Raw genomic sequence first — 57,671 nt, 5'->3', positions numbered from 1 at the left:
CAAGACACTACAAATCGCGACTAGTAAAAATGCACTATTTGAGCTCCACCAAACCGGTGAGCAGTAATGACATTTATAATAGCCGCGACCTTTTGGTCGACGAGGTTGACTGTAATGTAATGAGCTATACCTTGACGAACTCATACAATAAGAGAACGTGCGTGCGTAGTATAACGAGTTAAATTTGATTTGGCTAAATTTAGCCAACAAAAAAGGGGCAAAAAGCCCCTTTTTCGACAAACTGTTCTATGCAATCGCTAAATTAGCGACGTAGGCCTAGACGCTTGATTAGGTCATGGTAACGATCTAGATCTTTACCTTTTAGGTAGTCTAGAAGCTTACGACGACGAGAAACCATACGTAGCAGACCACGACGGCTGTGGTGATCGCCTTTATGTGCTTTGAAGTGACCTTGTAGGTGGTTAATAGAAGCAGTAAGTAGAGCTACTTGAACTTCTGGTGAACCTGTGTCGCCTTCGCCACGTGCGTAGTCAGCAACGATTGCTGCTTTAGTTTCTGCATTCAGAGACATAATTCTCTCCTAATAAGAGTAAGTTAAACATTGTGCCAGCCAATCTCTGATTCAGCCGACACGAGAAGCGCGGATTATAGGCGATAGGCTTTGCTTAAGCAATAGAAAATTCATCATCGACCCTATCACCCTGCCGCACCATCAATAGCATTATTTACATACGCTTTATGCTTAGCCCAATAAACAATGGTTCGATTCACTCTTCATTCCTATCTGCCGCATTTCTGTTACACTTAGTACAACATATCCTATCTTTCTGAAATAACAGGAATCTGCATGAAAATTGGCATTATAGGTGCAATGGAGCAAGAAGTTACTCTCCTTAAACAAGCAATCGCAAACATGACACAAGCATCTAAAGCAGGTTGTACCTTTTTCTCGGGTCAACTTGATGGTGTAGATGTGGTTCTTCTCCAGTCTGGCATTGGCAAAGTTGCAGCTGCTATTGGAACGACAATTCTTTTAGACGAATATCAGCCAGATATTGTGATCAACACGGGGTCGGCCGGAGGCTTCGATTCATCCTTGAGCTTAGGCGACGTAGTTATTTCTACAGAGGTACGCCATCATGATGCCGATGTCACTGCATTTGGCTACGAAATGGGCCAAATGGCGGGCCAACCAGCAGCCTTTTCCGCGGACTTGAAATTAATGGATGCGGCAGAAAAAGCCTTATCTCAAATAGAAGGCAAACACGCTGTTCGCGGGTTGATTTGTACAGGTGATACCTTTGTCTGCTCTAGCGAAAGACAATCCTTTATTCGCCAGCATTTCCCATCTGTGGTAGCGGTAGAAATGGAAGCGTCTGCAATTGCTCAGGTTTGTCATCAATTCAAAGTGCCTTTCGTCGTTGTTCGCGCAATCTCTGATGTTGCAGATAAAGAATCTCCGATGAGTTTTGATGAATTCCTACCTTTAGCAGCGAAAAGTTCATCTGAAATGGTATTTAAAATGGTCAACCTGCTCAAAGCATAGTAACAACGGAAGTGCTGATGAACGTGGAAACTCTCTTTAATCAGCTCTACTCAAATGGCGCCTTACTGGTATTGTGGGGCGCTTTACTGTTTCATCTTATCCTTCCTTTTCCACGCGAAGCTCACCCAGCGATTCTATGGCATAAATTTGCAGAGCAGCTCGCTGATAAGGTCAATACTAACTCAAGTTATTCGCAAAGCATGCTATCTGGCACGTTAGCAATGCTGCTCATGACTCTCCCCATGCTTGCCCTTCTTATTGCACTTAAGCCACTGGTATGGCAAGCCCAATTATTTGATTTGGCTCTGCTGCTACTCGCGATCGATTGGCGCAATACAGATAAGTTCACCAACCAATTTGTGCTGGCTTTGGCAAGAGAAGATAAAGAACATGCCAAAATGCTTCTAACTCCGATCGTTAATCGTTCTACTCGTTCATTGTCATTACTGGGTTTGGGTAAAGCAGGAGCGGAAACCCTTATCATGTCTTACGGAAGAAATGTTGTTGCAGTACTGTTTTGGTATGCGTTGGCGGGAGGTATGGGAGCTTTTCTTTATCGTATGACTGTTGAACTAGCCAGAGCTTGGTCTCCCTCACGTAAGCGATTTTCTCCTTTTGGTGTTCCGGTTATTCAATTGGTTGCTATCTTGGACTATGTCCCACTGCGCCTTTTTGCTCTCATGATAGCTATTGGCGGAAGAACTCGAGAGGTCTTTGCCCTTCTCAAATCACAAGCAAGCACATGGCCACTACCAGGGCCTGCATGGTTACTTGTTTCTGTCGGAGCAAAACAACAGCTCTCTTTAGGTGGCCCTGCAATGTACGATGGAAGTAAGGCGGTTCGAAGTAAACTTGGCGGCAGGATTGCCCCCTCTGCGATTCATATTGCCCAAGTACAGCGTTTACTCGCATGGCGAATGTTTGCTTGGATAGTACTGCAAAGCGTTATCATGGTCGCCGTATATCAAGGAATTTAAATGCTGTTTCAGCGCCTAGTTTTATTATTAATTCTTTTCACGACAAATTTATTCGCAGCACCCGTCGAACGCGTAATAAGTTTGGCTCCTCACATCACAGAGCTATTATACGCTGCGGGCCTTGGAGATAAGTTAGTTGCTGTAAGTGAGTACAGTGATTACCCACCCCAGGCAAAGCAGATTGAAACTGTAGCGAATCATCAAGGCCTTAAATTAGAGCGCATTATCGCACTTAGACCAGATCTTGTGGTCGCATGGCCTGGAGGAAATCCAGCTAAAGAAATAGACAAACTCAAAGCATTTAATATCAATGTTTACCCTATAAATATTCAGTCACTAGACGATATTGCCAGTTATCTTGAAAAACTTAGTTTGTATGCCGCTGATCCTGATATAGGCCAGCAGGCTGCAAAAAGCTTTAGGCAGCAACTGTCCGAGATAAAACAAAAATACCAAGTGGACACTCCTATTCGCTATTTCTATCAGTTGAGCGAACAACCACTTATGACGGTCGCCAAAAACCATTGGCCAAGCGAAGTTTTTTCTTTTTGTGGTGGAGTCAATGTATTTGAGAATAGCCCGGTTCCCTATCCACAAGTGGGTAAAGAACAAGTTATTTTGAAAAACCCGGATGTGATTTTCGCATCACAATCTTCCTCAGCCACCTCTTTATGGGCAAAGTGGAAGACACAAATGACAGCGGTGCAAAACCATCATATCTGGTCTATCAATTCAGACTGGTTAAGCAGACCAACACCAAGAACCCTCAAAGCCATTGATCAAGTGTGCACTTATTTTGAAACTTTGAAAAAATGAGCTGTTGCAGATAAAAACTCGCATCAAAAAAGGTCACCGAAGTGACCTTTTCTTTTTACATTATTGCTTTGTTACTTGATACAAAACATCTTTGAGCAATTCAAAGTCATTTGCTAAATCCTCTGAAAGTAACTCCATTGCGGCATGTTTTGCTAATGGACCTGGAAGGTCAATATCTGTTCCCAAGATATCATCAACCACTTCCTTAAACTTAGCTGGATGAGCCGTGCATAAGAAAAGCCCTGTTTCGCCTTCTTGTAACTGCTCACTCAGCACGCGGTAAGCTATTGCACCGTGAGGTTCACAAAGGTAGCCTTTCTCATAAAGCTCTTGTACAGACTCAGCACTTTGTGCATCAGTAACGGCTCCTTTACCAAGCGTTTCTAGCCCCCACTTTTTAACGCGACAAAGCTCTTCAATGCGTGGCCAGTTATTTGGCTGACTCACATCCATTGCGTTTGATGTGGTAGCGATTGTAGGTTTCGGCGCCCATTGTCCCGTTTCTAGGTATCGAGGAACAGTATCATTGATATTGGTCGCGGCGATAAAACGTTTGATCGGTAATCCCAATGCCTTTGCCAAAAGCCCTGCAGTTAGGTTACCGAAGTTACCACTTGGAACGGACACAACTAGGTTTTCACGCTGCTCTTTACTCATTTGTGCAGCGGCTTCAAAGTAATAACATATTTGCGCCATTAAGCGACTGATATTTATTGAGTTTGCTGAGTTCAAACCTATATCATCACGCAGCTTTGCATCATCGAACGCTTGTTTAACGAGTGCTTGACAGTCATCAAAGTCACCATCAATGGCCACGGTATGGATATTCTTACCTAAAGTACAAAATAGCTTTTCTTGTAGTGGACTAATTTTTCCTTTCGGATACAAAATGACAACATTGATGTCTTCCATTCCATAAAAAGCATGCGCAACAGCGGCACCAGTATCACCAGATGTAGCCGTTAAGATAGTGATCTTACCGCCGTCTGAAACTGTTGCCAGAGATTGAGCCATAAAACGGCCACCAAAATCTTTAAAAGCAAGTGTGGGGCCATGAAATAGTTCCAATGCATAAACATCATCACTTACAGCTTTAATCGGTGCTGGGAACTGAAAAGCCGCATCAACCATGGCATTAACTGTTTCTTGGGATAGCTCATCACCAATCAAAGCAGACAGTATTTTAGTGCTACGAGAAACAAAATCTTCAGCTAATAACGCGTCAATATCACCAAATTTTGGTAATTCTTGTGGGAAAAATAAGCCTTGATTCCGCCCCAAGCCTTGACGAACGGCTTGAGCAAAAGAGACTTTCTGATCATTTTCTTTAATATTGTAAAGCTTCATAGCTCACTTCCTGTAACTTTGGATCCCTGTTTGTCTAACTGACAAATATGAACGAATCCTTCTTTATTTTGTACGTAATTTTGTTCGAGCCACCGAGCCACTCTCTCGGCAACATCTTTGTCTTTACAAACACTAAACAGTGTTGGGCCACTGCCTGATATGCCTGTTGCTAAAGCTCCCGCTGTCGCAGCATACTGTCTCGCCTGTGAAAAGTTTGGTAATAGCTTCTCTCGATATGGCTCAGCGACAACATCTTTCATCATTTTTGCCGCCAGTTGTGGCTGGTTAGAGTGACAAGCATGAATAAACCCTGCCAAATGGCGACCATGAGCAATAATATCTTGGCGACGATATTGAGATGGTAAAATTTCACGAGCTTCGGCGGTTGAAACTTTAATACCTGGGTAAGCCATGACCCAATACCAGTTATCAAAACAAGGAACTTCTTGACTGATAATACCAAGCTCTTCCAACATTAATTGCACGCCACCTAAGAAGCATGGAGCGACATTATCATAGTGGACTCCACCGGATATCTTCCCTTCCATTTCTCCCATCAGTGCAAGCAGCTGTGTCTTATCGAGTGGATTGCCATGAAATTGATTTAACGCATCTAAAGCTGCAACTATCGAGCAAGCGCTAGAGCCTAAACCAGACCCAATCGGCATATTTTTCTCAAGAGTCATCTCCACAGGCAGTAAAGCAACACCTTTTTTGTCCAGCTCTCTAGCAAACACCTGCCAGCAGTCGTAAACAATATTTTCTTTAGGATCGGTTGGCAATTTTGAAACAAAATCCCCAGCTGTTAATAGGTTAAAAGGCTCATCACCTGCCTTTATCATGACTCGATCGCCCAGCAATGTACCGTCAATTGGAGAAACGGCTGCACCTAGGACATCAAAGCCCACACTAACATTACCAATCGACGCAGGAGCGTAGACAACGACATCCATACCATTACTCATTCGATTAAACCCCTAGTTTCCATCCTAATGTGCGCATTACATCTGAGAATACACCAGCTGCTGTCACTTCTGTGCCCGCACCATAACCACGCAGAACAAGCGGTATTGGCTGATAGTAGCGACTGTAAAAAGCCAGCGCATTTTCACCATCTTTTATCTTGAACATAGGGTCATTGTCATTTACTGCGGAGATACTTACGCGGCACTGACCTGCGTCAATTTCTCCCACATAGCGCAATACTTTACCCTCTTCAGCCGCTTTAGCTGATAACTGTTGGAAATAGACATCAGCTTCAGGTAACCGAGCCATAAATTCTTCAACATTGCCTGAATCATCAAAACTAGGCGGCAGTGCTTTTTCTACAATGACATCTTCTAGTTCTAGATTCATTCCAGCTTCACGAGCCAGAATCAACAATTTACGCGCAACATCCATACCAGAAAGATCATCTCGAGGATCGGGTTCAGTAAAACCGTTTTCTTTCGCTATGTTTGTTGCTTGGCTCAATGTCATACCTTCATCTAACTTGCCAAAGATGTATGACAGGGAACCTGAAAGGATACCACTAAAGCGTTCAAGTTCATCACCAGCAGAAATAAGATTCTGTAAATTTTCAATCACAGGTAATCCTGCTCCAACCGTTGTCTCATACATCAATTTACGACGAGAACCACGAGCTATTTCACGAAGTTGATGATAATAGGCCATACTCGCCGTATTCGCTTTCTTATTAGGTGTCACGACATGAAACCCTGCGGCTAGAAAATCGGCATATTGACCCGCAATCATCTCTGATGAAGTACAGTCAACCAAAACAGGATTAATAATATGGTTGCGTTGTACCAATGAAGTAAGACGGGCAAGGCTAAACTCTTCGCTGACATCTTTCATGCGATCTCGCCAGTGTTCTAGTGGTAAGCCTTGGCTATCAAGCAGTAGGCCTTTACTGTTTGCGAGTCCACAAACTCTTATCACTATACTTTTTTCCGCTAACTTAGCTTGCTGGCGCTGAATTTGATCAACCAATTCACCCCCAACCCCTCCCACACCAACGACAAACACATCAAGAAAATGTTTAGAATTGAACAAGTTCTCATGACACGCCTTGATCGCTTCTGAAATTTTATCCTCTGGTATCACTGCAGATATAGCACGCTCTGAAGAGCCCTGGGCAATTGCAACAATGTTGACATTCACTTCAGCTAATGAAGAAAAGAACTGTGATGCGACCCCTTTCGAAGTACGCATTCCGTCGCCCACCAAAGTCACAATGGCGACGTTATCGATAAAATCTACAGGCTCAAGTAAGTCGTCTTTAAGTTCCAACTCAAATGCATCGTTGAGTGCTTGCTCTGCCATCGCTTTATCTGCAGACTCAATACAAAAGCTGATGCTGTATTCTGAAGAAGATTGGGTGATTAAAACAATCGATACGCGCGCCGATGACATAGTACCAAACACTCGGCTTGCCATGCCCACCATGCCCTTCATGCCCGGCCCAGAAACATTGACCATTGTGAGATCGCTGAGCGTTGTAATTCCCTTGATCGATAAGTTATCTTCACCGGTATCTTGACCAATCAGAGTGCCTGCACCTTGGGGGTTAAAGCTGTTTTTAATTAAACAAGGAATATGGAACTGAGCAATAGGGGCAATGGTTTTAGGATGCAATACAGATGCACCAAAATAAGATAGCTCCATTGCTTCTTGATAGCTCAGTGACTTAAGCAAACGAGCATCATCAACCAGTCGAGGGTCACAATTGTATACACCATCTACATCCGTCCAAATCTCGCAGCATTCAGCACGCAGGCAGGCAGCCAAAACCGCCGCAGAATAATCAGAGCCATTACGGCCTAAAGTGACAAGCTCTCCCTTTTCATTACCTGCTGTAAAACCAGGCATGATATTGACATAGCCTTGCGGCAAAGGGTTTTGACGAAAATTCTGAGTAGACACCTCAACATCTACCATAGCTTCTAAGTGCTCACCTTGTGCATAAAGGTACTTCAAGGGATCAATTAAGCTAGCTGACTGGCCTTTGGCTTCCAGTATCGCTTTCATGAGTTGAACAGATATCCGCTCACCCTTACTTATTATCCGAGCGTTAACATTACTTGGGCACATACCTAATAGGTTTATCCCATGAACAAACTGTCGCAACTGATTCATCGACGTTTTGACCTGCTTGTCGAAGTCAGAGCCATCCATGTTTGGCAGCGATTTTTTTATCTCTTGATAAAGCTCCTGAAAAGAATTCTCTAGATCAGCAATTTGCGCCTCTACCTGACCATTTTTTAGGGTCCCATCAATAACAGCAACGAGTTTATTGGTTGTTTTTCCAGGAGCTGAAAGCACAACTGAAACTTCTTCTTGCTGAGAGTTGTTAGCTATAATATCCGCTGCTCGTAGAAATCTATCTGCGTCAGCTAACGATGAACCACCAAACTTTAAAACACGCATTCCTTCCTCCAAATGCTTGTAAATAGGTATAAAAAAAGGCCTGTATCTCTTGGGATACAGGCCTTTTTTTGAATTTATTTCGCTTAGCAGCCCGCCCCAACATATGTAATGTCGGTAATAATAATGGTTGTGGTCATTACTGATAGGCTTAAATAATGCATCTGCGATTTTTCGATAATAATGTGTCTGCTTACCCTTACGTTTAACCTATTCCTTTATCATGAGTCAACGTTTTTTTTATTTTTTTTATTTTACTCTTCCAATTGAGCTTCTTTCAGTCCCATCAACAAGTTACATTAGATACATTTAATATAAAACTTGTTTCATAATTATTAATTCATCATTTTATCGAAAATGCGCCTAGCGATGATCGTATTTTATGCTTTAATTGATCCTGCAGTGGGAATTAAAAATGAGGGAGCGACAAATGAAAAAACAATTAAATCTTATCCTCGCTCTAATGGCTTGTTCAACGGTAGCCGCCGAACTTCCCACTTTGCCATCTCAAAAAAAAGTATCGCCACACAAGCTTTTTCTATCTAGCGAAACAAATCACTACGATTTTGACACGTGGAAAATTGATGGTGGTTATTCTTATAACCTCTTCAATAAAATAGATTTCTACGTTGGAGCTCGTATCAATCAAAGCACGTCAATCAACGAAAGTGGTTTTTTAAGTGGTGTCAGCTATCAAGTGACTCCAAGGGTATCAGTACAAAGCAGCCTACACTCTTACCAAGATGACAACAAAACTCTGGGCAATGAAACCATGATCTCTGCCGAGGTCTCGAGCAGAATGAGATTGACCGAAAATCTAGATCTACATGCGACACTTGAACATCAAGAATTACAACAAGAGTTTGAAGTGGGGATCGGATTTCGGTTTTAAGTCTCACAACCCAAAACCAACTACCATCAACTCCAATCGAGTAGCTCAGTAGACATAAGTACACCATTCCAGTCCGCGTATACATAGTCACCAGGCTGGATCATCTGGTTATGAATCGTTAGGGTCACATTCATTTCACCTGCACCACGTTTTTCTGTCTTAAAAGGACTAGTACCTAACGCCTTGATACCAAAATCCATTTCTGCCATCACGGCTACATCTCGAATGGCTCCATAGATAATCACGCCTTCCCAATGATTATCAATAGCTAGAATCGCCAACTTATCTCCTAACAAGGCTTGTTGACAGGAGCCATGACCATCAACGATCAATACTTTTCCTTTACCATCTTGACTTAAAACCTCTCTTACTTTTGAGTTGTCGTGATAACAACGGACTGTGACTATTTCTCCCCAAAAAGCACATTTACTACCAAAAGTGTGTAAAGGTATGTCCAATAAAATAACTTTGTCTTCATGTTTATCACATATTTCCGGTGTTATATCTTTCATAATACCTCCTTGCCCCTTGAACATACCTTAATCACTATCTTGACGTAATCACTATCTACAACGCTGCAACCAACCACCAAGGTTGGCTTTTGCTCCATCGGCGAAGCAAGAAAGTAAAAACAGCTCATCTTTTACTACATAATAAATAGCATTCTGCTGATACTTTTGCCCAAGCTCCAAAGCTTGTTTCTCTGAGAGTGCAACAGCAAAACTGGCTTCTGCCCAGCGAAAATTCCTATCCCCAACCAAGACTTCACTAAAATAAGTATGACCAAATTCTTTGACTAGGTTGTGATTGAAACGATCATTTTCCAATTTGGACCGCCACTGACTGTTGGGGTTCCACGCGGTGATAATAGCGAATTCACTCAGTTCAGGCTGACAAATAAATTTAAAATAAGGATCTGAGTACTGTTGCCACAGAAGTGCATCTATTGTCATACTGATTATGCTTTAGTTATGTTATCGGCGATTAATTTTTGTTACATTCTAACTCTTGATATAAATCAATAAAGTGAATGGAATTAACATTCTGACATTGTTAGCATGCTGTTAACATTATAGAATTCGCAGCAAAGACTAATAGAAAAAGCGTGAGCATAAGGGAACTCAAATACGCATTGAACCCATGGAAGGCGGGCAACCAAAGAAACAATGTACTTTTTCAGTCTTTGGTTTATTATCAGCATCACATTACCTGTATGTTAGGTTTTTGCCTAGAATTTATTCTATTAGCACAGTTTTTTCACAAGTTTAGGTACCGCCAATGCAAACCCCGCACATTCTTATTGTTGAAGATGAGCAAGTAACTCGTAACACTCTAAAGAGTATTTTTGAAGCAGAGGGATACGCTGTTTTTGAGGCCAGTGACGGTGAAGAGATGCACCAGGTGCTGTCTGACAATCAGGTTAATCTGGTCATTATGGATATTAATCTGCCCGGGAAGAATGGTCTTCTGCTGGCACGAGAGCTTCGAGAGCAAGCCAATGTCGCACTCATGTTCTTGACTGGGCGTGATAATGAAGTTGACAAAATTTTGGGCCTTGAAATAGGTGCTGATGACTACATCACTAAGCCATTCAACCCTCGCGAACTTACAATTCGAGCTCGCAATCTGCTTAGCCGTTCAATGAGCTCTAGCGCTGTAAACGAAGATAAACGCAGTGTAGAAAAATATGAATTTAATGGTTGGGTTTTGGATATCAATAGTCGCTCACTTGTTAGCCCAAGTGGTGATGATTACAAACTTCCACGTTCGGAGTTTAGAGCTCTACTTCACTTCTGCGAGAACCCAGGCAAGATCCAAACACGAGCGGATTTGCTTAAAAAAATGACTGGCAGAGAACTTAAACCTCATGATAGAACCGTCGATGTGACGATTCGAAGAATACGTAAACATTTTGAGTCAGTTTCAGGAACGCCAGAGATCATTGCAACGATTCATGGCGAAGGCTATCGCTTCTGTGGTGATCTAGAAGAATAAATAATATCAACGATAAAAAAATGGAGCTCAATGCTCCATTTTTTATTGCGATTGAAGGCTTATCCTCTTCCGCCTTTAATTGCATCAATAATCTCAGTTGTTGAACAACCTTCCTCAAAGTTGAGTACTTTGACTTCGCCACCGTTTGCTATCACTTCTTTACCACCAGCAATATCTTCAGGCTTGTAATCTCCGCCTTTAACAAGCAAATCAGGTAACACTTCAGCAATAAGGCGCTGTGGGGTTTCTTCTTCAAAAGGCACAACCCAATCTACTGCACCTAACCCTGCTAAAACGGCCATTCTGCGATCCGTTGGGTTAACTGGGCGCCCAGGCCCTTTAAGGCTTTTTACTGAATCATCGGTGTTAACAGCAACAATCAAACGATCTCCAAGCTCAGCAGCATGGTTAAGGTAAGAAACGTGTCCAGCATGGAGAATGTCGAAACAGCCGTTAGTCATAACGACCTTCTCTCCCTTTGACTGCGCTTTTTTTACCGCTTCAATTAATGATTGCTCGGTTACTACACCAAAGTCTGTATCTTGGCTGCCATGAACCGCTTCCGCGAGCTCGATCGTTGATACTGTTGAAGTGCCAAGTTTACCTACCACAACACCAGCAGCAGCATTAGCCAGTGCACAAGCCTCATCAAGAGGTTTGCCAGAGGCAACAGAAGCGGCAAGAACAGAAATAACCGTATCTCCAGCACCCGTTACGTCATAGACTTCTTTTGCTAACGTTGGTAAGTGGAACGGCTCTTGTCCACGGCGTAATAAAGTCATGCCATGTTCGCTACGAGTCACTAGGAGCGCTTCAAAATCGTATTGCTCGATAAGCGCTAGCCCCTTTTCTACCAACTCTTGATCATTTTTTACTTTACCAACAACCAGTTCAAACTCAGTGAGATTAGGCGTCAATAATGTTGCACCGCGATAGCGTTCAAAGTCAGCGCCTTTAGGGTCAATAAAAACCGGAACTTTAGCTGCACGCGCCTTTTGAATAAATTGCTGTACGTGTTCTAAGGCTCCCTTATCGTAATCAGATAACACGACCGACTTCACTTTGGGCAGAGCTTGCTCCATCCTATCTAAAATAAGTTCCGCATCGGTATCTTCAAACTTATCTTCAAAGTCCAAGCGTATGAGTTGTTGACCACGACTCAATATTCGCAGCTTTGTGATCGTCGGATAGCTGGGCAAAGCCACAAAGTCACATTTCACTTTCAGAGCTGACAATGTCTCATTAAGAACTTTAGCGGGTTCATCAATCCCAGTTAAACCAACAATATGCGCATGACCACCAAGAGAAGCAATATTCATTGCCACGTTAGCTGCTCCACCAGGGCGCTCTTCGTTATTTTCTACTTTTACTACAGGAACAGGCGCCTCTGGAGAAATACGTCCAGTTGGGCCATACCAGTAACGGTCTAACATAACGTCACCGATAATCAATACACCGGAATCACTATAGTTCGGTAGGATTGGTTTCATTGCGGATCTCCAAATTCTAATTCGGGCAGAAGTCTAACACAGGCAGGTAAAAGCGCTAAATCTATTCTAACCACTCATGCCAAAGAGCCTTCACAAGCTCTCGCTCTTTCACTAGTTTATCATCAGCGACATCGGCTTCTAAATTGAGTAAGTTTCTATGGTGAATATGATTACGTATAGTGGTATAAGCATGCGTTAAAGCCATTGCTGGGGCTTCATCCATAACACCTTGCGCTATCATAGATTCAAGAATTCTTACGTTATCGCTCCAACGGGTTAACTTTGGCTTATCGTGGCTGTATCTTAAAACCAAATACTGCGCAAGAAACTCGACATCTGTTATACCTCCAGGATCTTGCTTGAGCAAAAAGCGTCCTGCTTTCTTCCCCCCAAGGTGTTCGCGCATTTTTTCTCGCATTTCAACCACTGTTTTTTTGAGCAGAGGTTCTTCACGAGCTTGGCTGAGAATATGACTCCTTGTACGAGAAAACGCTTTTTCAAGCGCTGAATCACCATAAACCATACGGGCTCGAACTAGCGCTTGATGTTCCCATGTCCATGCATCATTTCTCTGGTACTCATCAAATGCTTCAACCGTTGTCACAAGAAGACCAGATGCGCCAGATGGACGCAAACGAGTATCAACTTCATACAATATTCCTGAAGCGGTTCGAGTGGAAAATATATGTATTATTCTTTGCGCTAACCTAAGATAAAACTGCCGACCATCAAGCTCTTTCTTGCCATCAGTGTAACTATCCACGGGGCAATCATGAATAAAGACCAAGTCTAGATCTGAATTATAACCAAGTTCCCAGCCCCCAACTTTGCCATAACCAATAACACCAAAACCCCGCCCTTCTCTATCTTTAAGATGAGCTGGTTGACCATATTTTTCGACAACTTGCATCCAAGCTTGGTTCACTACTGAATCAACTATCGCTTCAGCAAGATAAGTCAAATGATCGCTGACTTTCATCACAGGTAAAACTCCAGCAATATCTGCAGCCGCAATTCGTAAAATACAAATTTGCTTAAACTGGCGCAAGGCTTCCATTTGCTGCTCCATGTCATCCTCTGGAATACGCGCTAAATAGTCACGCAATTCTAAACGATAGCTTCCAAGTGGCACGGGGTTGTATAGATGCTGAGGGTCAATCAATTCATCAAGTAAAATAGGATAACGACCGAGCTGTTCTGAGATCATCGGACTTTCGGTACACAAACGTACTAACTGGGTTAGTGCCGCTGGATATTCGTCCAATAATTCCAAATAAGTGGTACGAGTGACTATTCTGTGTAACAAGTGAAGTACACGTGGCAGCCCATACTGAGCATCTTTGTGAGCAAAAATTGCACAAAAAACCTTAGGCATCAATCGATTAAGAACTTGCCTTCCTCTTGGCCCTAGTGTTTTCTTCGCCAAATCGCGTTTGAAACCAATAATAGTTTGCGCCATTTCTTCCCAGTGATGGCTTGCAATATCTTGAGCGAGAATTCCCTCAATAACATCTGGTTTTTCTACCATATCCCACAATTCATGGTAATGTTTATCGACTTCTAGCGAGTCCTCTTCATCATCACCGATTAAATGAGAAAAAATCTGATGAACCTTGTGCATGTTCATTTGAGTTTCTTTAAGCAAAGAAGACCAATCCTGATAGCCCATTGCAACCGAGAGCTGCAACTGCTCTTGCTCATTATCTGGTAAAGTTTGAGTTTGTTGGTCAGACATTGCTTGCAGCAAGTTCTCTAAACGTCGTAAAAAATGATAGGCATGCCTAAGAGCCGCTACTTCCTCAGTCGTTAATAGCTCAAGTGTTTCTATTGCCAAGAGCGTTTTCAATAACCCCCTATGACGTAAACTAGGCTCTCTTCCTCCGCGAATAAGTTGAAAAACTTGGGCAATAAACTCGATTTCACGGATCCCTCCAGCTCCCAATTTAATATTGTTCTTAAATCCTCGACGCCTAACCTCACTGCTTATCATTGATTTCATTCTGCGCAGTGACTGAATGGCACTAAAATCAATGTAACGACGAAACACAAAAGGCCTTAGCATTTGCCGCAGTGCTTTATATTCCGAGTACATTTCCCTACCCATGACGCGGCCCTTGATCATAGCGTAGCGTTCCCAATCTCTGCCTTGCTCTTGGTAATAATCTTCTAGCGCAGCATAACTCATCACCAAAGGACCACTTTCACCAAAAGGGCGTAATCGCATGTCAACCCGATAGCAAAAACCATCAAAAGTGTGCTGATCTAAGGCCTTAATGATCCTCTGCGCTAGACGAGTGAAAAACTGGGCATTTGATAAACTTCGCGCTGCCCCCTGAGTTTCACCATTCTCTGGATAGGTAAAAATAAGATCAATATCAGAGGAGAAGTTAAGCTCACCTCCACCAAGTTTGCCCATGCCAATAATCAACATAGGTTGCGCTTCGCCTAAAGAATTACAAGGCGTTCCCCACAACTTGCAGCACTCGCCATATTGCCATTGATACGTTTCAAACAGCATTGCCTCTGCTAATTTAGACAAATGCTCAAGGCTTTGCTCTAAAGTCCAGCTACCAACAAAATCCCGCCATGCGATGTATACCATTTCCCGGCGGCGAAATTGTCTCAATACTCTATGGCCTTGAGCCTCATCAATGCAATCAGCCAAGCTTTTAGCAAGTCGCGTACGATACTCTTGGTGGCGTGACGGCTGCTCTAACATCTCGGGTAACTGCTTTTGTAAGTTCAGATCTTGCTGCAGAGAGTCCACAACAAACTGACTCAAACCCGAAATATACTTCAGTTGCTCTCGCATATGCTCTGGCCAGAGTCCGATAGCATCATGTTCCTTTAAAGACTCTAAAGCATTTTGGGACACACAAACGAGGCTGTGGGGCAGTTGCATTCTTCTTCCTTGGATTAATAAAAAAGGTCAATAAGAATGTTATACCAATAAAAAACGCCCACTAACAACGAATGGGCGTGTATTGAAAGGTATTTTGACAATCAAACGGTGAAGGATGTGATCTTGGCATCCAGAGCTTGAGCGTTCTTTTACAAAGTGCTGAAAACCATACGGGAACCAATCGAATATCGGTGATGACTCGTTCCCATGGCTTAAAGGCCATTTTTGTCATTGTTAGTTCTCCATTAATTCTTATATAGTTAACCGCAGTTTTGGACACAACTAGAACATAGATAACTGCCAGTCATTATTATCATTGAATAGAAACCAAGTATTAGTCTGGGCCAAATATGAAACAAAATGATACCAAAGACGATGTAAAGCCGATGAGCTTGTTGTCACTAATTTTGTCATTTATGGCACTATTTGTTATTTCTGCGTTGCTGTTTTTTCCACTAAAAGAGCCTACTCGCCAAGTGCTTATCGGCTTAGACTTTATTATCTGTAGTGTTTTTCTTCTCCAACTAACCATTGATTGGGTTCGCTCTGCCGATCGACTTCAATATTTAAAACACCACTGGATTGATTTTCTAGCCAGCATTCCCATGGTAGAGCCCCTACGTTTCGCACGTTTGTTCCATATCTTACGTGTAATTTTGGTCATACGTTCTAGCCGCTCATTAATCAAACAACTCATGGTGAATCGGCGCGAGACAACCTTAGCTTCGATACTATTACTTATGGTGATATTGCTCACTATAGGCTCTAGTATGATGTTGTTTGTTGAAAGTAAAGCGCCTGATGCCAATATACAAACGGGTGGCGATGCGATGTGGTGGGCCTTAGTAACCATCTCAACAGTAGGATATGGTGATCACTTCCCTGTGACTAATTCAGGAAAAATTCTCGCTTCAGGGCTAATTATTTGTGGGGTAGGTATTTTTGGTATGATTTCAGGTCTTATCACATCACTTATTACCTCACCAACCGAAGTTCAAGCAAAACGTTCAGAAAATAAAGAACGGCTGTTACTCGAAGTCCTAGGGCGGCAGCAAGAAATCCTCATACGTTTAGAGAAGATCGAACAACAACAAAATAAAAATGAGGAGCCATAAGGCTCCTCACAAAAATAAACTCAGCGTTAATCTTGCCAATAAGGCTGCGCTTCAATACAAATCACCCGTGTTTGTTCCATGGCATGTAATATCGAGCTTTCTTGACGAGAGAGCCAGCGCTTGAGCTGCTCTTGTTCTTCTCCGTGTAATTTTGCGACTAACTTATCTAATGTCCTGAGTTTTAATAGGTCATCGATTCCGTGTAATAAGTCGCGCCACGGCAGTCTAAACCGGTTACGTTCCTCTGCATCGAACAAACTGGCAAAACTGACGCCAGTGTATAAATTACGCATCAGCCTGTATCTTTGGTCGATATAGTCCTGACTTACCAAAGAGCGTTCTGGAGGAAAAGCTTCTATCAATTCAGCCCATGTACGGTCGAGCTGCTTAAAAGAAAAGGGTTCGACAGTGAGGGACATTTTATCTTGAGCTTTATCATCAAGAAATGGTTGCCAACCACGAGTAAGAATCCAACGACTAAGATCCAGCAATAAACCTATGTATCTAGCTGAGTTGAATAACGTTAGTATTTCTTCTCTATCAGGCAAAGAGTCCTGAATAAGTTTAAGCTCACTAACCAAAAACTTACGTGCATCAAGTTTGCGTAGCGCATGTCCTTTGTCATCCAGCAGTGCTTCAAGATATTCAAAATCATTTAGCCATTCCAATGACTGCTCTAACCATTTTAACTCTTGACGAATTAATGCACTTGCTCTGCGAGGCACTATGCCACCATATACCGTGAGCAATTGGCGAATAAAGCTAATCGCACTTTTTATTTGATGTAACGCCTCAATTGACTCACGCTCCGCATAGATTTGTTCATGATAAAGCCAATGGGATAAGCCATGCTCAAGAGAATGAACGAAACAGGACTCGACGGTATCCTGCTTATCAGTGCTCACCAAGGCTAAGGGTTTTGCTTCATCACCTTGATAGTTATCAGCAAGCCGGTAGCCCTTTGCGGCTTTACTCAAATTACCGAGACGTAAACCGCCTTGCTCCGACAAACGCCGAGCTAAGGTAAACAAAGCATCAGCCTGACCTGATTTCAGTTCTAGCTCAATTTCGCAAATGGGTTCTTGACGCTCACCAGCCTCGACCATACCTTGATCAAAAGCCACCTCGATCTGGCTTCCATCGGACATTCCTATCAGCCATTGTTCACGAGTAAAGTTGGTAGAAAATATAGGCTCAAGCTCTGACTGTAAGTCTTTAACGTCCTTACCTTCAGGCCAAATATCGGATGGATGAAGTTCAAGCAGAGGCTCATCGCAATCATGCTCAGCATTATATTCAGGTCTTTGATGCAACCCAGCGACAACACGACCAGAAGTTTTGACCGTCTGAACATAAACATCGTCAAAACGACGAATACGGAGACCGATATCATGAACACGCAACCAATTTTCTTTGGTATCAAAATAAATATTGCCAAGTTTACGGCAACTATGCTGAAGCACTTTTTCTTGTACAATCAGATCTTGTAAAGTATTTGAAAATTCAGGAGAAACAAAAAACTTCAGTTCTATCTCGTTTTCCATAGTGGTCCCTTTTAGCACAGATACAAACAGAATATTGCCAATTTCCAAACCGAGCAAGAAAGAAATATCATCTCAATGATGATCTAAAACAGTTTTAATGATGGATTTAATGGGTTACCATGCGCGCCTTTATAGCCATCGTTCAACATTTCGCCATGAATGGTATATGTTATTTTTAGGTTATATAAATAGGTTGAATGACCATGCCAGTGAATACAATTATGGGGTTATTTGCAAAGTCCCCCATCAAGCCTTTGCAGCGCCACGTTGTGTGTGTAAACGAATGTTGCTCACACCTAATCAACTTCTTTGAAGTAAGCTCAAAGGGTGATTGGGAAAAAGCATCTGAAATTCGCGCGCAAATCTCACATTTAGAAAAAGAAGCAGACGTTTTAAAACGTGAAATTCGTCTCAAACTTCCTCGCGGTTTGTTTATGCCTGTCGATCGTAGCGATATGCTCGAACTTCTCACTCAGCAAGACAAACTGGCAAACCTAGCAAAAGACATTGCCGGTCGAGTATATGGCCGACAATTAGTCATACCCGAACCTCTCCAAGATAATTTTATTGCGTATGTTAAGCGCTGCCTAGATGCAGCTAACCAAGCGCAGAAAGTGATCAACGAACTCGACGAGTTATTAGAAACCGGATTCAAAGGCCGCGAAGTTACTCTTGTAGCCGAAATGATTCACCAACTAGATGAAATTGAAGATGACACCGACGCGATGCAGATTGATCTTCGCCAGCAACTAATGGCAATCGAAGGCGATCTAAATCCAATCGATGTAATGTTTCTTTATAAAATTCTTGAATGGGTAGGTGGCATAGCCGATCAAGCGCAGCGCGTTGGCGCACGCCTTGAACTTATGCTATCTCGCTCATAAACAATAAGTAACTAAATAACGAAGAGCATTTTAACCATTCCCCTACTAGGCGATACACAAAAAGACGCCAAGGGGTTTTGTTGTGTCTAATATGCTCCGCTTGTTATCAACAACTAGGTATTACGATGGATATCCTTGCGAATTACGGCACTGTCCTGATTATTATTGCAGCAGTTTTTGGTTTTATGATGGCGATCGGTATTGGCGCAAATGATGTGGCCAATGCAATGGGAACCTCAGTAGGCTCCAAAGCGTTAACTGTAAAACAAGCGATTATTATCGCGATGATTTTTGAGTTTGCAGGGGCTTACCTTGCAGGCGGCGAAGTAACTGACACAATTCGCAAAGGGGTTATTGAAACCTCTCTCTTTGCCAGCCAACCAGATGTACTCGTATTCGGTATGATGTCTGCTCTTCTCGCTGCGGGGTCTTGGTTACTACTTGCCTCTTACATGGGGTGGCCTGTCTCTACCACTCACTCAATAATAGGAGCAATCATAGGCTTTGCTTGTGTATCAGTAGGGACCGAAGCGGTCGACTGGGGCTCAGTTAAAGGCATAGTAGGCAGTTGGATAATCACCCCTGTCATCTCTGGATTTTTCGCTTACGTGATCTTTGTCAGTGCGCAGCGGCTAATTTTTGATACAGAGAAGCCATTGTTCAATGCCAAACGCTTTGTACCTGTGTACATGTTCATCACCACTATGGTGATTGCATTGGTAACTATCAAAAAAGGCCTAAAACACGTAGGCCTGCACCTTACAAATGGTGAAGCTTGGGTATGCTCTGCCGTAGTTTCTGCCATAGTAATGGTCGGTGGATACTTATACATCCAGAAAAAGTTCTCCAGTCGCGAAGATGATCATGGGTTCGCTGGGGTTGAAGGTATATTTAGTGTGCTTATGGTGATTACTGCCTGTGCAATGGCCTTCGCTCACGGGTCTAATGACGTAGCGAACGCGATTGGTCCTCTTTCCGCCGTTGCTTCCACCATAGAGCACATGGGAGAGATCACAGATAAGAGCACTATTGCTTGGTGGATCCTACCTCTAGGTGGCTTTGGTATCGTCGTAGGATTAGCGACTCTCGGACACAAGGTGATGGCCACGGTAGGTACTGGTATTACTGAACTCACACCAAGTCGCGGCTTTGCAGCTCAACTTGCGACAGCCTGTACTGTTGTACTTGCTTCTGGTACTGGACTTCCTATTTCAACAACTCAAACGCTGGTAGGTGCTGTACTAGGTGTCGGTTTTGCTAGAGGTATTGCGGCTTTAAACTTAGGCGTTGTACGTAACATCGTTGCTTCATGGATTGTAACGCTTCCAGCAGGTGCTCTACTTGCTGTTGTATTTTTCTATGCAATTCAAGCGATGTTTGCTTAAGCAACAAGGTCAATGATGTGTTAACTCACTGTCATTATTGATTCAAATCCACAGAAAGGGAGGCTTAGCCTCCCTTCTTTGTTGCAGTAGAGTCTGAAACTACTTACTATTTGGTATCAGGGTTTATTAGCCCAGCAAATGATAGAGAAGACTGCTAAAGGATTGATCGTGAAAAAACTGGTTTGCTTGGTTTTAGCTTCAATGTTAGTCGCACCAGCGGCTTTGGCTAAAAACCGTTATATCGCAGATAACTTATTTACTTATATGCATTCTGGCCCGAGTAACCAATTCCGCATTATCGGCAGCGTCGATGCGGGTGATAGAGTTACTTACCTTACTGCAAACAAAGATACTGGATATACTCAAATCCAAGATAGCAAAGGTCGTAAAGGTTGGGTTGAAAGCCGCTTTGTTACAACTCGTGAAAGCATGGCACTGCGCTTACCTAAAATTGAAAAAGAATTGTCCGATGTGAAAGCGAAACTGGCTAACGCTCGCTCTAATGCCGATCAAGAAAAAGCAGGACTAGCAGACTCTTTAGAAACCAGAAATCGCCAAATTGCTGACCTAGAGAAAAGCTATGGTGACATTAGTCAGCAGCTTACCGCATCACAGGAAGAAGTGCGTAACCTCAGAGCCAAACTAGATACACAAAAAGATGATCTACTACTTAAATACTTTATGTATGGCGGCGGTGTCGCTGGCATAGGCTTGCTGTTCGGTCTTATCTTACCTCACATCATTCCACGCAAGAAACGCTCTCCTTCAGGTTGGGCATAGTAACCAGATTATATATAAAGGTCGCCTACGCGACCTTTTCTACCCCTTCCAATCATACAGCGCAGGAACCTGAATCTCGGTACCATTAAAAGTAATGGTGCTATGCTGGGAATCAATATTTTGCAGCTGAATATTGTCATTTATCCAATCTCCCTCCCTATATTCAGTGCCATTAACTTTAACCCAACGTTTGTTTGGATTACTGGAATAAACGTGCGTTTGAAAGTTAAGAGGGGGTAACTTTCCCTGCCATTCTCTACTGTTTAAAGCAAGATCAGAAGCATCATCGCTTTGATTAAAAGTTTCACTATCATCAAGTGCTGACTCAACACGCAGTGCGATCTCAGGTGGCAACCCAGACAAGTCCAAGCCTTTTAGCAAAGTATCACTGTCTTTCGTTTCGGTTATAGCCTCTTCTTGTAACGGAATAGGAGCAGCATTCAAGTCAGTGTTCGATGTCGATGGCACAGGCTTAATAACAACTAGCGGCGAAAAATCAAAGGTCTCTTTAAGCTGTCCAAATGAAGGGTAAGGCAACACTTGGTATTTGAAAGGGACTTGCTGAACTTGCGATCTAGGCTGACTAGCCACCTGCCATTCCGCCAACCTCTCCGTATAGCTTTGATATATACCCACTGAGCTACTGACCAGTGCAGGAGCACAAGCAAGAGTTACCAATAACCAGTTTGGTATCATACGATTATTTGAAAGGCTGGTATTTTCTTGGGTGTAATAATCAAATGTCTTAAACGTCTGATGATGCTGTTCTGAATGCTCTAATGCCTGCATGACTTTTGACATTATGCTTCTCCCTCTGTAATTCTCAATGATGGTGCCCTATCCTGAGAAAGCCTTTCTAAACGCTGTAAAGTCTGTTGTCCTGCAATCCCGTCAACATGTAAGCCTTGCCATTGTTGGAATAATCTCACTTTTCGTATTAACTCTTTATCGTAAACATCGTTTTCTATTGCAGATTCACCCAAGACTTTTGACAAGCGTCGATTCAATTCATAAATTGCTGGGCCAGACATATTAGGCTTAAGAGTCTGGCGCCAATAGTTTTGCCATACTTGATAGTATTCCCCGTTCCATATGTTTTCTAGCTTATCAAGCGGCAACTCAACCCTTTGCCCTGCGACCAATAACTGGGCAGCATCACCGCTCAACTTATATAACACCGCATAGCTTTGCATCCCTTCGCGATGCAGAGACAAGAGCACGGGCACATTTGCCTCTATCAATGTGGAAAGCTTGCCTTGTGATTGAATACAGCTAAAAGCACTCTCATCACTTTGGCGACATAATCGCTCCACGACAGATGCTTTAACCCCCCACACTCGATAGAGATCCTCCATTGCTAACTGAAAGTTATCGGACTTGGAGAGCACCTGTTGTAACAGAGGGGGAAAACTTTCCTCTTCAACCAGAGTAACGGTTTGAGCAGGGTTATTTGCCACAATATACTGTTGAATCTGATTTTCCATTAGCAGAGGAACAAACCAATAACTCGCTATAGCAAACATCACAGAAAAACTACTGACTTTTAGCCAATTTAAGCTAGATTCTTTCTGCTCGATAGCAACTGGTCGATAGGAAGTCTGGAAACTCATGATCTCTTCACACGCAGCTTCAACACTGGATTGACTTGGCGCCGACTCACCAAGGCTATAAGCTCGTTTCAATGCCGCATCACAAATCAAATTAATTAAGCGCGGAATCCCTAAAGAATACTCTGATATGGATTTTAGCGACTTAGCGGAGAATAAACTGCTGTCTCCACCAGCCAACTCCAAGCGATGACGAATATAAAGACTCGCTTCCTGAACATCTAAAGGTAGCAAGTGGTACCGGCCAGTAATGCGCTGGGCTAGCTGACGAAGTTGAGGCATTTGTAGCTTCTGCTGAAGCTCTGGCTGCCCCACTAGTAACACTTTTAATAATTTCTGGTTATCTGTCTCGAGATTGGTCAACAGCCTTAATTGCTCAAGCACTTCAGCCGAGAGATGCTGAGCCTCATCAATGACGAGTAGTGTTTGAATGCCATTTGCATAACTCGTAAGTAAAAAATCATGGATCGATTGATTGAACTGCTTTAGCGTCGCTCCTGAAGGATAATTTATAGCAAACTCATCGCAGATCGCCTCTAGCAGCTCTATGCTTGAAAAAGTGGGATTAAGAATAAGGCCAGTCTGAGTATCCTTATCCAAAGACTTGAGCAAAGTTCTTACTAACGTGGTTTTCCCTGTGCCCACTTCACCAGACAACATGGCAAAACCACCACCTTCACCAAGGCCAGCCTGCAAACGGAACAAGGCTTCTTTATGCCGCTGGCTTTGAAAGAGAAAACGAGAACTCGGCACGATTGAAAAAGGCAGCTCAGTGAATCCAAAATATTTCTTATACATGTCTCTCGTCTCTAGGAATTTACTGACAAGAAAAGTAACATTGCTGACAACAATAGCCAATGCAAATATCCGAATATAAGAGGAACATCTGTGCAAATATTTTTAGTTGGTGGCGCAGTACGCGATAAATATCTCAATATTGACGTTCATGACCAAGATTGGGTCGTAGTTGGTACCACCCCTGAAGTGTTAATTAGTAAAGGGTTTTCTGCTGTTGGCAAAGATTTCCCGGTATTTTTACACCCAGAGACCAAGCAAGAATATGCTTTGGCACGCACAGAGAGAAAAACGGGTGCAGGCTACAAGGGGTTTGATTGTTATTTTTCACCGGATGTGACTATTGAGGACGACCTTCTGCGCCGCGATCTCACCATCAATGCTATGGCGCTTGATGATAAAGGCAAACTGATCGACCCCTATGGAGGCCAAACCGACCTCAACAATCGTGTCCTAAGACATGTTTCTAGTGCCTTTACCGAGGATCCTTTGCGCGTTCTCCGAGTCGCTCGTTTTGCCGCTAAGCTTCATCACCTTGGCTTTAGCATTGCCGATGAAACTCAAGACTTGATGAAACAGATTGTGGCCTCAAAAGAGCTCGAACATTTAACCGCTGAGCGGGTTTGGCAAGAGTGGCATAAATCCCTGTCTACTCAAGATCCACAAGTCTTCTTATCTGTGCTTCGTGACTGCGGGGCACTCAAGGTTATTCTTCCTGAACTTGATTGTTTATTTGGTGTGCCTCAACCAGAGAAGTGGCACCCAGAAATAGATACTGGTATCCATAATTTAATGGTGGCTAAACAAGCCGCTATTTTGACCTCATCGACCAAGGTTCGTTTCGCCGCGCAGATGCATGATCTAGGCAAAGGGGTAACCCCAAAAAATGAGTGGCCTAGCCATAAAATGCACTGCCATACAGGCCAGAGCATCATCAAACAGTTATGTGACAGACTACGTGTACCAAATGACTATCGCGAATTGGCTTTGATTGTTTGCAAGCAGCACTCAAATGTCCACCGAGCAGAAGAGTTACGAGCGGAGACACTGCTTAAGGTACTCAACAGTTTTGATGTATGGCGTAAACCAGAGCGCTTAGATGAAGTACTATTAGCTTGCATGGCTGATAGCCGAGGCAGAACTGGATATGAAAACATCGAGTACCCACAGAAAGTTATTTTTGAGCAAGCCTATCAAGCCGCTCTATCTGTTAAAGCCCAAGATATTATTAGAGACGGTTATCAGGGCGCAGACATTCGTCTAGAGATGGACAAGAGAAAAGTCGAAGCAATTAAAAGCTCTCGGTGCCTTTAAGTTTAAAGTGATGTCGCTGAACAATAAAGATCGAAACTTAGGTTCTATCAACTGACTATCTAAGAAAAGTGTGACAAAAATTTTGAAACTCATTTTTGCCCCAAAGTGATTTAACTCAAAGAACCAAGGATACTCTTCTTATAAGCACTCACCCTAGAAAAACTAATGTCTAGCTAGGTGTGTACCGACTGGGGCCCAGATAAAGAAAGCGGCACCTTCAATAAAGATCACCGCTTTTCAAAACTAACCCTCAAAAGGCTTATCAGAGGTTTCGCCAGTGCCTTCATACAGCACGACGGACGTTGAATAGTTTAACTTACTGTATGGTGCAGGTTTAACCCAACCATTAGGATCAGCATTGTCACGAACGGTACAATCGTTTTGTGGCCTAGAGCTGTTGCATGAGTATTTGTATAGCACCATCACTTTAGGCCCATCAACCAGCACCTGAATCACAGGATTGGCTTTGTGGCTCTTGTAGTAGTTATTCATGGTGTCGATTTTCTGTTTGGCTAGCTCGCTGTCAATCTCGCCATTGATGCGATACCACTTTTTATCGTATACGTCATCATAGTTTCCCCATTCGGGTTTCCAACGCCGTTTCCATTCTTCGGCCCAATAGCCACTGCCCCAGCCGCTCTCCCAACTGCCTTCAATCGCTGTAGGCACGCCCATACCAACACTCGCACTTTTACAACAACCTTGCACTCCTCCATACGCAAAGTTTCCCACCCCGCCATAGATATCGGTGATCCACATATCACGAATAAACTGTGGCCCTCCCAAAGAGCCAGATTGACTGATTTTAGACACCGAGACGGGTTTCTCACTTAAGCAGCCAGCTAATAACACCAATAAGCCGATTATCGTCAGTCGTTTAATCATCATTAGTAAACATCACTCGTTTTAGTTGGTTGGATTCCGTTGTCACACCATTGACCATCTTTTCATAAGCACTGTCAAAGCCTGGATTAATGAGAGCATCATGAGGCCTGTGTATCCAGTCTCGGCCGTATTGACGTATTTCCGCCATCCAGTGTTCAGGGGTTATGCTACCAAGAGGCTGTGCTAAAAGCTTGTTTTTTAAAGCCTCTAATGCGACGTCGTTTTGTGTGGGGGCCATGTAATCTTGAGGAAGCTCTAATTTGTTCATCAACCATTTTATGCCCATTGCCTCGCCTTGCTGCTTCATACGCTCTAGTGGCAAAGCTGAAAACCCATTACTGATGGGGTGAAACTCGTAGTAATACAAGGTTTGGTTGACCTGTTTAACCGTACCAAAGCGGCCTTTAGATTGACATTCCCTTTCCCAAGCTTGGCACTCTTGGGCAAACAATCTTTCTCCGTGATTAGCGGCAGCTTGCGCATGTTGGTGGTTCGCTCTGCGGATAGTCTCTGAAAACAACTCACTGGCCGATTCTGTTTTTATTAGCTCTCGATTAAAGGTTGCCGATAGTGGCATCCCGTATCGCTCTGGTAAGCCTTGTTTGTCATACTGATGTTTGGAAGGGTAACCACCGCCAACATCGGTATGGCACCCCGCAAACACCTCTTCATAAAAATGGCCGTAAAGTTGGTCTTGGCTTGAACGTAGTGACGTCAGCGGAAAGTTTTTGCGATATTCATGGTGTGCGCTAATTTGAAATACCCGCTCAGCACAGTTCACATCAAGTCCTAACTGAAAGTTACCGTCTTCATTGTCCCCAGCCTGATAAAACGAGCCGACACTCTCAAATAGGCCAACAAAACGCACACTACAGGTACGAGATTCATCTGGGTAATAGCCCCGTCTTGCTTGTACGCTGTCATCATCCACATGCGCCAGTAAATTAGGGAACACCTCGCCACAGGATTCACCTTTACGAGGGTTACTATAATCAGGCAACCCGTCTTTGACGGCATTAACAAAATGACGCGCCAGCGCCGCTCCTCGGCTAAAGCCAAATACATCAAATTCAATATGAGTGATGTTTTTAAACTCATCAATATCGGAAAGTCCATCGATAATATCGAAGTACTGCCGAGTCCAGTTTTGCCATTTGTAAAACGCGCCCGTTTCACTTGATAGCAAATCTAATGTAGCTTTGATTAAAGGATGAGGGAGATGAGGTAGCCGATTAGGTTCTACCCCAAACGCTTGCCCAGCGTCTGTTTCATCTTTGCCTTCATCAATCAGCTCAGGCTCTTGCCAAGCATCATCAACCGTACCCACGCCAGAAACATAAATCTTTTGAGAGTCATCATCCAGCGGATACGCTTCAAACAACCGAGCAATATTGGTGCGCGATTTCACCCCTCGGGTTTCCTTATACAAGTCATTAAGGTTGTTTTGCCCTGTGCCATCAAAAAACACCCCGATACGTAGCGTCTTATCTTGCACCTTCTGTACGTTTAGCACAGGGGTTTGTTTGGGCATTCTCGCATCATCAAACAGGTGCAACACCGAGGGGGATAGCTGAGGTTTGGCGTATTCTCCCCATACGTTACCGTATGGATAGGCGCTGCCCACAGCAAAGCTAGTTTGAGGGCACGGCTGCTCCACTTTATGGGCGTCAGGGTTGAAAAATGCTTGCTCACTGACGTTAATCGTATCCCCAGCCTTTAATGACATGGGGTTATTGGCATAGGTCGGGTTTAAATTGAGTAATGACTTGGGGCTAAGACCGTATTGCGGCGCAATGTCAGACCATTTTTCATGAGTACCGTCGGGTTTGATCAAAACCGTATGGGTGTCTCTTTCCTCTTGCGTCTCTTCTTGTGTGATTTTTTCTCTAGCAAGTAAAGGCTCTGAGCACGCCGATACCAATGCATTGACGTCAATCTTAGTGGTGTTCTCGTCAAGCCACGCCGCATTTATCTCAGCCAACTCGTCATTGGTCAGCTTCTTGCGACGATAAAACAGGTGTTGAGGCGCAGGGTCGGCGTCTTCAATTTTTACTGGCACCAATAATGTCGTGTGGGTGTGCTCGCTGATAAGCTCTTTGGTAATGCCATTGGGTGAAGAGCGCGTAATTTGCCAAGCGCTTCGGCCTTTACCAAGAATGACCATCTCATACACCAACTGCCCATCATAGAAGTAGTAATAGAAACCGTGAGCAGCGCGGCCTAGTCTAGACTCACTTTCTACAACAGGCGTAAAGGGAATAAATTCCGCATTAATATGCTGTGAGTCAATCGGCTTTGACGTAATGGAATACGATTGACTGATCCCCATGCTTTGGATGCGCTCATGAATTAGTGGCTTTTTCTCTTCTTCAAAGCATTTGGCGGTTAAAATAGTATGACGATGCGGCTGTATCTCTTCCGCTTTTTGCCAGCTCTGACTCCGCCCTTCGTTAGAGGTCTTCCCCAAGCTAAAGACCCCCGTTTGCAGCGTACTTAGGCTATCTTTGGGCGCATGAATTTTAATGCGGCATTCAAACCCAGCCACAGGAGCTTTGTTTGTGTCAGCGATACGAGGTTGTGGGGGAAGTTTCACGTCTTCCTGAACAGGGGCATACCCTGCTCGGCGTGTCGGTCTGGGAAAATAGAGCGGCATGGTCAACATCCATAAAAGACAAAGGCTTAGTGTATCAATAGGTCATTATTTGCACACTAAGCAAAGTGACGGATTTTATAGGTATTTGGTCTGAATGAGTAGGTATTTGGGATAAAAGTAAAGTTTGCCCCTTTCCTTGTTTCGAAAGATTTAACACATAAATCCCCAAGGCTTAATTTGTCATATTTTTTTAATCTAACTATGAGACCAAATTCAGTGTGCCATTACAGAGACCTGCTCTTCGGTTTGAGTCTTTTTAAAAGTTAAGTTGACGCCGCCATCACGCTCAAGACACAAGTCTTTGGTCAACTGATTAACAAAAAACCACGTTGTAGAGTAAAACCCTAAATATATCTGCGATTGATCTTCTTCAACGATGCAGTTTTTTGATGTCTTAGCTAATACATAGTGGCTTTTTTCTCCAGCCAATATTTGATTAATATCTTTGTCCCCTTGGTGAAAAGCTATCGTTGGCAATACACACATAAAAATAATAGCAAAGTGCCTTACAAAACGAGAATGTTTCAGCAAAAAAGGGGGCTTATTAAGAAGAAATATTATGCTAACAATTGATACTACAGGCAATGCAAAAGCCAATCGTTTTTCAGGCTCCGATATAACGGTTAGGTATAGAAAGAGGATTACTTGGTACAAGTTAATCAGCATTAAAATCAAGATGCATGCGAGCATGATGTAAAACAAGACCTTAAGTACCTTTGGATCTTCTTGTTCAAGTTTTTGCTTAGGTTGGCTATTCACAGTATCTATGACAATCCAGATAAAGCTACCAATTAATGCAGGAATAACTGGATAAGCAGCTGACTTGATAACATCGACAGGTGACAAAAAATCAAGGATGTTAAAATGCAAAGGTGTCCAATAGCCTAACATGTAGCAAACACCTACCAAGGAAAAATAGAAATAGCTAACTGCCGATAATGTCCAGTTCATTGATTCCTCTTTATCTTGAGCCCTAACGCCTTGCTCACCGGAAAGTTAGGAGCGTAGCGAGTAATTTTTCCGAGTACAGCAACTTGTTATATGATAATGCTCGGTATGATTTTTGCTGGTAATGGATTGACTCCTAAAGTTGCAAGCTTATTTGAAACCAACAGTGATCGCAGGTTAGAAATCAAGTCGAGCACATTGTTATCCCAATTCTGTTTAATTAAATTCAAGACAGGTAGTAACGATGAATCATAATTTGCTCTTTGCTGAGGGCCAAGGGTCATAAACATTTGAATTGTACCAATAGCACCATGAAAGTCTTGCACAATTGAATGATCGCTCTCAATCATAACCACATACTTCCAACCATAGTCAGTCATAACCCAGCGCCCTGTTATTTGAGGGGGTTCCGGCTCTATTTTGCCAGAAATGACACTTGGCCTTTTGAAGATCCTTTGTTTCACTCCAAACCCAAAAGAATAATATTCACCTTTTTTTCTATTCCAGAATGAATCTAAAAGCAACTCACCTCCATGATTGCCTTCGACCTCACCCAAGATACCGTAATTTTCATCATCTTGTTTTAGCAATATACACAGGTCAGCATATGCTACTTTACTAGCCACATCTTGGTGCTGAAGTTTTCCGTAACCAAGAAGATACGGATTGTAGGCTTGTGCGAAGCGCAAACCGCTATTAAAGTCTTTGCAGCTAATATGAACCCCATATTCCTGCGTCTTAGACACAAAATCGAAATTGTGGAGCTCAGACAATTTAGAAACAATATCGTTGAATATCGGTTTGCCTTCATCACTTGTAAGGTAGTGGCATAATAACGCTTGAAGACCAAAGTTCTGCAACGAGTTCTTGATTTCATTAAAAAAAGCAAAGCCAGCTTTTGCTGCTAAATTTCCTAGAGTTGGCTCAACATTTTCCATGTATGGTCTATTGAAGCCATGAGGCATGGTCTTTTGCTCATATAGTGTTTCAAGTATGGAGCAATAGTGCATAGCCCAGTAAGCGTTTAAATTAAGATGCAGTCCCGGCTTAATGATTTCTACTAAATTTTCATTCATCCATGACACTCATTTCGATAAGTCACATAACAGTGTATTAAACAGCATTCTGTTTATCACGCAGAGTACTTGCCTCACTTTTCCTCTTACTATACTCCCGAAATCGCTTTTTAATCAACCAGTTGAATAGCATCAAGTGCGCAATTTTGAGTACTTTCTTCTGGCAAAAGCGAGCATTGCGCTTAACGCTGCGCTCGATTATCTCATGCCTACCGAAATTTACTCTTAGATTCATAGAGATAGAAAATTTGACCTGGGATAACCGTGCATTATTTTGCACGGTTATCCCAAATCTCGTTCGCATTTTAACCAAAATCCACTTATAACTGTATATAAATACAGTCATGTAAGGTCGTGATGTCACGCTCACGAATTTTTGAAGCTATCTACAAGCGAAAAAGAAGAGATGCCAGTGGATTTACAAGCCCAATGGATTGTTCATAGCTAGCGCAATTAAGTTAGTGTGACATTTATCGCTAAATGTTCGTGTCATATTTGCACTTTCTAAGCGACTTTCGATACAAAAAGTTATCCGTATATTTCTAATTTAAGTGATTACTCTGAGAAGATTCTGTCCAAAAGTAAGTTTCAAACTTTCTTTGGATGGAAGCAATAATTGAGTTTAAGTTTCGATCTTTGTTGTCCAACGACACCAGTGTTAACTCCAGTTCAAACTGTCCGTTTTCATACTAGAAAATGATCACAATTTATTGTCTTTTATTCTGTATTTCGTGAGTAACGAAGCGGAAAATGATCAAACTTTACAGTTCTAATGGTCGAATATAGTTTTTAATGACATATTTTTTAACAATCCATATTGTCTGCTGACAGTTTGAGTGAGAGGAATAATGCATCATTATAAATGGCAGAGCTCATATCGACACGCTGCCATTTCTAACTCTAAAATAACCAAAAAACTACCTTTCATCAATATACAAGCGAGTATTGAATTAACTCTCTTTCCCCGATAATGTGTTCATGAATTTCTTATTAATCTATTGATAGTTATATCTATATTTAGATTGTGTCAGTTAATTATTTAGCTTGGGAATAAGTATGAAAATAAATATTGTGGGGGCAGGTCGTGTTGGTCAAACACTTGGAAAACTTCTTGTCGATACTAGAGTTGTGCATGTTGGTTCGATTTATAACAGAACCAGATTAAACGCTGAAAAATCGGCTGCATTTATTGGCGAAGGAACTCCTATTACCGACTTGACTGATATGGAGCAAGCTGACTTGTATATGGTAACAACAGCAGATGGGGCTCTTGGAGAAGTGTGTGACCGCATGTTAAATGTCCACAACTTTAAGCAAGGTAGCGTGATTTTTCATTGCAGTGGTGTTACTCCTTCAAGCCTTTTTAAACGAGCACAGGAACATGGGTGCTATATCGCTAGCGTGCATCCGGTCAAGAGCTTTGCTGACCCTTCTATTGCAGTGTTAGATTTTAAGGGGACTTTTTGCGCAGTCGAAGGGGATGAAAAAGCACTTGGCATACTTGAGGAATGTTTTCAAAGAATTGGGGGGCAGATAATTAGAATCAACACAGAAAAAAAAGCCCTTTATCACGGCGCGACTGTGATGGCGTGCAATAACCTTGTTGCCCTGATAGAAGCAGCAACCTCAATGTATGTTGATTCTGGTCTTGATAGGCAGAGCGCGCTCAAATTGATGGAGCCAATTATTCGTGGCACCATTACTAATATATTCGCTTTGGGGTCTGTATCCGCTTTGACAGGACCAATAGCGAGAGGAGACTCCGAGACCGTAAAGAAACATTTAGATGCTTTAAAATATGATGATGGGATGCTTTCGGATGTTTACTGCTCTCTTGGGAAATGGGCATTAAGTCTTTCGAAAGAGCAAGGTAGTGCAACAACAGAGTCCCTTGAAAATATTCAAATTTATTTAAACCAAAACAATAGATTCAATAAAAAAATAAACTTTCAATTATGATTAAGAACAATAAAAATATAAAGGCTTGTCTGGCTGGTAACGTCATAGAGTGGTATGAATTTTCACTTTTCATTTATCTCTCAACTTCTGTCGCTCAGAGCATCGGTTATGCAGGGAGTAACCAAAACAGTTGGTTAAATTTACTTTTAGTATATTCGGTAGGTTTTTTATTTCGGCCAATAGGTGCGATGATTATTGGTTACATAGGAGATATGTATGGGAGAAAAAAGGCTCTTCTTTATTCGGTTTTAATGATGTCGCTCGGGACGACGTTATTGGCATTAATCCCTAGCTCAGAAGTTATTGGAGGATTTGCATTTTTCTTATTTTTCGCATGTAGGGTAATGCAAGGTCTCTCTGGGGGTGGAGAATTTACTACTTCATTGGTATACCTTGGTGAAGAAGCAAATGAAGATACTAGGAAAATTATAAGCAGTCTTTCTTACTCCAGTGCGCAGCTCGGTTTACTACTGGGTGCAATAGTAGGTTCACTGATAGCCTATGCTATATCTGTTGATGCCCTACCTCTCTGGGTATGGCGTGTAGGTTTCTTCCTATGTCTACCAGCCAGCATTCTTTGTTATGTTCTTCGAAAGTCTGTAATAGAAGACCTTGCTGTATCAGAACAGGAAAGAGTTAGCCTCATAGATCATTACAAATCAGTATTCTGTGGCTACAAGAGAGGATTGCTCTCTATATTCGGCATCAATGCGTTTGCACAAACTATATTTTATGCGTTTTCATTTTGCGTCATTAACTGGTCTTTGAATCAATCAGAATCTTTTAAAGATGCGATTAGCTTAGTCGGGCTAAACTCATTACTACTGTTGGCAATCATTATTTTTATTCCTATTGCTTCGATTATCTATACAAGAAAAATGTCCACCAAGACATTAGGATTTTTCTTTGTAGCAATAGTTCCTGTATTAGCAACCTTGATAAGCTTCAGAATGGGAAGTGGTGAAGACGCTAGTTTGTTGCTCGCTCTTCTTGGGGCATGCATCATTGCTTTTATTCTAGCTCCATTGCCAAGCTTATATCACAGCCTATTTCCATACGAAGTGAGAAATTCGGCCGTAGCGTTACCATTCAATACATCAGCAGCAATATTTGGTGGTTTATCTCCAGTGATCATTATGCACTATATGTCTACAGGAAATTTACTTCCAATAAAACTATATCTGTCTGGCTTATGTGTTGTGGCTATCATATCACTCTACTTAGGTTTAACTGAAAATAACTTATACAATAAAACCTCTCAACCTAAAGATATGAAATAAGTTTGATAGGTGTTACCATTCTGGCATTCATATTTATTTTTGGATGCTAGAATGGCTGGAAATATAAACTTTACTAGTTTGCCAACGGTATTATGGCAAAGGGAAATATCTCAAAAATGTATTGACTATGTTTTCAGGAGGTATGGTTGCCTTGACCACTTTGCGGTCAACTTTATTCTGCCAAATAAAGAAGTGATCAACTTGTGCCCAAATGTTGGATATATCAAAAGCTATACTGACTTGGGTATGGGGAAGTACGAAAATGCTTTAGCGCCATGGAAATTAGAAGGTTTACCTGTGGTACCTTGGCGGCTTATCTCACCCGATCAAAATGAACTAAGTTATAATAAGATAGTATCCTTTAAAGAGAGAATTCACAGTTTGCATTCTGGCATGTCCTTTATCCACCCTGTCGGAGATTGTTATCTTAATGTCGCTGTCGCATCAAAATGTTCAAATAAAAAAAACATGTTAACATTCTTCAATAATGCTGAAGAGATACTAAATATTGGAGCCTTTATTCTTAGCCTTTTCGAACAGAGGATCGGCGAGTTTTACGACTATAAAATACCTTGTATTGATGAAATCATTCTTAATGATGGACACTTTAAAATAATAGATGACTTTTCAAAAGGCTGGAGTGATACAGGGGTTATTTCTTTACCTCCTTCAAAATTCTTTTCTTGAGTTCATCACTATGCATTGTTGAAATTGACATTATATAGTCTTTTGAACGCTCTATATCATCAGTTTCAGTTAGAATCTGAGAAATAATATTCTTACATTTTTCATATAACTGATGATAGTCAATATCCTCATCAAACTTCCCAATTGCCTTTGAGACAGAAGCGAGGGCAAATGGGAACAAAGCTGGCTCTATAACTCTGTTTTTAAGAGACCTTGAAGTGGTGTATTGTCTTTTCTCCGTATCATCTATCGTCTCACCAGTGAGAAGCCAATTGATAGGTACGCTTAAAATCTCCGAATATCTTTTTGCGGCCTTCTCTGTTAAAGCAAGCTTTCCACTCTCGTGTTTTATATAAGTCGTATAAGCTAGTCCATACTTTTCTGCAAAGAACTTAGCTGTAGGGTATCCTTTTCCTATCCTAGCCGTTCGCAGCCTTATGTCTGGGGATTGTGGCATCTTATTTTCCAAATTTTCCTATGCAAGTTTCTCTATTAGATGACGTTTACAGTACCCTAAAAATCATATCTATATTTTTATGATTAACTAACAGGGCAATCGCATCTAAAATGTTAATAGTTGCAAAATAGCATTCAACCACAGTTATGTATACAAGACTTGTCGTATTAAGTAGATATAAATTGAAAATATTGTCATTTATTGTTGTTTGTATCTGACTTTTATGCAAATATTATCACTTGAGATGTGTTCCAATAGTCTCGACATAGGTTAAATAGTCAATTGAGTTTACGGCTTGTTATTATTAAGACGTATTTACTGCAAAGCAGATATCGCCTCACTTCGTGAGGCTTTTTTATTCAAGAGAAAATGACGATAGCTGGCAATAGGTGCTAACTATTGAGGCCAAACCAAAGACTAGCTGAATGAGCTTAACATTTAGGACTACCAGACGTAGAACTTAAAACAGAGCATAACGAAAATAGCGGTAATTATTCCTAACCAGCCTAATGATCGTGTGACTACTTCAGGCGATTGACCATTAAAATGGGGGAGTAAAATAGCGCCTAAAGAAACAAGTGGCATAAAGCCATAGAGCTGACCATCATACTTGGTCGTCATTGCTGGAAAAGGAGGAATAACCTTGTAAACAAATAGGTAGACAAGGTAAACCAACATGGCGATAGATGCTTGTTTTTTGCTGGTATCACTTCCAGAGCAAAATAGAAAATAGACAGCTAAAGCTAAGAAAAATAATAGGTCAATCATACGATTATTGAGCTCAGAGGCTTTGATATCTAAAAGAAGATTATTTCAGTCTGTTCGGTTAGCGGCATGTATTTGTCCCAACCATTTGATGCGTTGCAAGTAGCGAACCTCGATGCTTGAAACGACGATTCTGGGAGGTCATGCGTTGCTCCAACAATTTTCTATTCAAACTCACTTTTTGTCCATCAATATACCAAACGACCAGTTGTTGCAAAGTTTGCACTAATTGGTTTCTGTCCAGAAATCAGCCATACCCAAAATAAGCAGCCAAATAAACCCCAAAAAGTTTCGATCTTAGGTTTCCTCTGACAGGTGATAAAGAGTACTCTGAATAAAATCATAGCCATAAAAAATCGCCTCTAATAGTAGAGGCGATGTTTAATAAAGCTAGCTAAAAGAGCTGTGTTTACTGGCCTTTAACTTCTTTAAGACCCTTGTAAGGAGCGCGTTCGCCTAGTGCTTCTTCGATACGGATTAGCTGGTTGTATTTAGCAACGCGATCAGAGCGGCTCATTGAACCAGTTTTGATTTGACCTGCTGCTGTACCAACTGCTAGATCAGCAATGGTTGCATCTTCAGTTTCACCACTACGGTGAGAGATCACAGCTGTGTAGCCTGCATCTTTAGCCATCTTGATAGCAGCTAGTGTTTCAGTCAGAGAACCAATTTGGTTAAACTTGATCAAGATTGAGTTAGCAATGCCTTTCTCGATACCTTCCGCAAGGATCTTAGTATTGGTTACAAACAGATCATCACCAACAAGTTGGATCTTGTTGCCAAGTAGCTCTGTCTGGTGCTTAAAGCCATCCCAGTCAGACTCATCTAGGCCGTCTTCGATAGAAACAATTGGGTACTCTTCAACTAGACCAGCTAGGTAATGGTTAAACTCTTCAGAAGAGAAGATTTTACCTTCACCTTTCATGTTGTAGTTACCCGCTTCTTTGTCGTAGAACTCAGATGCAGCACAGTCCATCGCTAGCGTAACGTCTTTACCAAGCTCGTAACCCGCTAGTTCAACCGCTTCTTTGATTGCTGCAAGTGCAGCAGCGTTTGATTCTAGGTTAGGCGCAAAACCACCTTCATCACCAACTGCTGTGCTCATGCCTTTCGCTTTCAGTACTTTAGCTAGGTTGTGGAAAACTTCTGCACCGATACGTAGACCTTCTTTCAGAGTTTTAGCGCCAACAGGCTGAATCATAAACTCTTGAATATCAACGTTGTTATCTGCATGCTCACCACCATTGATGATGTTCATCATAGGCAAAGGCATAGAGAATTGACCCGGAGTACCGTTAAGCTCAGCAATATGCTCGAATAAAGGCATACCTTTGGCAGCTGCCGCAGCTTTAGCATTCGCTAGAGAAACCGCTAGGATAGCGTTAGCACCGAAGTTAGATTTGTTTTCTGTGCCATCTAAATCAATCATAACCGCATCAACAGCAGCTTGATCTTTCGCATCTTTGCCAACTAGAGCGTCTGCAATCGCACCATTTACTGCTTCGATTGCTTTTAGAACACCTTTACCTAAGAAACGGGCTTTATCACCATCACGAAGCTCAAGAGCTTCACGTGAACCTGTAGAAGCGCCAGATGGTGCTGCAGCCATACCAACAAAGCCACCTTCTAGGTGCACTTCAGCTTCAACGGTTGGGTTACCACGTGAGTCGATAATTTCACGACCTAGAACTTTAACGATCTTAGACATTGATGATTCCTCTCGTTCAAATATAAATGTCAAACTTAAAAGGCAGCAGCACAACTTTGGCTACTGCCTATATCCTTTTTTTCTACTTCTCAAACTCACCGCGAGAAAATTGACCTGCGGCTTTTACAAAACCAGCAAATAGCGGGTGTCCATCTCGTGGTGTCGAGGTAAACTCTGGATGGAATTGAGCCGCTACAAACCAAGGGTGAGCTGGATTCTCAATCATCTCTACCAATTTTTTATCCGCAGATAAACCTGACACTTTCAAGCCAGCTTTTTCAATTTTAGGTCGAAGTACATTATTGACTTCATAGCGGTGACGGTGACGCTCATGGATAGTAGCACTGCCGTATAACTCTCTCGCTTTAGTGCCTTTCTCTAGGTGACACAACTGAGAACCAAGACGCATGGTACCACCAAGATCTGAGGTTTCTGTACGCTCTTCAACTTTACCTTCGCCATCAACCCATTCTGTGATCAATCCAACCACGGGGTACTTAGTCTCTTTATTAAATTCTGTTGAATGTGCACCTTCAAGACCTGCGACATTGCGCGCGTATTCGATCAGTGCAACCTGCATCCCAAGACAAATGCCTAAATAGGGAACATTATTTTCACGCGCATATTGGGCAGAGCGAATTTTACCTTCAATACCACGATCACCAAATCCACCAGGAACTAAAATCGCATCAAGGCCAGCCAAGGCTTCATCACCTTTACTCTCAACATCTTGAGAGTCTACATATTTGATGGTGACATTGAGTCGATTTTTAAGACCCGCATGTTTGAGCGCTTCGTTGACGGATTTGTATGCGTCAGGTAGCTCGATGTACTTACCGACCATGCCTATGGTGACATCACCTGTAGGGTTAGCTTCTTCGTATATGACTTGCTCCCATTCAGACAAGTCAGCTTCAGGGGCCGTAATACCAAAACGAGCGCAAACAAGGTCATCAAGACCTTGAGATTTAATCAACTGTGGGATTTTGTAGATAGAGTCAACGTCTTTCATTGAAATGACGGCTTTCTCTGGAACATTACAGAATAATGCAATCTTCTTGCGTTCATTGGCAGGGATCATGCGATCGCTGCGACAAACCAAAATATCAGGCTGAATACCAATCGAAAGCAGCTCTTTTACAGAGTGCTGAGTGGGTTTTGTTTTCACTTCACCAGCGGCGGCTAGATACGGAACCAAAGTCAGGTGCATGAACATAGCACGCTCGCGTCCTAATTCCACAGCTAACTGGCGAATCGCTTCCATAAATGGCAAAGATTCAATATCACCGACTGTACCACCGACTTCAACAATAGCGACATCATGACCTTCAGAGCCTGCAATCACACGATCTTTGATCGCATTAGTGATGTGAGGAATAACCTGAATCGTCGCACCTAGATAATCACCACGACGCTCTTTACGCAGAACATCGGCATAAACACGACCAGCAGTAAAGTTGTTGCGTTTACTCATCTTAGTGCGAATAAAACGCTCATAGTGACCAAGATCTAGATCAGTTTCAGCACCATCTTCCGTTACAAAAACTTCACCGTGCTGAGTTGGGCTCATGGTACCCGGATCGACGTTAATGTACGGATCCAGCTTCATCATAGTCACTTTAAGACCACGAGCTTCAAGAATAGCGGCAAGTGATGCTGCTGCAATACCTTTACCTAGAGAGGATACGACCCCGCCAGTAACAAAAATGTAATTTGTCGTCATGTTTAACCTGAAATTGGTTGAATGAGGGAAATGGGTTTTCTTCTGGACGGGAGATAAATATACCAGAAGACCCTTATCGCCACAACGTGAAATCTATCACACTGTCATTTTTTATTTCTTGCTTCAAATCAAATTAGAATAGCGCATTTTTGGCTATGTCGAACTATGACTCTTGCTGTTTGACTTGATTCCAAAACTCGTCAAGCTGCTCTAAATCGTAGTCTTTCAATTGTTTACCTTGTGTCGCAACAATAGATTCTATCCCTTTAAAGCGGCGCATAAATTTATGATTAGCTTTACTCAATGCCGATTCAGGATCTTTTCCTAGATGACGACTTAAATTCACTGTGGCAAACAATAAATCTCCCAGCTCTAGTTCAAGTTTTTCTTCATTTGGCGATACCTGAAGCGCTTCATCCATCACCTCATCAATTTCTTCTCGAACTTTGTCGACCACTGGCCCTAAAGAATCCCAGTCAAATCCATAACGGGCACACTTTTTTTGAATTTTATTTGCTCGCGATAATGCAGGTAATGAATTAGGGACAGTGTCTAAAATGCTTTGTTCAGAACTGCCTTTTTGAGCCTTCTCTTTCGCTTTTTCTGCTTCCCAGTTATCTGCTATTTCTTCTTCACTTGAAAACTCTACATCCGAAAATACATGTGGATGGCGACGAGTCAGCTTCTGGTTAACATCAGTAACGACATCGGAAAATTCAAACAACCCCTGCTCTTTCGCTAGCTGGCTATAAAAAATCACTTGAAACAAAAGATCGCCCAACTCTTCTTGTAAATTGGCCCAGTCTCGCTTGTGAATGGCATCTACTACTTCATAAGTTTCTTCAATCGTATGTGGAACAATAGTGTCAAATGTTTGTTGTAAGTCCCACGGACATCCTTGCTCAGGGTCACGTAACTTGATCATTATTTGTTCTAATTCTTCTATTGGGTGACTCATCATTCTTTTCCTTTAAACAAAAAAGGTGAGTGGCATCAACCACTCACCTTAAAATTAAATTGAAAACCAACTAACCTAATCTCTTGACTGACATGACGTCTTTTATCTGCTCCACCCGCTTGGAGACGCGAGATAAGACTTCGACATTGGTCACTTCAAGATCAAAGTCCATAATCGATAACTGATTGCGGTAATCAACTCGGCTCTTCATGCTGGTCACCTTTATTTTCTCATTGGCAAATAATGTGGTGATGTCTTTGAGCAGGCCGCTACGTTCCATAGCTTCAACACGCACAGTGAGTATATAAGAACCCACATAGCCATTTCCCCATACGGTATCGATGATTCTTTCCGCAGCATGGTGGCGAAGTTCTTCAAGTTGCTCACAATCAGCTCTATGCACTGAAATGCCGCGCCCTTGCGTGATATAACCAGCGATTTCATCACCAGGAATAGGCTGACAACAACGGGCTAAATGCGTCATCAGATTATCAACCCCTTCAACCACAACTGCATCTTTTTTCGGACGACTCAATACTGGCGGCTTGTTTTCCGCTTCTTGCAGTTTTTCAAGGGCCTGCTGATCTTCTTCTTCAGCGGTAGGTTTGTTCACCAGTGCATTGATATGGTTGATGATCTGGTTAATGCGTAAATCACCACTACCAATCCCAACATACAGTTCATCAGCGCTATTGACATTAAATCGCTTGAGAGCATATTGCTCAGCATCTTTTAGTGTTGCGCCAATTTTATTTAGCTCAGTTTCAAGGATCTCACGACCAGCTTCTAAGTTTTTCTCGCGCGATTGCTTGCGGAACCAAGCATTAATTTTAGCCCGTGCACGACCTGAAGTCACAAAACCCATCGATGGGTTTAACCAATCACGAGAAGGGTTAGGCTCCTTCGAAGTAATAATCTCGACCTGATCCCCCATAGACAGCTTATGCGTAAAAGGAACAATCCGGCCCGCAACCTTAGCACCTATACAGCGATGACCCACTTCTGAGTGAATGTGGTAAGCAAAATCGAGTGGCGTGGCGCCCATAGGTAAATCGACCACATCACCACGAGGCGTGAAGGCATATACGCGATCATCGAACACCTGACTGCGCACTTCATCCAACATTTCGCCAGAGTCTGACATCTCTTCTTGCCAATCAAGCAGTTTACGCAGCCAAGTGATTTTCTCATCGTAGCCACTTCTACCGCCACCACCTTCTTTATATTTCCAGTGAGCAGCAACTCCAAGCTCAGAGTCTTCATGCATGTCTTTAGTGCGGATCTGAATTTCTATGGTTTTCCCTTCAGGTCCGAGAATCACAGTGTGTATAGATTGATAACCATTGGGTTTGGGGTTAGCAACATAGTCATCAAATTCACTCGGTAAGTGTTTGTACTTAGTGTGGACGACTCCAAGCGCTGCATAACAGTCTTGTAACTTATCAGCGATGATACGAACGGCGCGTACGTCGAAAAGCTCATCAAACGCCAAACTTTTCTTCTGCATTTTTCGCCAAATACTGTAGATATGTTTGGGGCGTCCGCTTACCTCTGCATTGATTCCTGAGGTTGTGATTTCATTGGAGAGATCGTCAACAAAATCTTTTATGTATTGCTCTCGTACAATGCGTCGCTCTGACAGCTGCTTAGCAATTTGCTTATAAGTTTCAGGTTGCTGATAGCGAAACGCATAATCTTCAATTTCCCATTTAAGCTGGCCTATACCTAGACGGTTAGCGAGGGGCGCATAAATATTGGTACATTCTTTAGCCGCCGCGCAACGAACTTCACTTGGCGCCTTTTTCACCTCAATTAAGTTACAAATGCGCTCGGCCAACTTGATGATGACACAGCGAAAGTCGTCAACCATGGCGAGTAACATTCTACGGACATTATCAACCTGAGCAGAAGCAGCACTCCCTTCTATCGTCACGTTCAGCTGTCCAAGTGCGGCCATTTCCTCCACACCATCGATCAATTTAATGGTTTCTTTACCAAAGTCTTCAGCCAAAACTTCGCGATCGTAAGCTCCACTTGATACCAGAGGAAACAATAAAGCGGCAACTAAGGTAGCTTTATCCATAGAAAGCGTTGTCAGGATTTCGATCATTTCTCGGCCACGCCACAATAGCAAAGGCCTTTGTTCACTCTGATCCAAAATGGTTTCGCAACGGAGGTAAACCTCCTTAAGACGTTTAGCCACCTTGGCATCTTGCTTTAAACTGACTATCCAAGTATCTAAATCAAACTGTTCATCTTGATTCAAATGTGCGCTTCGTACCGCAACCATTCTCTTTATCCTGTTATCACTTTCTATTTTCGTAGGGTAAGACTGCTCTTATCGAGTTAAGTTCTTATTTAGCCTTCACAAATAACGCCATGGATTCTAGATGACTCGTATGCGGAAACATATCCAGCATTCCGAGTCGCTTCAATTCATAGCCCTGCTCAAGCAAACTGCGAGAATCTCGCGCTAAAGTTGCAGGATTACAAGAAACATAAACGATTCTCGTGGCACCAAAAACGGAAATTTTCTCTATGACACCATTCGCTCCAGCTCTTGCTGGATCGAGGAGTATCTTATCAAATTTTTGATTGGCCCATGGCTCGCCAGACACATCTTGTTCCAAATTTGCTTGAAAAAATGTCGCGTTCTCTATGTTATTTATTTGGGCATTGTGAGCAGCTTTTTCAACCATCTCATCAATCCCTTCAATACCAACCACTGAATTCACTAATTTGGCCATGGGCAAACTAAAATTACCTAACCCGCAAAATAGGTCTAATACAGTATCTTGCGACGATAACGCTAACCAGTCTAATGCCTGCGCGACCATCTTGGCATTAACCTCTTGGTTTACTTGTATAAAGTTATTAGGCTCAAAGGGGATGGTTAGCCCAATCTCTTGGTAGACGCCCGACTCTCCCCATTCAAGCACCACATCCTTGGAGGATGGCATCAGGTACAAACTGATTTGCTTAGCTCTAGCAAAATCAATTATCGACTGATGGTCTCGGGAAGGTAATGCTTTGGTATGACGTAAAACGAGAATACAGGTATTGTCCGCTCTGACTAATTCTACATGACCAATATGCTCAGGTTGAGAGAAACCCTGCAACAATTGGGACAAATCAGGCAATATTGCATTCAGGTCAGGCTCCAAAACAGGACAATGTGTTAGGTTGACAATATTGTTACTGTTTTTTTTGCGAAAACCGAATTGAAGCTGGCGAGTTTTTTTATCTTGCATTACGCTCACTCGAGCACGCCTGCGATATCCTTGTGTTCTACCCAAAATTGGCAATTCTAACTCAAGAGTTTGCCGCGCAAATTTACTCATAAGCTGACTCAAGGTCTGCTGTTTATACTCCCACTGGTTCTCACTGCTTAGGTGCTGCATATTACAGCCTCCACATTCGCTGTAATGTGGACAAAAAGGTTCAATACGCTGCGAGCTAGTGCTCTGAATCTTAATTAAAGACGCCCTTGAAAACTTACTTTTGCTCTCTGTCAGTTGAGCAATCACTTCTTCTCCAGGTAGTGCGCCCTCAACAAAAATAGGCTTTTTGTTTTGATAAGCAATACCAGCACCATGATGATCAAGCTTTTCAATTTTCAGTATTTGGTGCTTAGTATTCAGTTGAGTTTTCTTTTTAGGTTGGAAGAAACGCGCCATAACTCTGTTCTTTGCCTTGTTACAATTGCTCGATATTCGTATCCAAGTATCATCTTTTCATACTTGAATGATTGTCTGAGCCGAGCGAGTTTATTATGCTTAAGTATTCGACGGCTTCTTTTTGTTTGGAAGTTATTTTCCCATATCCATACCACGATGTTTAGATAATAATGACCAGATATGGCTTACGCGCCCGCGTTATCACTCTTACTTTAGCGCCGACTTTAATTATTGGCTTGCTCCTGAGTGCCTTTTTCTCCTTCAACCGCTATCACGATCTTGAAAAGCAAGTCATCAACTCGGGATTAAGTATTGTCGAACCCTTAGCCATTGCCAGTGAAGAAGGATTGAAAAACAACAGTCGAGAAGCAGTACGAAGGATCATCAGTTACGCTCACCGTAAAAATTCCAAATTCGTTCGAAGTATCGCTGTTTTCGATTACAACCATGAGCTGTTTGTGACCTCTAACTTTCACCCTAATTTCGAGTCACTGACTTTTCCTCGTAATGAACCCATTCCACTTTTGGTCACATCAGATCTGCAAGAAAATACCCTCATCTTAAGAGCCCCTATTGTTGCAGAATCAGGGCTACTTGCGGCAGCTAAGAGTCAAAACAAAAACTCTGCATTAGGCTACATCGCTATTGAACTGGATCTGTCGTCATTAAGGCTTCAACAATATCAAGAGATCTTTTCTGCGTTTTTAGTGCTCATTTCGGGGCTTGGATTATCGGCAATCTTTGCACACCGACTCATGCATGACGTCACTCGGCCTATCTCACATATGAAAAATATGGTGGATAGGATTAGCCGAGGGCATTTAGACGTCAGAATCGAGGGTAAAATGCATGGTGAGCTCGATACTTTAAAAAATGGTATTAACGCCATGGCTGTGTCCTTATCTGAATACCACGTTGAAATGCAGCACAGTATCGATCAAGCCACCTCTGATCTAAGAGAAACCTTAGAGCAGCTAGAGATTCAGAATGTTGAGTTGGATATTGCTAAAAAACGAGCGCAAGAAGCCGCCCGAGTAAAATCTGAGTTTTTAGCAAATATGTCCCATGAACTTCGCACCCCACTTAATGGCGTCATTGGCTTTACTCGCCAAATGCTCAAGACCAAACTAACCAATAACCAAACTGACTACCTACAAACAATTGAAAAATCAGCTAATAACCTACTGAGCATCATCAATGATATTCTTGATTTCTCGAAACTTGAAGCCGGTAAACTGGCCTTAGAAAATATTCCGTTTGATTTTCAAGAGTCACTGGAAGAAGTTGTCAGCTTACAAGCCACTAGCGCCCATGAAAAAGGGCTTGAAGTGACACTGAAAGTCGACCCTAAAATTCCTAATGGAGTGATCGGTGACCCGCTTCGAATTCAGCAAGTTCTCACTAATTTAGTCGGCAACTCGATCAAGTTTACCGAAAGGGGCAACATTGACATCAGCGTTGAATTACGCTCACAAAAAGAAGACGTTATCGAACTACAGTTTATGGTTCGTGACACGGGCATTGGCATTTCAGAAAGGCAGCAAGCTCAGCTGTTCCAGGCATTTAGTCAAGCTGATGCGAGTATCTCTCGTCGCTATGGTGGTACAGGCTTAGGTTTAGTCATCACGCAAAAGCTCGTGGGGCAAATGGGAGGTGAGATTAGCCTAACAAGCAGGCTCCACCAGGGTTCTACATTCTGGTTCACATTAAAACTTCACTCGACCGACATGCCAGTAAGCGGCCTGCTAGAAACTGAGTCGCTTAATCAGCGCACCTTACTGCTCATAGAACCCAATATGCAAGCGGCATCCGTTATCCAGCAATCACTTGTTCAGCAGGGCTTGATCGTCACTTATCGTTCATCCGTTCCGCTTGAAGAGAAGCACTATGATTACACCATACTCAACTTAGCACCTAATAAAACGCATTCACTGGAACAAATCGAACAATGGGTCAAGCAAGCGAAACAATGCTCTCCTCATGTAGTGGTAGGTATCCCAAGTACTGATCTCGCTTTATCTGATCACCTGATTCAAACTCATGATGTTCATTGTATTACCAAACCTTTGTCACGTAGAAAATTGCTACAGATTTTAGCGAAAAAGCAAAAAGATCTTACTGCTGTCGAGATAAAGCCTACCTTTAACAAAAAATTACCGCTCACGGTAATGGCTGTTGATGATAATCCAGCAAACCTAAAACTTATCAGTGCTCTGCTGCAAGAAAGGGTCGAAAAAGTCGTGACGCATACCAATGGACTCGATGCCGTCACTGAAGCCGAGCAGCAAGACTTTGATCTTATTTTTATGGATATTCAGATGCCTCAAATGGATGGGGTAACGGCTTGCCATAAGATTAAGAAGATTCAGCGCAACGCTAGTACCCCAGTCATTGCTGTCACTGCTCACGCCATGAGTGGTGAAAGAGATAGGCTACTTAGCGCAGGAATGGATGACTATCTAACCAAACCCATAGAAGAACATGTTCTACAACATGTTTTGATCAAATGGAGCCCGTCAAGTGCAGGGGCTAGCAAAGCAGAAACCTCTCAACACGATAACAAACAACAATCTGGCGATATTCTCACTACAGATAATTCTACGGTTATCGATTGGAAAGCAGCACTAAAACAATCGGCGAATAAAACTGATCTTGCACGAGATATGTTACAAATGCTGATTGATTACATACCGGAAGTCAGAGAAGTGGTTGAGTCTTCACTCTCTCAAGAAAACGACGACACTAAAACTCTACTGCGCCATGTTCACAAACTGCATGGCAGCAGTGCCTATTGTGGCGTGCCTAGACTAAAACAGATTTGCTCCACTATTGAAAAAGGACTGAATTCTGGCTCTAGTATTCTAGACCTAGAGCCAGAGTTATTTGAACTGCAAGATGAAATGGAGAAAGTAACTAAAAGTGCTGCTTCTTATTTAGATTCATAAATGACCGTTGCAACAGCATAATGACGTTCATCAGAAATAGACAGGTGAATATTGTTGATTTGCTTCTGTTGCGCAATCTCCAATGCTTTACCAGATAGCGACAAACAGGGTGCTCCATATTGGTCATTGCTAATAGTAAAATCATGAAAAGAAACGCCTTGGGCAATGCCAGTGCCGAGTGCTTTAGACGCTGCTTCTTTTGCTGCAAATCGCTTGGCTAAAAACCTAGCCTGCTGCTTTAAAGAGGCAAACCGCTCTAGCTCTTGCTCTGTTAAAACACGCTTTGCAAAACTCTCTCCAGAGCGAAGAAATGCTTTCTCAATGCGCTCAATTTCCGCGATATCCGTTCCTATACCAACAATTGCCATAATAGTTACTTACGAGCGTCAACCATAAGCGTTTTCATATCAGCTACCGCTTTGTGAAGCCCATCAAAAGCAGCACGTCCAATAATTGAATGCCCAATATTTAGTTCATGAATCTCTGGAATAGCAGCGATTGGTGCAACATTATGATATGTCAGGCCATGGCCTGCATTAACGATAATACCCAGATCAGCAGCATAACTTGCCCCTGCTGCAATTTTTTTCAGTTCATCTTGCTGATCATCGTCATTCTCGGCGTCAGCGTAATGCCCGGTATGAAGCTCTATGAATAGCGCGCCACACGCTTTTGCAGCGTCAATCTGCTCTCTGTCTGCATCGATGAACAAAGAGACCTTAATACCAGCCTCACTCAAAGCCTTTGTCGCCAACTTTACTTTTTCTAAATGCCCAACAACATCAAGTCCACCTTCTGTTGTGAGTTCTTCCCTTTTTTCTGGTACAAGGCAAACATATTCAGGTTGAGTTTTTAGTGCAATCTCAACCATTTCATCCGTAACTGCCATTTCAAGATTCATGCGAGTTTGAATCGTTTCACGTAAAATGTGAACATCACGATCTTTGATATGGCGACGGTCTTCTCGTAGATGGATGGTAATTCCATCAGCACCTGCCCGCTCTGCAATTTCAGCGGCATGGACAGGATCAGGATATTTAGTGCCTCGAGCATTACGCAATGTCGCAATATGATCAATATTCACACCCAGATAAATAGAACTCATTTTCCACTACTCCGTGACTTGGAAGCCATAACTTGCATAAATAACTCCCTACTTTTTAATGGTTTCCCGCCAAGATAAGGCTTTAAGGCTATTCGTGTAAAGCGTTTTGCTGCTTTTAATTGCTCTTTGGTAGTAAATCTACGTTCACTAATTGCTATTAGCTCATTACCTAAAAAGGTTAAGTTGTCTTGACGAACCGACGCAATAAAACCCTTTTGTTCTCTGTAGCGGTATGTCATATCTGGCTCAATAAGCTCTCCAGTCCCTGCACAGTGCATAAAATCGACACCATAACCCATCGCAGATAGAAGCGCTAACTCAAAACGTCTCAAAGCTGGCTCAGGGTTATCGCACTGAGCCAGCTCTGTTAAAGCGGCAAGATAATCATGAAATAGAGCTGGCATAGGAACTTCAGCCATCAAAACTCTCGCCAACAATTCATTGACATACATGGCTGAATACAAAGTGAGACCTGAAAGAGGTAAGCCAAGGCTGATGGGCTCTGCTTGACGAAGTGTTTTCATTGAACCTTTACCTGACCACTTAAGTAATAAGGGAGTAAAGGGTTGTAAGGCTCCTTTAAGTTGAGAGCGTTTGCTACGAGCTCCTTTTGACATCAAGGTTAGCCGGCCATATTCCTCACTGAATACATCGAGGATCAAGCTCGACTCACTATAAGGACGCCTATGGAGTACAAAACATCGCTGTAAGCCTTCTGCTATCATATTGATACCCAAAAAATAAGGAGCCAAGGCTCCTTATCTCAATGATGGGGGAGCAATAGAAGCCCTCCAAAAATCAGAGGTCGTCGATATATCCCAAAGATCTTAGAGCTCGTTCATCATCTGCCCAGCCAGATTTCACTTTAACCCAAGTCTCTAAGTACACTTTACGACCGAATAACTCTTCCATATCAAGGCGAGCTTCCCGGCCTATAGTTTTGATTTTTTCGCCGCCTTTACCTATCACCATTTTCTTCTGGCCACTGCGCTCAACAAGGATCAAGGCATTGATATGAAAGCCATCTGTTTCTGGGTTGTAATCAAAGCGCTCGATCTCAACGGTTACAGAGTAAGGTAACTCCTCACCAGTAAACCTCATCAGTTTCTCGCGAACTATCTCAGAAGCCATAAATCGTTGAGAACGATCTGTAACGTATTCTTCTGGAAAATGGTGGGTTGCTTTGGGCAAATGATCACGCACATGTTTACGCAGTACATCAATATTTTTGCCATGTTTAGCAGAAATAGGCACTACATCGACAAACTCCATCTTTTTCGACATGTCCATCATATGCAACATAACATCATTGCGGTCTTGAACGTTATCAACCTTGTTCACACAAAGTACAACGGGGAAGTTGGATTTTTGCAACTTAGTTAGGACCATCTCATCGTCTTTGGTCCAGTGAGTACCATCGACAAGAAAGAACACCAAATTTACATCACTAAGTGATGAGTTAGCCGCTCGATTCATTAAACGGTTGATGGCTCGTTTTTCCTCAATATGCAGACCCGGAGTATCAACATAAATTGCTTGATAATCCCCTTGAGTATCCACGCCCATAATACGATGTCGCGTAGTTTGTGGTTTGCGCGATGTAATCGAAATCTTTTGTCCAAGAATTCGATTTAGCAAAGTCGACTTACCCACATTAGGTCTTCCAACAATAGCAATAAAGCCGCAATGTTGGTTCTCTGGAGTACTTTTCTCGCCACTTGATGCAAAAAACGCATCAATATCAAAATCGTTTTTTTCTGATGAATCAGTCATTATTTAGTTGCTCTAGTGCAATTTCCGCAGCCGCTTGTTCTGCCTTGCGGCGGCTGGTGCCTTTACCTATCACAGGCGTTCCTATACCTGCTACTTCGCACGAAACAGTAAATTGCTGATTATGTGCTTCACCTTTAATATTAGTCACTGTATACACAGGCAGAGGTTTTCTTCGCCCTTGAAGAAATTCCTGCAAGCGCGTTTTAGGATCTTTTTGCGATACTCCAGGCTGAATAGCCTCAAGACGCTGCTGGTACCAACTCAAGATAATACCACGTACCGCTTCAATCCCGCTGTCTAGATAGATAGCACCAATCACAGCTTCAACCGCATCCGCAAGAATAGAATCGCGGCGAAAGCCACCACTTTTCAACTCACCTGGGCCTAACTTTAAGTAATCTCCGAGTTCAAACTCTCGCCCTAACTCAGCTAGGGTATTACCTCGAACCAAAGTTGCCCTCATACGACTCATATCCCCTTCATTAATGTCAGGGAAACGGTGATAAAGGTCATCAGCAATAACAAAACTTAAAATTGAATCGCCCAGAAACTCTAGGCGCTCGTTATGTTTTCCATGAGCGCTGCGATGTGTCAGCGCTAATTGAATAAGCTCAGCATCATTGAAAGAGTAACCAAGCTTTTTTTCTAATTTAGATATGGGAGAATTCATGCTCTCTCGATATATTTATTTAATACCACCGATGCGATTAAAGCGCACACCTGTTGGGATCCATGAAGGCAGTATACTATCTGCATCACGCTCAAATTCGAAGCTTATCCAAATCGCAACCGCCTTACCGACCAAATTAGCTTCAGGCACAAAACCCCAGAAACGACTATCGGCACTATTGTCTCTGTTATCACCCATTACAAAATAATGCCCTTGGGGTACCACCCACTCAGTAGTACCACTACGAGGGTAATACTGCTCAACAGGGTTACGAACCAACGGATTAACCAAAACATTATGTGCAACACTACCTAATTCTTCTGTCATCTGAATCTGCTGAATTCCTCTGTCACTAAATTCACTTTCTTCAACATTAGACAGTTTTACAGGTTCACACACTGACGTACCCGACTTTTGAATACATAACTGCTTATCACCACTATACCGAATTAAATCGCCAGGTAAGCCGACCACACGCTTGATGTAATCAATGTTTGGCTGTGGCGGATACTTAAACACAGTGACATCGCCGCGCTCCGGTCTACCCGTTTCAACTAACTGAGTACGCCATACCGGATCTTTAAGACCATAAGCGTATTTTTCTACTAGAATAAAGTCCCCGACAAGCAAAGTCGGCATCATAGAACCCGATGGAATTTGAAATGGCTCATAAATGAACGAGCGCAATACAAGCACGACAGCAATAACCGGAAAAATTGACACACAGTTTTCAATCCACCATGGCTGCTTAACCACCTTTTCTGTCACTGTAGCATCAAGCTGTTGGGTTTGAGCTTCGATTGTCGCAAGTTGAGCATGACGTTTTTTAGCAAACACCAACTTTTCCAGTATCCAAACAATACCGGTTACCAAAGTGACAATAACTAGGATCAGTGAAAATGTATTCGCCATTGACTTCCCTTATCTCTTAAAACACGAAAGTGAAAGAGCTGTAACCCTTTCACTTAGTCATAGGTTAATTTATCAGAAAACGATTATCTAATCTTTACCAACATGCAAAATCGCAAGGAAAGCTTCTTGAGGTAGCTCCACATTTCCGATCTGCTTCATACGCTTCTTACCTTCTTTCTGCTTCTTCAGCAGTTTCTTCTTACGGCTAACATCACCGCCATAACATTTTGCAATTACATTTTTACGCAGCTGCTTCACTGTTGAACGAGCAATGATGTGATTGCCTATTGCCGCTTGAATAGCAATATCAAACATCTGGCGAGGAATAAACTCTTTCATCTTTTCAACAAGCAAGCGACCACGGCTTTGAGAATTATCTTTGTGTGTAATCAATGCCAAAGCATCGACTTTATCACCATTGAGCAATACGTCGACTCGAACCATGTTTGATGCTTCAAAACGCTGAAAATTGTAATCCAATGATGCATAACCACGAGAAGTCGATTTCAAGCGATCAAAGAAGTCAAGCACCACCTCCGCCATAGGAATATCATAAGTTACAGCGACTTGATTGCCGTGGTAAACCATATCAACTTGAATACCACGCTTTTCAACACATAAAGTAATCACGTTACCTAGATAATCAGAAGGCACAAGAATATTACAACGTGCAATCGGTTCACGTATTTCTTCAATGTCATTCACGGCAGGAAGTTTAGCTGGACTATCCACATACAGAAGTTCACCATCTGTTTGCTTAACTTCGTAGACCACAGTCGGCGCTGTAGTGATAAGATCTAAGTCATATTCTCGCTCAAGACGCTCTTGAATGATTTCCATGTGCAACATGCCAAGGAAACCACAGCGGAAACCAAAGCCTAATGCAGCAGAATTTTCTGGTTCATAGAATAAAGACGCGTCATTGAGGCTAAGTTTGCCCAAAGCATCACGGAAGTTTTCGTAATCATCCGACGATACAGGGAAAAGGCCAGCATAAACTTGTGGTTTCACTTTCTTAAAGCCAGGCAAAGGTGTTTCACAACCATGTTTTGCAAGCGTCAAAGTATCACCAACCGGAGCACCAAGGATATCTTTGATTCCACATACAACCCAGCCTACTTCACCAGTATTAAGCTGTGTTGTGTCCTCTTGCTTAGGCGTAAAAATACCCAGACGGTCGACACCCCAAACTTGTCCTGTGCTCATAACTTTAATTTTGTCGTTCTTCTTCAGCACGCCATTTTTAATTCGTACTAGAGATACAACACCAAGGTAGTTATCAAACCAAGAATCAATGATAAGCGCCTGCAATGGAGCGTTTTCGTCACCTTCTGGTGCAGGGATCGCTGAAACTATATTTTCAAGTACCTCTTCGATACCCAGTCCGGTTTTTGCCGAGCAACGGGTTGCCTCCATTGCATCAATACCGACGATTTCTTCAATTTCTTCGGCAACACGCTCTGGATCTGCAGCTGGCAAATCAATTTTGTTTAAAATAGGAACCACTTCAAGGTCCATCTCAATCGCTGTGTAACAATTTGCCAGAGTCTGAGCTTCTACGCCTTGCCCGGCATCAACGACCAACAAAGCACCTTCACATGCAGCAAGAGAGCGAGAAACTTCATAGGCAAAGTCAACATGTCCAGGAGTGTCAATAAAATTCAGTTGATACGTCTCACCATCTTTAGCTGTGTAATTGAGTGTCACACTCTGAGATTTAATGGTGATACCACGCTCACGTTCTAGGTCCATAGAATCGAGAACTTGAGCTGCCATTTCACGGTCACTCAATCCTCCACAGTCTTGGATCAAACGGTCAGATAGGGTCGACTTACCGTGGTCGATGTGGGCGATTATCGAAAAATTACGAATATGCTTCATGATATGGTGTGACTAAACTCTTAAAAATAGGGACATAAAAAGGCCGCGTTTTCGCGGCACTTCGATCAAGTTGGCAGATTCTAACCAATTTCTAGACAATTCGCACTAGCTAATTGGTTTGCCTAATACACGCAGCAATTTGACATCTGTTAAAGACCGTTGCTCAAGTTTCATCACTAACCGTTTAGCACAACAGACTCCGATAACCGCACAAAGAGCAGAAGAGGCAATCACTAAGCCTTCTCCTTGGCCAAATACAGGCCTTAGTAACCACTCTCCTAATAGAGCTCCGAAAATCATGGCAAACAATGGAACAAGGTAAACCAGACTCGCTGATTGTAAAATATCTCTTTCTGGAAGACCGATTTCAACCACTTGACCTGTTTTAACTTGCTCAGAAGTATTTAGTTGCCAATGTAATGATTTGCTACCTACTGCTTTAGATACAATCCCAGTACCACAACTTTTTTGGGATGAACACTTAGAACAACTGGTTTGTTGATCGCAACTTAGTTCAACAATAAAGCCGTCTGAATGAGGAGTAACCGAGGTAACAGTAGCCAGAGCCGTCATCATTGTGCTGTTTCCATAGATTTTTTTATGGTCACCGACTGGGCAATTCTTTTCGCGGTTGCTGGTGGAATATCACCAACCACAGATATCTCTTTATCACCTTTAACATAGCTGTGTAGTGTGCGGCGACCTTGTCGAACAAGTTGACCTTTCAATGAGTAGTCATCACTTTGTGAAATATAAACTGAAAAACTAAACAGACCATCGCTGAACATTTGTGTTTCCACCATACGCTCAGTGCTTCCCATTCTATAGCGATTAAGCTCAGTGGATTCAAAACCCTTGGGAATCCAGCCAACTGTCCAGAAACTGTCCTCTAATGCACCTTTAGGTAAAGACAACACGCCAGGTAACTTTACCGTATTTAGTGCACTTAATATCTCAGATATATTGTCATTAACACTATAGGAAATGGTCCGATACTGCTCGAGTACTTCACCGTCTCGATCAACGAGATCCGCTCTGAGCGGCAATTTAGTCTTCTCATCTACCCACAATATATAGGAGTAACGAAGGCCGTCTTTGGAAGCAACTCTCAAAACTTGACAGGCCACCCCTGCTTCTCTAGCACGACCAACCTGGATGAAATCATAAAACCGACTGAGCTCTTCCACATCACTATTTAGAAGTGGGATAGTAGGTGCAACTATGTTACCCGATTCGATAGTAAAAGGTTCAACGCCTAGTTCGATATAACTGACTTCACTTCCACGTCTTATTACTTCCCGACTTGGGCCACTTAAATAAACGAGATGAGCAAGCTGCTGATTATTATTACGAGCATGACGGTATAAAAGAGGCTCAATACTATTTTTCTTAATCAGAATATAAGAAAGTTCATAGCTGAGGTGCTGACTGGCCTCGTTCATTTGATGCAACAACGCCTCTGCAGTTCTTTCTTCTGCAAAGGCGAGTGGCGAACTCAAACTGAACAGTGCCAGTACACTGGTCAGAATTTTTTTCATTCAACTACCGTTTCTGGTTTGTCATTATGCTCTGTAACGTCACCATTTAGACGCAATTGCAGCTCATAATCCTGCAACATTGCGTTAATGCGCCGTCTCTGCTCCTGAACGTTGGTTGTATTTGATGCTGCTGGATGTTCAACCGAACTGCGAGTCAAACTTACAGGTTCTGCACTACCCGAAAACGGGATAGTTTGCAAAACGGGGAGCTGTTCTAAATCTGCCTGTCCAGGTTCACTACCGCCATATTGTTGTACGCCAAGGATTACCGCCAAAGAGACGCAGGCAGCAACCGCAACTTGGCCAAACTGATTCAGCCATGCAGGCAGTTTAAGCCTTGCTTTCAATGGATTGGGCTGCTCTACAGGTGAATTAACTTCTGTCACACCTTTCGCAGATGCTCTGGAATGAGCCGGTTCTTTTTCCAATGCAAGCGCAACGCTATCGGCGATATCCCACTCCATTGCTTGGGGAGATTCACCTCTCATCACATCACCAATCAAATGATAATTGTTCCAAGTTTCTTGGCTAAACTGGTCTTGCTCTAATTCGCTAATTAGTGCTTTATCAACCAATTCTCCATCCATGAGTGCTGAAATTTTCTCTTTGTCAGCCATTCTTTTCACCATTAACCTTACTGGCATTAGCGTTGCAAAAGAGGTTGGATCTTCTTCTCAACCGCTTCACGAGCCCGGAAGATACGCGAACGTACCGTTCCTACTGGACATTCCATTACCGCAGCAATTTCTTCATAACTCAAACCATCCAGTTCTCGCAGCGTCATTGCCGTTTTTAAATCATCAGGCAGTGCTTCGATCGCACCAAAAACCACCCGTTTCAATTCTTTGGACAACGTTAAGTTCTCAGGGTTCGAAATTTCTTTCAATGCACTACCTGTTTCGTAGTATTCAGCTTCTTCAGTATCTACATCTTGCGCTGGTGGCCTACGCCCTTGAGCAACAATGTGATTTTTAGCAGTATTAACCGCTATCCTATATAACCAAGTATAGAAGGCACTTTCTCCTCGAAAACTTGGTATAGCACGATAAGCTTTAATAAATGCCTCTTGTGCTACATCAGGTACATCACCAGGATTATTGACATAGCGAGAGATAAGGTTACAGACTTTGTTTTGGTATTTTACCACCAAGAGATTAAAGGCTTGCTTATCTCCATTCTGAACTCGCTCAATAAGCACTTGATCGGTCAGTTGCTCGTTCATTCGAGCGTGTACTCCTATTGTTATCGACCCCTACCTTACAGATATGAGCATTAATTATTCAAAACGTAGTATTGACACCACCGCTTACTTGAGCACTATTGTGACTCAGTGATAAATATAAAGTTCATTTTTTTGCGGAATTTGTCTAACAAGCGATGATTCGATGACTGTATGATCAATGATTGTGGGGATGATAGCATCCAAAAGCAATGTTATTTACAAAGAATTGCATTCATTCCGGTGTTAATATTATCGACATACTCCGCGTATTTGAGCTTAATGACGACAATAAAGTCAGCTCAATGAGCAACCTTATGTAATGACTGATATCCTATACCTCATAGGGGTCAGTACTATTTTATTCAGGAATTTAAAAGTGTTATGAACACAAACCGTGAACATCAATGCGATGTGTTAGTGGTGGGTAGTGGCGCAGCGGGTCTGTCGTTGGCGTTGCGTGTAGCCGAGTACGGCAAGGTGATAGTGTTAAGCAAAGGGCCGAGAAGTGAAGGCTCAACTTACTATGCACAAGGCGGTATTGCTGCAGTTTTTGATGAGTCAGACAGTATTGATTCTCATGTACAAGATACTCTTGTTGCAGGTGCTGGATTGTGTGAACAAGAGACCGTCGAGTTTATCGCCAAAAATGCAAAAACTTGCGTCCAATGGCTGATCGATGGTGGCGTACCTTTTGATCGAGAAGAGGGTGATAGCGATGATAAGCCCCGTTATCATTTAACTCGAGAAGGTGGACATAGCCATAGAAGAATTTTGCATGCTGCCGACGCAACTGGCATGGCGATGCAAACATCGCTTCAAGATAATGCACACAACCACCCTAATATTACCGTTTTAGAACGGCACAATGCGCTTGATTTAATATGCGAAGACAAAGTTGGGGGGGATGCAGCCAAAGTCATCGGCGCCTATATATGGAACCGTAATCAAGAGCAAGTTGAAACCGTTAGAAGTAAGTTTGTCGTGCTCGCGACTGGCGGCGCATCAAAAGTGTACCAATACACATCTAACCCTGATGTTTCTTCTGGAGATGGTATTGCCATTGCTTGGAGGGCTGGATGTCGAGTTGCCAACATGGAGTTTAACCAATTCCACCCAACATGCTTGTATCACCCTGAAGCAAGAAACTTCCTACTTACTGAGGCATTACGAGGAGAAGGAGCATTCTTAAAACGCCCCGACGGCTCTCGCTTTATGCCCGATTTTGACCCAAGGGAAGAGCTTGCTCCACGTGATGTCGTCGCTAGAGCGATTGATTTTGAAATGAAGCGTCTCGGTGCAGATTGTATGTACTTAGACATCAGCCACAAACCTTCAGATTTTATCGAGAAACACTTTCCGACTATTTACAGTCGACTTATCGATTTGGGCATTGATATGACCAAAGAGCCCATTCCTGTTGTCCCTGCAGCCCACTACACCTGTGGCGGAGTTATGGTCAACAAACAAGGTGAAACAGACTTATCACGGCTTTATGCTGTTGGAGAAGTCAGCTATACAGGCCTTCATGGTGCCAACCGCATGGCTTCTAACTCTTTGCTTGAATGCGTTGTGTACGCTTGGTCTGCCGCTAACGACATAATAGAGAAGCTAGACAAAGCGACTATGCCTCCCCCCCTCCCAGCATGGGATGAAAGTCAGGTTAGTTGCTCTGATGAAGAAGTTGTTATCCAACACAACTGGCACGAGCTGCGTTTATTTATGTGGGATTACATGGGGATAGTGCGCACAGATAAGCGCCTTGAACGGGCTCTACGCCGAATCCAATTATTGCAACAAGAAACACACGAATATTACAGCAACTTCAAGGTATCGAATAACTTACTGGAGCTGCGTAACCTACTTCAGGTAGCAGAACTTATGGTACGCTGCGCAATGGAAAGGAAAGAGAGTCGTGGACTACACTATACTCTCGATTATCCTGAGCTAACACCAAATAGCGGCCCAACTATATTGTGCCCTGAAAAATTGCTCTAAATGATTCAAAAGGGAGCCTTATGGCTCTAATGCCGATCAGTTAAACATTAATCGGCAGATCAATTGAATGATCCCATC

The 57,671-nt window shown here is 42.6% G+C and carries 48 protein-coding genes and 1 other annotated feature; of the genes, 15 read left to right on the top strand and 33 right to left on the bottom strand.

Going from position 1 to position 57,671, the window contains the following annotated elements; genetic code table 11:
- Positions 1-262: 262 nt before the first annotated feature.
- A complete protein-coding gene (gene rpsO, locus AAFM34_RS02555; protein WP_006957756.1) occupies positions 263-532 on the bottom strand; it encodes a 30S ribosomal protein S15 in 270 nt (89 codons plus the stop codon).
- A 276-nt stretch (positions 533-808) separates the two neighbouring features.
- Here rpsO and mtnN point away from each other — a divergent pair, with 276 nt between their 5' ends.
- The 3 genes from mtnN to btuF are packed head-to-tail and all read left to right on the top strand — an operon-like array spanning position 809 to position 3,300.
- Positions 809-1,507: a 5'-methylthioadenosine/S-adenosylhomocysteine nucleosidase gene (gene mtnN, locus AAFM34_RS02550; RefSeq protein WP_341659652.1), complete on the top strand. Its 699-nt coding sequence runs from the start codon at positions 809-811 to the stop codon at positions 1,505-1,507.
- A gap of 23 nt (positions 1,508-1,530) precedes the next feature.
- Complete coding sequence (locus tag AAFM34_RS02545) at positions 1,531-2,484, top strand: cobalamin biosynthesis family protein (RefSeq protein WP_341659778.1); 954 nt, start codon at positions 1,531-1,533, stop codon at positions 2,482-2,484.
- Positions 2,485-3,300 (top strand): vitamin B12 ABC transporter substrate-binding protein BtuF, encoded by an 816-nt coding sequence (gene btuF, locus AAFM34_RS02540; RefSeq protein WP_341659650.1) that lies wholly within the window; start codon positions 2,485-2,487, stop codon positions 3,298-3,300.
- A gap of 60 nt (positions 3,301-3,360) precedes the next feature.
- On the opposite strand, the gene thrC is transcribed toward btuF, so the two are convergent.
- Genes thrC through thrA form a run of 3 tightly spaced genes read right to left on the bottom strand, consistent with a single transcriptional unit; the run spans position 3,361 to position 8,076 of the window.
- Positions 3,361-4,647, bottom strand: a complete 1,287-nt coding sequence (gene thrC, locus AAFM34_RS02535) for a threonine synthase (protein WP_341659648.1) — start codon at positions 4,645-4,647, stop codon at positions 3,361-3,363.
- A complete protein-coding gene (thrB, locus tag AAFM34_RS02530; RefSeq protein WP_341659776.1) occupies positions 4,644-5,600 on the bottom strand; it encodes a homoserine kinase in 957 nt (318 codons plus the stop codon). The genes thrC and thrB overlap by 4 nt, the downstream gene beginning before the upstream one ends.
- Before the next feature lie 16 nt (positions 5,601-5,616).
- Complete coding sequence (gene thrA, locus AAFM34_RS02525) at positions 5,617-8,076, bottom strand: bifunctional aspartate kinase/homoserine dehydrogenase I (RefSeq protein ID WP_341659646.1); 2,460 nt, start codon at positions 8,074-8,076, stop codon at positions 5,617-5,619.
- Between the two features lie 29 nt (positions 8,077-8,105).
- Positions 8,106-8,224, bottom strand: a sequence feature (Thr leader region).
- Positions 8,225-8,503: 279 nt separating this feature from the next.
- Here thrA and AAFM34_RS02520 point away from each other — a divergent pair.
- Entirely contained in the window at positions 8,504-8,965 is a 462-nt protein-coding gene (locus AAFM34_RS02520) for a hypothetical protein (RefSeq protein ID WP_341659644.1), read from the top strand.
- 26 nt (positions 8,966-8,991) lie between these two features.
- Here the strand turns inward: AAFM34_RS02520 and AAFM34_RS02515 are convergent, their stop codons facing one another.
- Together AAFM34_RS02515 and AAFM34_RS02510 are read right to left on the bottom strand one after the other, a co-directional pair.
- Positions 8,992-9,477: a putative 4-hydroxy-4-methyl-2-oxoglutarate aldolase gene (locus AAFM34_RS02515; RefSeq protein ID WP_341659641.1), complete on the bottom strand. Its 486-nt coding sequence runs from the start codon at positions 9,475-9,477 to the stop codon at positions 8,992-8,994.
- A gap of 51 nt (positions 9,478-9,528) precedes the next feature.
- Positions 9,529-9,918 carry a DUF3293 domain-containing protein gene (locus tag AAFM34_RS02510; protein WP_341659639.1) on the bottom strand — a complete coding sequence of 130 codons (390 nt, stop codon included), beginning with the start codon at positions 9,916-9,918 and terminating at the stop codon, positions 9,529-9,531.
- 325 nt (positions 9,919-10,243) lie between these two features.
- On the opposite strand from AAFM34_RS02510, the gene arcA reads away from it, so the two are divergent.
- Positions 10,244-10,960: a two-component system response regulator ArcA gene (arcA, locus tag AAFM34_RS02505; protein ID WP_341659637.1), complete on the top strand. Its 717-nt coding sequence runs from the start codon at positions 10,244-10,246 to the stop codon at positions 10,958-10,960.
- Between the two features lie 59 nt (positions 10,961-11,019).
- Here the strand turns inward: arcA and hldE are convergent, their stop codons facing one another.
- A complete protein-coding gene (gene hldE / locus AAFM34_RS02500; RefSeq protein ID WP_341659635.1) occupies positions 11,020-12,450 on the bottom strand; it encodes a bifunctional D-glycero-beta-D-manno-heptose-7-phosphate kinase/D-glycero-beta-D-manno-heptose 1-phosphate adenylyltransferase HldE in 1,431 nt (476 codons plus the stop codon).
- A gap of 61 nt (positions 12,451-12,511) precedes the next feature.
- Positions 12,512-15,352, bottom strand: a complete 2,841-nt coding sequence (gene glnE, locus AAFM34_RS02495) for a bifunctional [glutamate--ammonia ligase]-adenylyl-L-tyrosine phosphorylase/[glutamate--ammonia-ligase] adenylyltransferase (RefSeq protein WP_341659633.1) — start codon at positions 15,350-15,352, stop codon at positions 12,512-12,514.
- Positions 15,353-15,702: 350 nt separating this feature from the next.
- On the opposite strand from glnE, the gene AAFM34_RS02490 reads away from it, so the two are divergent.
- Positions 15,703-16,467, top strand: coding sequence for an ion transporter (locus tag AAFM34_RS02490; RefSeq protein WP_341659631.1), 765 nt, complete (start codon positions 15,703-15,705; stop codon positions 16,465-16,467).
- A gap of 26 nt (positions 16,468-16,493) precedes the next feature.
- On the opposite strand, the gene AAFM34_RS02485 is transcribed toward AAFM34_RS02490, so the two are convergent.
- Positions 16,494-18,011, bottom strand: coding sequence for an inorganic triphosphatase (locus tag AAFM34_RS02485; protein ID WP_341659629.1), 1,518 nt, complete (start codon positions 18,009-18,011; stop codon positions 16,494-16,496).
- 203 nt (positions 18,012-18,214) lie between these two features.
- Between AAFM34_RS02485 and AAFM34_RS02480 the strand changes: the two genes are divergently transcribed.
- The 3 genes from AAFM34_RS02480 (at position 18,215) to AAFM34_RS02470 (ending at position 21,060) form a co-directional block, all read left to right on the top strand.
- On the top strand, positions 18,215-18,895 hold the full coding sequence (locus AAFM34_RS02480; RefSeq protein ID WP_341659627.1) for a TIGR00153 family protein: 681 nt from the start codon (positions 18,215-18,217) through the stop codon (positions 18,893-18,895).
- A gap of 125 nt (positions 18,896-19,020) precedes the next feature.
- Positions 19,021-20,280 carry an inorganic phosphate transporter gene (locus AAFM34_RS02475; protein WP_239173356.1) on the top strand — a complete coding sequence of 420 codons (1,260 nt, stop codon included), beginning with the start codon at positions 19,021-19,023 and terminating at the stop codon, positions 20,278-20,280.
- 168 nt (positions 20,281-20,448) lie between these two features.
- A complete protein-coding gene (locus tag AAFM34_RS02470; protein WP_341659623.1) occupies positions 20,449-21,060 on the top strand; it encodes a TIGR04211 family SH3 domain-containing protein in 612 nt (203 codons plus the stop codon).
- Between the two features lie 39 nt (positions 21,061-21,099).
- On the opposite strand, the gene AAFM34_RS02465 is transcribed toward AAFM34_RS02470, so the two are convergent.
- Together AAFM34_RS02465 and AAFM34_RS02460 are read right to left on the bottom strand one after the other, a co-directional pair.
- Complete coding sequence (locus tag AAFM34_RS02465; protein WP_341659621.1) at positions 21,100-21,861, bottom strand: general secretion pathway protein GspB; 762 nt, start codon at positions 21,859-21,861, stop codon at positions 21,100-21,102.
- On the bottom strand, positions 21,861-23,465 hold the full coding sequence (locus AAFM34_RS02460) for an AAA family ATPase (RefSeq protein WP_341659619.1): 1,605 nt from the start codon (positions 23,463-23,465) through the stop codon (positions 21,861-21,863). Before AAFM34_RS02460 ends, AAFM34_RS02465 begins: the two co-directional genes overlap by 1 nt.
- A 90-nt stretch (positions 23,466-23,555) precedes the next feature.
- Between AAFM34_RS02460 and AAFM34_RS02455 the strand changes: the two genes are divergently transcribed.
- A complete protein-coding gene (locus tag AAFM34_RS02455; RefSeq protein ID WP_341659617.1) occupies positions 23,556-24,776 on the top strand; it encodes a multifunctional CCA addition/repair protein in 1,221 nt (406 codons plus the stop codon).
- A gap of 243 nt (positions 24,777-25,019) precedes the next feature.
- Here the strand turns inward: AAFM34_RS02455 and AAFM34_RS02450 are convergent, their stop codons facing one another.
- The 4 genes from AAFM34_RS02450 to AAFM34_RS02435 form a co-directional block, all read right to left on the bottom strand.
- Positions 25,020-25,664, bottom strand: coding sequence for a hypothetical protein (locus AAFM34_RS02450; RefSeq protein ID WP_341659615.1), 645 nt, complete (start codon positions 25,662-25,664; stop codon positions 25,020-25,022).
- Positions 25,654-28,314 carry a DUF2235 domain-containing protein gene (locus AAFM34_RS02445; RefSeq protein ID WP_341659613.1) on the bottom strand — a complete coding sequence of 887 codons (2,661 nt, stop codon included), beginning with the start codon at positions 28,312-28,314 and terminating at the stop codon, positions 25,654-25,656. Before AAFM34_RS02445 ends, AAFM34_RS02450 begins: the two co-directional genes overlap by 11 nt.
- Before the next feature lie 213 nt (positions 28,315-28,527).
- Positions 28,528-29,265 (bottom strand): hypothetical protein, encoded by a 738-nt coding sequence (locus AAFM34_RS02440; protein WP_341659611.1) that lies wholly within the window; start codon positions 29,263-29,265, stop codon positions 28,528-28,530.
- Between the two features lie 86 nt (positions 29,266-29,351).
- Positions 29,352-30,338, bottom strand: a complete 987-nt coding sequence (locus AAFM34_RS02435) for a hypothetical protein (protein WP_341659610.1) — start codon at positions 30,336-30,338, stop codon at positions 29,352-29,354.
- 1,056 nt (positions 30,339-31,394) lie between these two features.
- Between AAFM34_RS02435 and AAFM34_RS02430 the strand changes: the two genes are divergently transcribed.
- The 3 genes from AAFM34_RS02430 to AAFM34_RS02420 are packed head-to-tail and all read left to right on the top strand — an operon-like array spanning position 31,395 to position 34,264.
- Entirely contained in the window at positions 31,395-32,297 is a 903-nt protein-coding gene (locus AAFM34_RS02430; protein WP_341659607.1) for a Rossmann-like and DUF2520 domain-containing protein, read from the top strand.
- On the top strand, positions 32,294-33,577 hold the full coding sequence (locus AAFM34_RS02425; protein ID WP_341659605.1) for an MFS transporter: 1,284 nt from the start codon (positions 32,294-32,296) through the stop codon (positions 33,575-33,577). Before AAFM34_RS02430 ends, AAFM34_RS02425 begins: the two co-directional genes overlap by 4 nt.
- Before the next feature lie 51 nt (positions 33,578-33,628).
- Complete coding sequence (locus AAFM34_RS02420; protein WP_341659603.1) at positions 33,629-34,264, top strand: hypothetical protein; 636 nt, start codon at positions 33,629-33,631, stop codon at positions 34,262-34,264.
- Here AAFM34_RS02420 and AAFM34_RS02415 read toward each other — a convergent pair.
- From AAFM34_RS02415 to rlmD, 7 genes are all read right to left on the bottom strand, one after another.
- The gene (locus tag AAFM34_RS02415) at positions 34,230-34,721 is read right to left on the bottom strand and encodes a helix-turn-helix transcriptional regulator (RefSeq protein ID WP_341659601.1); all 492 of its coding nucleotides are present in this window, start codon (positions 34,719-34,721) and stop codon (positions 34,230-34,232) included. The two genes, AAFM34_RS02420 and AAFM34_RS02415, sit on opposite strands and share 35 nt — an antisense overlap.
- Before the next feature lie 444 nt (positions 34,722-35,165).
- Entirely contained in the window at positions 35,166-35,489 is a 324-nt protein-coding gene (locus AAFM34_RS02410; RefSeq protein WP_341659599.1) for a hypothetical protein, read from the bottom strand.
- 406 nt (positions 35,490-35,895) lie between these two features.
- Complete coding sequence (eno, locus tag AAFM34_RS02405) at positions 35,896-37,194, bottom strand: phosphopyruvate hydratase (protein WP_341659597.1); 1,299 nt, start codon at positions 37,192-37,194, stop codon at positions 35,896-35,898.
- 82 nt (positions 37,195-37,276) lie between these two features.
- Complete coding sequence (locus AAFM34_RS02400) at positions 37,277-38,917, bottom strand: CTP synthase (RefSeq protein WP_152429571.1); 1,641 nt, start codon at positions 38,915-38,917, stop codon at positions 37,277-37,279.
- A 163-nt stretch (positions 38,918-39,080) separates the two neighbouring features.
- Positions 39,081-39,875 carry a nucleoside triphosphate pyrophosphohydrolase gene (gene mazG / locus AAFM34_RS02395; RefSeq protein WP_341659774.1) on the bottom strand — a complete coding sequence of 265 codons (795 nt, stop codon included), beginning with the start codon at positions 39,873-39,875 and terminating at the stop codon, positions 39,081-39,083.
- Between the two features lie 70 nt (positions 39,876-39,945).
- Positions 39,946-42,165, bottom strand: coding sequence for a GTP diphosphokinase (relA, locus tag AAFM34_RS02390; protein ID WP_239173373.1), 2,220 nt, complete (start codon positions 42,163-42,165; stop codon positions 39,946-39,948).
- 64 nt (positions 42,166-42,229) lie between these two features.
- Positions 42,230-43,552, bottom strand: a complete 1,323-nt coding sequence (rlmD, locus tag AAFM34_RS02385; protein WP_341659590.1) for a 23S rRNA (uracil(1939)-C(5))-methyltransferase RlmD — start codon at positions 43,550-43,552, stop codon at positions 42,230-42,232.
- 170 nt (positions 43,553-43,722) lie between these two features.
- Between rlmD and barA the strand changes: the two genes are divergently transcribed.
- Positions 43,723-46,497, top strand: coding sequence for a two-component sensor histidine kinase BarA (gene barA, locus AAFM34_RS02380; RefSeq protein ID WP_341659588.1), 2,775 nt, complete (start codon positions 43,723-43,725; stop codon positions 46,495-46,497).
- On the opposite strand, the gene acpS is transcribed toward barA, so the two are convergent.
- The 11 genes from acpS to rpoE all read right to left on the bottom strand — a co-directional run bounded on the left by acpS (position 46,482) and on the right by rpoE (position 55,598).
- Positions 46,482-46,865, bottom strand: coding sequence for a holo-ACP synthase (gene acpS, locus AAFM34_RS02375; RefSeq protein ID WP_341659586.1), 384 nt, complete (start codon positions 46,863-46,865; stop codon positions 46,482-46,484). The two genes, barA and acpS, sit on opposite strands and share 16 nt — an antisense overlap.
- A 5-nt stretch (positions 46,866-46,870) precedes the next feature.
- Entirely contained in the window at positions 46,871-47,602 is a 732-nt protein-coding gene (gene pdxJ / locus AAFM34_RS02370) for a pyridoxine 5'-phosphate synthase (protein WP_341659584.1), read from the bottom strand.
- Positions 47,599-48,324: a DNA repair protein RecO gene (recO, locus tag AAFM34_RS02365; protein ID WP_341659772.1), complete on the bottom strand. Its 726-nt coding sequence runs from the start codon at positions 48,322-48,324 to the stop codon at positions 47,599-47,601. The genes pdxJ and recO overlap by 4 nt, the downstream gene beginning before the upstream one ends.
- 76 nt (positions 48,325-48,400) lie before the next feature.
- Entirely contained in the window at positions 48,401-49,375 is a 975-nt protein-coding gene (gene era / locus AAFM34_RS02360; RefSeq protein ID WP_114786999.1) for a GTPase Era, read from the bottom strand.
- Positions 49,368-50,045 carry a ribonuclease III gene (rnc, locus tag AAFM34_RS02355; protein WP_160931871.1) on the bottom strand — a complete coding sequence of 226 codons (678 nt, stop codon included), beginning with the start codon at positions 50,043-50,045 and terminating at the stop codon, positions 49,368-49,370. Before rnc ends, era begins: the two co-directional genes overlap by 8 nt.
- 15 nt (positions 50,046-50,060) lie before the next feature.
- Entirely contained in the window at positions 50,061-50,957 is an 897-nt protein-coding gene (gene lepB / locus AAFM34_RS02350; protein WP_341659579.1) for a signal peptidase I, read from the bottom strand.
- Positions 50,958-51,044: 87 nt separating this feature from the next.
- Complete coding sequence (lepA, locus tag AAFM34_RS02345) at positions 51,045-52,838, bottom strand: translation elongation factor 4 (protein WP_114787002.1); 1,794 nt, start codon at positions 52,836-52,838, stop codon at positions 51,045-51,047.
- 105 nt (positions 52,839-52,943) lie between these two features.
- Positions 52,944-53,414 (bottom strand): SoxR reducing system RseC family protein, encoded by a 471-nt coding sequence (locus tag AAFM34_RS02340; protein WP_341659576.1) that lies wholly within the window; start codon positions 53,412-53,414, stop codon positions 52,944-52,946.
- Positions 53,411-54,376, bottom strand: a complete 966-nt coding sequence (gene rseB, locus AAFM34_RS02335; RefSeq protein WP_341659574.1) for a sigma-E factor regulatory protein RseB — start codon at positions 54,374-54,376, stop codon at positions 53,411-53,413. The genes AAFM34_RS02340 and rseB overlap by 4 nt, the downstream gene beginning before the upstream one ends.
- Positions 54,373-54,993, bottom strand: a complete 621-nt coding sequence (locus tag AAFM34_RS02330) for an RseA family anti-sigma factor (protein ID WP_341659572.1) — start codon at positions 54,991-54,993, stop codon at positions 54,373-54,375. Before AAFM34_RS02330 ends, rseB begins: the two co-directional genes overlap by 4 nt.
- A gap of 26 nt (positions 54,994-55,019) precedes the next feature.
- A complete protein-coding gene (gene rpoE, locus AAFM34_RS02325) occupies positions 55,020-55,598 on the bottom strand; it encodes an RNA polymerase sigma factor RpoE (protein WP_114787006.1) in 579 nt (192 codons plus the stop codon).
- 381 nt (positions 55,599-55,979) lie between these two features.
- Here rpoE and nadB point away from each other — a divergent pair, with 381 nt between their 5' ends.
- Entirely contained in the window at positions 55,980-57,593 is a 1,614-nt protein-coding gene (nadB, locus tag AAFM34_RS02320; RefSeq protein ID WP_341659567.1) for an L-aspartate oxidase, read from the top strand.
- The last annotated feature ends 78 nt before the right edge of the window (positions 57,594-57,671 follow it).

Origin of the sequence: Vibrio sp. (genome assembly GCF_038138445.1) — a bacterium.
Lineage (GTDB): Bacteria > Pseudomonadota > Gammaproteobacteria > Enterobacterales > Vibrionaceae > Vibrio.
The sequence above is the reverse complement of the archived record's forward strand: the minus strand, read 5'-3'. Positions and strand labels throughout refer to the sequence as shown.

What these genes read in the sequence shown, in the direction of transcription:
- AAFM34_RS02445 (WP_341659613.1), bottom strand. Translation starts at nt 28,314, where the DNA reads ATGCCGCTCTATTTTCCCAGACCGACACGCCGAGCAGGGTATGCCCCT.
- AAFM34_RS02440 (WP_341659611.1), bottom strand. Translation starts at nt 29,265, where the DNA reads ATGAACTGGACATTATCGGCAGTTAGCTATTTCTATTTTTCCTTGGTA.
- rpoE (WP_114787006.1), bottom strand. Translation starts at nt 55,598, where the DNA reads ATGAACGAGCAACTGACCGATCAAGTGCTTATTGAGCGAGTTCAGAAT.
- mtnN (WP_341659652.1), top strand. Translation starts at nt 809, where the DNA reads ATGAAAATTGGCATTATAGGTGCAATGGAGCAAGAAGTTACTCTCCTT.
- AAFM34_RS02520 (WP_341659644.1), top strand. Translation starts at nt 8,504, where the DNA reads ATGAAAAAACAATTAAATCTTATCCTCGCTCTAATGGCTTGTTCAACG.
- AAFM34_RS02465 (WP_341659621.1), bottom strand. Translation starts at nt 21,861, where the DNA reads ATGTCAAAAGTCATGCAGGCATTAGAGCATTCAGAACAGCATCATCAG.
- relA (WP_239173373.1), bottom strand. Translation starts at nt 42,165, where the DNA reads ATGGTTGCGGTACGAAGCGCACATTTGAATCAAGATGAACAGTTTGAT.
- barA (WP_341659588.1), top strand. Translation starts at nt 43,723, where the DNA reads ATGACCAGATATGGCTTACGCGCCCGCGTTATCACTCTTACTTTAGCG.
- AAFM34_RS02340 (WP_341659576.1), bottom strand. Translation starts at nt 53,414, where the DNA reads ATGATGACGGCTCTGGCTACTGTTACCTCGGTTACTCCTCATTCAGAC.
- lepA (WP_114787002.1), bottom strand. Translation starts at nt 52,838, where the DNA reads ATGAAGCATATTCGTAATTTTTCGATAATCGCCCACATCGACCACGGT.
- AAFM34_RS02420 (WP_341659603.1), top strand. Translation starts at nt 33,629, where the DNA reads ATGGCTGGAAATATAAACTTTACTAGTTTGCCAACGGTATTATGGCAA.
- lepB (WP_341659579.1), bottom strand. Translation starts at nt 50,957, where the DNA reads ATGGCGAATACATTTTCACTGATCCTAGTTATTGTCACTTTGGTAACC.
- rnc (WP_160931871.1), bottom strand. Translation starts at nt 50,045, where the DNA reads ATGAATTCTCCCATATCTAAATTAGAAAAAAAGCTTGGTTACTCTTTC.
- rseB (WP_341659574.1), bottom strand. Translation starts at nt 54,376, where the DNA reads ATGAAAAAAATTCTGACCAGTGTACTGGCACTGTTCAGTTTGAGTTCG.
- AAFM34_RS02485 (WP_341659629.1), bottom strand. Translation starts at nt 18,011, where the DNA reads ATGGAAAACGAGATAGAACTGAAGTTTTTTGTTTCTCCTGAATTTTCA.
- thrA (WP_341659646.1), bottom strand. Translation starts at nt 8,076, where the DNA reads ATGCGTGTTTTAAAGTTTGGTGGTTCATCGTTAGCTGACGCAGATAGA.
- AAFM34_RS02515 (WP_341659641.1), bottom strand. Translation starts at nt 9,477, where the DNA reads ATGAAAGATATAACACCGGAAATATGTGATAAACATGAAGACAAAGTT.
- thrB (WP_341659776.1), bottom strand. Translation starts at nt 5,600, where the DNA reads ATGGATGTCGTTGTCTACGCTCCTGCGTCGATTGGTAATGTTAGTGTG.
- arcA (WP_341659637.1), top strand. Translation starts at nt 10,244, where the DNA reads ATGCAAACCCCGCACATTCTTATTGTTGAAGATGAGCAAGTAACTCGT.
- acpS (WP_341659586.1), bottom strand. Translation starts at nt 46,865, where the DNA reads ATGGCAATTGTTGGTATAGGAACGGATATCGCGGAAATTGAGCGCATT.
- btuF (WP_341659650.1), top strand. Translation starts at nt 2,485, where the DNA reads ATGCTGTTTCAGCGCCTAGTTTTATTATTAATTCTTTTCACGACAAAT.
- AAFM34_RS02480 (WP_341659627.1), top strand. Translation starts at nt 18,215, where the DNA reads ATGCCAGTGAATACAATTATGGGGTTATTTGCAAAGTCCCCCATCAAG.
- AAFM34_RS02410 (WP_341659599.1), bottom strand. Translation starts at nt 35,489, where the DNA reads ATGATTGACCTATTATTTTTCTTAGCTTTAGCTGTCTATTTTCTATTT.
- nadB (WP_341659567.1), top strand. Translation starts at nt 55,980, where the DNA reads ATGAACACAAACCGTGAACATCAATGCGATGTGTTAGTGGTGGGTAGT.
- rlmD (WP_341659590.1), bottom strand. Translation starts at nt 43,552, where the DNA reads ATGGCGCGTTTCTTCCAACCTAAAAAGAAAACTCAACTGAATACTAAG.
- AAFM34_RS02490 (WP_341659631.1), top strand. Translation starts at nt 15,703, where the DNA reads ATGAAACAAAATGATACCAAAGACGATGTAAAGCCGATGAGCTTGTTG.
- AAFM34_RS02460 (WP_341659619.1), bottom strand. Translation starts at nt 23,465, where the DNA reads ATGTATAAGAAATATTTTGGATTCACTGAGCTGCCTTTTTCAATCGTG.
- era (WP_114786999.1), bottom strand. Translation starts at nt 49,375, where the DNA reads ATGACTGATTCATCAGAAAAAAACGATTTTGATATTGATGCGTTTTTT.
- thrC (WP_341659648.1), bottom strand. Translation starts at nt 4,647, where the DNA reads ATGAAGCTTTACAATATTAAAGAAAATGATCAGAAAGTCTCTTTTGCT.
- AAFM34_RS02425 (WP_341659605.1), top strand. Translation starts at nt 32,294, where the DNA reads ATGATTAAGAACAATAAAAATATAAAGGCTTGTCTGGCTGGTAACGTC.
- AAFM34_RS02475 (WP_239173356.1), top strand. Translation starts at nt 19,021, where the DNA reads ATGGATATCCTTGCGAATTACGGCACTGTCCTGATTATTATTGCAGCA.
- mazG (WP_341659774.1), bottom strand. Translation starts at nt 39,875, where the DNA reads ATGAGTCACCCAATAGAAGAATTAGAACAAATAATGATCAAGTTACGT.
- AAFM34_RS02510 (WP_341659639.1), bottom strand. Translation starts at nt 9,918, where the DNA reads ATGACAATAGATGCACTTCTGTGGCAACAGTACTCAGATCCTTATTTT.
- AAFM34_RS02330 (WP_341659572.1), bottom strand. Translation starts at nt 54,993, where the DNA reads ATGGCTGACAAAGAGAAAATTTCAGCACTCATGGATGGAGAATTGGTT.
- AAFM34_RS02430 (WP_341659607.1), top strand. Translation starts at nt 31,395, where the DNA reads ATGAAAATAAATATTGTGGGGGCAGGTCGTGTTGGTCAAACACTTGGA.
- pdxJ (WP_341659584.1), bottom strand. Translation starts at nt 47,602, where the DNA reads ATGAGTTCTATTTATCTGGGTGTGAATATTGATCATATTGCGACATTG.
- glnE (WP_341659633.1), bottom strand. Translation starts at nt 15,352, where the DNA reads ATGCAACTGCCCCACAGCCTCGTTTGTGTGTCCCAAAATGCTTTAGAG.
- AAFM34_RS02415 (WP_341659601.1), bottom strand. Translation starts at nt 34,721, where the DNA reads ATGCCACAATCCCCAGACATAAGGCTGCGAACGGCTAGGATAGGAAAA.
- AAFM34_RS02450 (WP_341659615.1), bottom strand. Translation starts at nt 25,664, where the DNA reads ATGATGATTAAACGACTGACGATAATCGGCTTATTGGTGTTATTAGCT.
- AAFM34_RS02400 (WP_152429571.1), bottom strand. Translation starts at nt 38,917, where the DNA reads ATGACGACAAATTACATTTTTGTTACTGGCGGGGTCGTATCCTCTCTA.
- hldE (WP_341659635.1), bottom strand. Translation starts at nt 12,450, where the DNA reads ATGAAACCAATCCTACCGAACTATAGTGATTCCGGTGTATTGATTATC.
- AAFM34_RS02435 (WP_341659610.1), bottom strand. Translation starts at nt 30,338, where the DNA reads ATGAATGAAAATTTAGTAGAAATCATTAAGCCGGGACTGCATCTTAAT.
- eno (WP_341659597.1), bottom strand. Translation starts at nt 37,194, where the DNA reads ATGTCTAAGATCGTTAAAGTTCTAGGTCGTGAAATTATCGACTCACGT.
- rpsO (WP_006957756.1), bottom strand. Translation starts at nt 532, where the DNA reads ATGTCTCTGAATGCAGAAACTAAAGCAGCAATCGTTGCTGACTACGCA.